The sequence below is a fragment of the Legionella nautarum genome, from assembly GCF_001467895.1.
GTDB classification, from domain to species: domain Bacteria; phylum Pseudomonadota; class Gammaproteobacteria; order Legionellales; family Legionellaceae; genus Tatlockia; species Tatlockia nautarum.
The window spans coordinates 771,273-827,231 of the sequence record NZ_LNYO01000024.1 but is presented as its reverse complement, the minus strand read 5'-3'; the positions used below and the strand labels follow the sequence as shown (position 1 = coordinate 827,231).

Below are 55,959 nucleotides of genomic sequence, written 5' to 3'. Positions count from 1 at the left end.
AGGATGGTGGGCCGTATAGGATTCGAACCTATGACACAGAGGTTAAAAGCCTCCTGCTCTACCACCTGAGCTAACGGCCCCAAAGAGGCTGGAATCATACCCGATTAGGGTAAAATTTCAAGTGTTTTATGCGGTTTATTTTTCATTAATGCACGACCAGTATATAATTCTTCGCTCGTAGATAAAACGGTCCACCCATCGGCCGCTAAATTTTTTACTTTTATTTTTAAACAATTACTAGGCACTATTAGTAATAAAACATCAGCTCCTAAAGCCCCACAGCCTTTAGCTGCTAGAACATCAGGCTGGGAATTAAAATTTTGAATATGTTCCAAACTATGAGGAGCCACCAGATGGAAATTTGCCAATTGTTGCTGATAGGTATTTATTGCCTTAACTAACTCTGCGCTATTCACCTGCTCAAACGCTGCTTGAGCGAGTTCAACTGTGGCGGCTAGCTGGTTTATTGCAGGCGGTAATCTCATGTTTCTTAAATGATAATGCGTTGCTAATTTTTGGCCACTGTGTAATAGCAAAAAAGAAATATCTTTAAAAGGCCATTCATAGGATTTAAGAACTTGTTCATCGCGATTAATATAAACACAATGATTTTGGGATTGAGCTAGCAAATCGTACCCACTAGGCCGCAAACCTTCCCCGCGCCAGGCGCATTGATAATAAGCGTCTAATAAAGCTTTATGACTTGGCTCGACATGGAGTAAACGGCAACTCGCCAAATAAACGCCCAAAAATTGTGCACTCGATGCTCCAAGGCCGCCCTTTCCTTGATAGGGATCATACCAGCTAACACCCTGAGATGAGATGCGATGATGAGCCCACCATTGTCCAGCAGGAGAATCTGGATGAATACCTTGCATGCTATGGTCATCTGTTAAGGCTAGTTCAAAACAAGGTGAAGTAGTTAAAATAATCGCTGAAGCCCCAGCCACGGCAGCATATTCACCGAGTAAAAAAGTTTTTGCTGGTATGCGCCATTTCATGTTGCAGTCTGCACTTGCCTAATTTCAGTTAACAAAGCGCAGGCATTATTTAAGCTAATACGCTTATTCGTGGTAAGCCAGCGTTGTAAGCGCTCTTTGAGCACGGGCATTTCGCTGTCAGTCGCCCCGGCGACTAGCGCTAAATTATCAATATGCAATTTCATATGCCCTTGAATAATTCCTTCAGTACACAAGGCTCTTAGGGCACCTAAATTTTGTACTAGACCGACTGCAGCAATAATACGCGATAAATGATTGGCAGATTCAATATCCATCATACGCAAACAAAGTTTTGCCGTAGGATGAAGAGCAGTTACTCCACCTACAGTACCCACAATAATGGGCGCAGTTAATTGCCCTATTAATGTCCCTTGCTCATATCGCCAACGAGTAATCGCTTGATAGCGTCCATCACGTGTTGCATAAGCGTGAACACCTGCTTCAACGGCCCGCCAATCATTTCCTGTGGCGATTAAGACAGGATCAATTCCATTCATAACCCCTTTATTATGAGTTGCTGCACGATAAGGGTCTGTTTCGGCAAATAAGGAAGCTTCTTGTAAACGCTCGCCAAGCTCAGGGTCGACATCGCGAATAACGACTTTAGCCGTCGTTAATTTCTGATCATTTAAATTGGACAAAATACACATGGTGACTTGTTCACCGGTTAGATTCTCCAAAGGTTCTTTTAAGTACTCTAAAACTTGGTTGATGATATTAGCACCCATTGCATCGCAGCTATTCATCATCAAATGAATAACAACCATATCACCACTATCTCCGCGTGCTAAATGTCGCAGTTGCATATCAACCACGCCGCCGCCGCGTCTTACCATGCTAGAAGCCACTTCTTCATTGGCCTTTTCCATCAAAAAACGTTTGTTTTCATGAAACAGCGCTTCAAACCGTGCCAAATTATTTACTTTTGCCAATTGAATTTGGCCAATAATGCATTCGCCGTCTACTTGGGTAGTAATCTCACCCTGCTGTCTTATCCATTTTGCAGTCTTTGAGAGTGCAGCAATGATTGATGTTTCTTCTACGGCTAAAGGAATTACGTAATCTCTGCCATCGATAAAAAAATTCGTTGCTACGCCTAATGGCAGTTGAAAATAGCCAATCACGTTTTCGATTAACTTATCAGCAAGCACTGTCTCTTGCACACCCCCGGCTTGTAAATAGTGAACATCTTCTGCGGTTAAAGCCCCTAGATCTAAGAGGCGTTGAAATCTTTCTTCGCGAGCTAATTTAGAAAACCCTTGGAATAATTGACCTGCTTGATTATTTAACGGCATGCCTTCTCCTTCAGCTCACTGAGTATTCGGCTGCCAGTGCAAAACATAGCAACCTTTAATTCATATTCGATTAATTTCATAAGCTCATGCACAGCGTGTGCATTTTCTAAGGCCGCATCTAACATGGGCTTGGCAAAACCAACTGAAGTTGTACCAAGCGCGAATAATTTTGCGGCATCTAAACCATTACGAACACCACCTGAACCCCAGACTTCAAAACGAGGATTTAAGGAAACGGCATGAATCACTGTCTGCATCGTATCGATACCCCAGTTACGAAAACTGACTGCTGTGCGCTGCTTAATACTTCCTTCGCCAGCACGATGTCCTTCAATTCTTCCCCAATGCGTTCCGCCTAGACCACTTACATCAACTGCGGCAACGCCAATATCGTTTAAGCGCTGCAAAGTATTGGAGGAAAAACCACAACCGGTTTCTTTTACAATAACGGGTCTATCGAGTTGCTTTACTAGTTTAGCGAGGGCATCCCAACAGCCTTTAAATTGCGGCGTACCTTCGGGTTGAATCGCTTCTTGCAAGGGATTGCAATGGATAATAAGCGCTTCTGCCTGTAAGGCTTCAATTAAATTTTGAATTTGTGGTAAAGGGGTTGTGATTAACTGGGCAATTCCTAGATTAGAAAAGAGACTTACCTTTGGAAAATCTCGACGCAGCTCATGCCATTCAGTAGCCGCTTGAGAGTCGGTTAACTCACGGCGTTGCGAGCCAACACCCATTGCCCAACCGCTCTTAGCGCAAGCTTCAATCAGATTACGATTGATATTCACTGCCCCACGATGTCCTGCAGTCATCGAACTCACAAAAAAAGGACTGCAGACCTCTCGACCAAAACGCTGGCTAGTAATACTAATTTCTGCAAAATCAAGATCAGGAAGCGCTTCATGTGCTAAGGTGAATTGATCTAGGACATTAAATTCACTGGTTTGATTTGCCGGCATTAAAGCAAGCTCAATGTGATCTTGTTTGCGTTTTTCAAATTGGCTATAGTCGTCTTGCATTCCGATTTACTGCGCCAGAAAAAATGGTCTGGATTTTATCATAACTTAACTCTTCCAACTAGGTTTTCAAGAAATTTTACCACTTTCTAAAATTATTCAAACCTTGCTTTGCTGCAAAGCCCCATTTCGTATTATGCTAGGTTATTTCATCTAATAAAATTTCTCATGGCTAAGGCAGCATCTTTAACCAATTTCACTTTTAATCAGGAAAACCTCTGCTATCAATGCGAAGGCCCTTGGTCTGTTTTAAAATTGAATGATTTATTAAGCCGCTTTGACACTTCTACAATTCCTGCAGAAAAAAAAGTAACAATTAGCGGCGCCACCCTCACTCAATTTGATAGCTCTGGCGCCCTAGCTTTGACACATTGCATAGATATTTTAAAAAGCAAAGGGAAAGAAATCGAATTAACTGATTTCAACAAAGAGCAGGAAAAACTATTAGACTTAGTCAAAGAAAAGAAAGAAATACTTGGTTACAAACCACCTACTTTCAAACAGCGCAATTTACTAGATCGAATTGGCGAAGAAACAATTCATAAAATACAACAAACTGACGGTTTAATCATTTTAATCGGCGATTTAAGTTCGAAATTTTTTGAAGCTCTTGGCAATTGGCGACGTTTTCAATTTCCCAGTATCATATCCAATATTCATTCCGTCGGTATCCAGGCCCTACCTATTCTTGCCCTCTTGTCTTTTCTCATCGGAGTAGTGCTTGCCTATCAAATGGGCTTACAGTTGCAAACTTATGGCGCCAACATTTTTATTGCCTACTTATCTGGAATGGCCATTTTTCGCGAGTTTGCCCCGTTAATTACGGCAATCATCGTTGCTGGGCGCACAAGTTCTGCCTTCACAGCACAAATTGGTAGTATGAAAATAAATGAAGAGGTCGACGCGCTTCTGACAATGGGGCTTTCACCCACCGAGCTGCTTGTCATGCCTAAAGTCATGGGCTTGTTGTTAGTCTTTCCTTTGATTATTTTTTGGTCTGATGTCTTTAGTATTATCGGCGCCATACTAATGTCTAAATGGATGCTAAACGTGGGCTATCTCGATTTTCTAGCGCGCCTCAAAGAATCCGTTGGTTTAGATCAAATGCTATTAGGTCTGTATAAAGCGCCAGCCTTTGCCATACTCATTGCCTTGGTAGGCTGCTTCCAGGGGTTCAGAGTACAAGCAAGTGGGGATACAATTGGCTCACAAACTACTAAAAGTGTTGTACAAGCCCTATTTCTAATCATTGTTGCCGATGCAATTTACTCCATCGTTTACAGTTGGATGGGTATCTAATGAGCGAGCGAATCATCGAAATTTCTGGATTAAAGAACTATTTAGGCGGGCAATGGGTACATTCTGATGTCAATCTCACAGTAGAAAAAGGTGAAATTCTAGCCATCATCGGCGGAAGCGGCAGCGGTAAAACAACTATCCTGCGCAGCTTACTCATGCTTATGAAACCCACCGCGGGCTCTTTAAAGATTTTTGGTAAAGATATTAGTCAGCTCAATGCCTATCAAGCTAATGCCTTACGCCGTCGCTGGGGTATGATGTTTCAACATAGCGCTCTTTTTTCAACCCTGAATGTCTTAGAAAATATTATGTTCCCTATGCAGGAATTTACCGAACTCAAAAAAACATTTATGGAAGAGCTAGGCATGCTAAAGATTTCTTTAGTAGGATTGCCTAAAGAATCCGCAGGTAAATTTCCCTCTGAATTAAGTGGCGGAATGCAGCGGCGAGCGGCCGCTGCGCGCGCTCTTTCCATGGACCCCGAATTACTTTTTTTGGATGAACCTACAACGGGGCTGGATCCACATAGCGCAAGACAATTTGATGAACTGATTCTTTTTTTAAGGGATGCATTATATTTAACCATTGTAATGATTAGCCATGATTTAGAATCATTGAAAATAGCTGATAGAATTGCCTTTTTAGGAGAGGGAAAAGTATTATGTGCCGCTCCTTACGAAGAATTAGTAAAAAATCCACATCCATTGATTGCTGATTATTTCAGTAAACTTTAAACTGACCTTAATAAGTACTGGTAAAAGATAACAAGAACGGGAGCAGGCTTTTTGGAAGCAAAAACCAATTACACAATGGTTGGCTTAGCGGTATTGATTCTTGCAGGCGCTTTGGTTGCTGCAGGACTCTGGCTGTCAGTCGGCCTCGACCAAAAGAAATACCATACTTATGCTGTCTTTATTCGCGAAGCTGTCTCAGGCCTTAGCGAACAATCCCCTGTAAAATACAATGGTGTTAAAGTGGGATTTGTTAGCAAAATAGAGCTTAACCACCATGACCCCCGACAAGTTGAAATTTTGCTCAATATTGAAGAGGGTACTCCCATTACTGTCAGCACCATGGCTACTTTGATTTCTCAAGGGATTACCGGAAACACTTATGTCGGGCTTTCAGCCGAATCAAGCGATTTAACCCCCCTAAGAGCGGCTCCGCATCAACCTTATCCTATTATTCCAGCTAAACCCTCATTATTTAATCAACTGGATAAGGTACTCAAAGAGGTCTCTGTCAATGTGAATAAAGTGAGTGTAAAAATCAGCCAAGTCTTTAGCAAAGATAATCTAGACAATTTAAACCACACCTTAGCTAATATAAGATCGTTTTCCGATGTTTTGGCCAAAAATAGTCCAAATCTAAACCATAGCCTCAAAAGCGTAGAAGTTCTCTTACAAAATTCAGCAGACCTGAGTGAGGAATTCCCCGAAATTGTTACTGATCTAAAGTCTGGTCTAAAAAAATTTAATTCAATGGCAACTTCTCTGACGAATGCAGGAAATAAAGTCTCAACTACTATGGCCACAGGTAAAACAGCAATTGATAAAATCTCTCAACAAACTATTCCACCAATGATTACTTTAATGCGCCGCCTTGATGTCATTGCAGCAAATCTTGAAAAAATAAGTAAAGAAATGCGCCAAAATCCTGCTATAGTTATTCGTGGCACTACACCACCGCAGCCTGGACCAGGAGAATAATGTGAATAAATTAACTATCTGGGCTTTCCTTATTCTTTTAGTGTCTTGTTCGCCGATTAAATTACAGCAATCAAATGCTTACAAATTAGATGCGTATAGTAGCAAGCAATTTACTTCGCAAGCGTCTAAGCAATCTATTTTGATAACGGTGCCTGAAGCGGTTGCCGGCTATCAAACAGAAGATATGCTTTATATGAAAAAACCCTTTGAACTTAGCTCCTTTACTAAAAATGTTTGGGTCGACCCGCCGGCTGAAATGCTTTTACCCCTCATAGCCCAGAGCCTGCAACGTAGCGGGTATTTTAATGCAGTAACTTCTACCACTAATTCAGAGTTAACGGATTACCGCTTAGATACTCAATTGATGGAATTACAACAAAATTTCATAACAACACCCAGCCATATAGACCTTGTTGTCAAAGTCGTGTTGTCACATGTTAGTGATAATCGAGTGGTCGCTTCACGCTTGTTTAGCCAACGTGTAAAATGTCCAGCAGATACGCCTTATGGTGGTGTAACTGCAGCTAATATTGCAACTAAGAATTTTACTGCTGAGGCAACTGCATTTGTGGTCTCGCAGGCTAGACAAGACTCTAGCCGTAATTAAGGGAAATTCTTGCTATCGTTGAATCAACTTATTAACATTAGAACCTTGGCCAAAGGTATAAAACAATTGTACAATGGGCCGCCATTGTGGCTCTTAACCAAATTTGTAAATTATGAAAATAAGAAGGAGAAAACGGATGAAAGCCAGATCGTTTAAGCTAGGACTTGTTGCTGCAGGTATTATGCTGCTTGCATCTTGTTCTAAACACCACGGTAGCGCAGGGGTTAGCTATGGTGAAGATGGGGCTTCTGCACACGGCTTGGGGCAATTTAGTCATTTTGCCGGTCAAGCACCTGGTGAATCATATACCACTCAAGCACCACACAATCAACGTTATCTTTTCTCTTATGACGATTCTAGTTTTGCGCCAAAATACAAACCTTCTTTGATGGCACAAGCAAATTATCTAGTTGCTAATCCAGGGGCACGTATTCTCCTGGCTGGACATACTGACGAGCGAGGAAGCCGCGAATATAACGTTGCACTAGGTGAACGCCGCGCTAACACGGTAGCTAATTTGCTGCGCATGGCAGGTGTTAGCCGACAACAAATTCGTGTAGTTAGCTACGGTAAAGAACGCCCACTCTATACAGGTCACGATGAAGAAGCTCACAAGATGAATCGTCGTGTTGAGTTAACTTATGAGGCCACACGATGATCAAATTCCATCGACTTCTACTTAGCTTATGCATGACCTGCTTGATACCTTGGCAGGTTTTTGCTGAAGCGCCTGTAGTTGATGATAGTGAAAACTTCGCTATTCTCGATGATCAACAGGCTGCTATTGAGCAGCCTGTTGCCAAAGCGCAACTTGATGAATATGGCGATACTAGCGATGAAGTTGCTCTTGCGCGAGATAATCATGAGAGTAGTAATAGCAGTGATAGCGCCGAATTATTGAATAAACTCCAAGGATTACAGCAGGATATCCAGGAGTTACGCGGCCAGCTAGAAGTACAAGCCCATGATTTAAAATTGTTACAGCAACAACAACTAGCTTTTTATAAAGATTTAGACGCACGTATGCGTCCTGATGTGACCAAACCGGTACAATCAGCCCAAGCAACCCCACCCCAAGAATTGTCTATTGGTCCTAATGTCGCTGCAGCAGCAACAAAAACGACTCCTCCGGTTCAACCATCAGAAGCCACCGCACTAGAGAAACAAATCACAGCGGGAATCGTTAATAGTTCACGAAGTAATCCAGCAAACGAGCAAATTAGTTATCTTGCTGCTTATGATCTGGTAAAAAATAAGCATTTCGATGATGCCCTGGTCGCTATGCAAGCCTTCGTAGCGCAATATCCACAAGGTGGTTATTCTGCAAACGCACAATATTGGCTGGGTGAGCTTTACATGGTTAAAAATAATTATCCCAGAGCAATTGAACATTTTGAAACCGTCTTAAGACAGTTTCCCTCATCCTCTAAAGCAGCAGCCTCTACCCTTAAAATTGGCTATGCACTTGCGGCATCAGGAAAAGAAAACGAAGCAAGACTTCGACTACAACAAGTTTTAAAAAATTATCCTGATACACCTACTGCACAATTAGCAACAACAAAATTGGAGTCTCTAGGCGTCTCATGAAGCAAGTTAGTAACTCACTTCGTATTACCGAAATTTTTCATTCCTTGCAAGGTGAATCAATTACCGTGGGCCTACCCACGGTTTTCATTCGTTTAACTGGCTGTCCATTACGCTGCCAATATTGCGATACGGCTTATGCCTTTAATGGGGGTAAAATGACGGATATTCCTTCCATTTTGGATGAGATCTCCGCTTATCAATGCCAACAAGTTTGTGTCACAGGAGGCGAGCCGCTTGCGCAACCAGGTTGTATCTCTCTTTTGCAAGAACTTTGTGATCAAGGTTATCAAGTATCATTAGAAACGAGTGGCGCAAGAGATATTGCTCAGGTCGATAAGCGAGTGATGGTTGTTATGGACTTAAAAACCCCTGCTTCTGGTGAATGTGAGAAAAATTTATTTTCAAATTTAGAACATTTAAAACAAAGTGATCAAATCAAGTTTGTCTTATGTGACCGCGAAGATTATGATTGGGCTTGTAAAATGATGCATGAACACCGCTTATCGGAACGCGCCCAGATTCTTTTCTCTCCTAGCTGGAATGAATTAAACCCAACAGAACTTGCTGATTGGATTGTAAAAGACAAATTAGCTGTGCGATTTCAATTACAGCTGCATAAAATTCTTTGGAATGATGCCCCCGGGCATTAATTATTGAGCAGGAGAATCTGGTATGCAATGGTTTGCCCAAGCACCCGCTAATATTGCCCTAATAAAATATATGGGTAAAAAAGATAACACAAACAATATACCGGATAACTCATCCTTATCTTATACGCTAAATAACCTGCTAACCTCTGTTATGCTTGAAAGCCAAGCGGGAAAGAAAGATTTCTGGGAGCCATTAGAAATCCCCGGCGCGCCGCCCTTTACCCTATCTACCTTGGCCCAAGAGCGTTTTCTGAACCATTTGGCGCGCATGAAAGCTTATTTTAACTACAGCGGTTCTTTTGTGGTTCGTTCTAGTAATAATTTTCCAACAAGTAGTGGGTTAGCTAGCTCTGCATCTAGTTTTGCAGCGCTCACCAAATGTGCAGCTCTTGCGCTCAGCGAGCTCAGCTCGCAACCTCCGCTTTCTATTGAAAAACAAGCCCAACTCAGCATGCAAGGCTCAGGCTCATCTTGTCGTTCTTTTTATTTCCCTTGGGCACTTTGGGAAGAAAATAGCGTTAAAGCCATAGAACTACCTTACATGCAATTGCAACACCAAGTCATAGTAATCAGTCACGATGAAAAACGAGTTCCTTCTAGCGAGGCTCATATACGAGTCAAAAGCTCAAGTCATTACGAAACACGTAGCCACCGGGCAACTGAGAACCTGAAACTGTTGTTAAGAGCGCTTAAAGCGAAAGATTGGGCAAACGCCTATCATATCTGCTGGCTTGAATTTCAAGATATGCATCATTTATTTGCTACTAGCAATCCACCTTTTAGTTATATGACTGAAACAGCCAATGAAGCATTAAAAAGTTTACAAGAATTATGGAATCGGGAGGGTGATGGCCCAATTGTAACTATGGATGCGGGTCCTAATATCCATTTACTTTATCGTCCCGATCAGGCAGAACTGGCTCTTCGATTTAAACAAGATTATTTAATTGGCAATTATGATGTCCTATGATTTTCAAACAACTACACATGGTAAATGGATTCTTGCGGGCGAGCATGCTGTTCTTCGTGGACATAGCGCCCTCGTTTTTCCTATCAAAGAAAAAAAGCTAATCCTCAGCTACCGTAAATCAGGTTCTGAGCTTAGTGCTGATTATGAAGGCCCTAGTGGTTCCGAGATGCAATTATTGTTTTGGAGCGTATTGGAGCAAGGTCAACAATTACTTGGAAAATCACTAAACAGCTTGAGTGGCCATTTCCATTTATACAATGACATCCCTATTGGGGTTGGCATGGGCGCATCAGCAGCGCTTTGTGTTGCGATGGCCCGATGGTTTGAATCGCAGAATATGTTAACTAACGATTCCGTTTTTTCCTTTGCCAAAGAGTTAGAAAATTTATTTCATGGAAAAAGCAGCGGTCTCGATATTGCTGGAGTAGCTGCCGAAACCGGTATTTATTTTCAACAAGGTAAAATGAATCCCATTAAACAAACCTGGTATCCTCACTGGTTTTTATCATCCTGTGGCCAAATTGGCATTACCTCGCACTGTATCAACCAAGTTCATCAACTATGGCAAACCGATGCCAGCAATGCCGCTCGCATTGATCAGAAAATGAATAAAAGTGTCAGGAAAGCTTGTAGCGCTTTAGAAGAGAACAGAGCAAACTCGTTGGACACACTGGTGGAAGCCATCCACGACACAGCAACCTGCTTCAAAGACTGGGGACTAGTTAGCGAGACCTTGCAGCAACATATGCAAATGTTACTTGATTTAGGAGCCTTAGCAGTTAAACCCACTGGTTCAGGCGGTGGCGGCTATGTCGTAAGTCTTTGGAATAGCCCTCCACCAATGAATGCTGTAGAGTTTATTGCTGTTTAGATTTTGCAATTTGCTACCTTCTAATGGATTTGTTGGGATGCCTGGTTTCATAACCCTACGTTCTAGTTTACAAAACCCCCAAAAATGTCTAAATTTAATACAACATAGCTTCTGTTTATCGATAAAAACAAAGGATTAGCAATGAAATGAAACTTAAAACTTGGTTATTAGCCCTGTTCTTTTGTTTTTTATTCAATTCTTCTGCTCTATATGCCAACATCAAAGTGGGTACCGTATTTTTTTACCCACCCTTTGTCATGTCCACTGGCGATGGCTTTGATATTGATTTAATGCGCGCTATCTGCCAACGCATCAAAGAAACCTGTGACATAGTTCCAATGGACTATACCAATTTATTCACCTCTTTAAACGAAGGTAAAATTGATCTTGCTATTGCTGGTATATCCATCTCTCAGAATCGAGGTACAAAATATCTCTTTAGCCTGCCCTATATGCTCAGTAAAGGGCAATTTTTAACCTTAAAAAGTTACGATTTTACCAGTATTAATGACTTAACGGGTAAAAAAGTTGGAGTGATTAAAGGAGAACAAGACGGTGGAGTAGTTGATGCTTATTTAATACAGAATTATGGTAATCAATTCCAAACTATCCCCTACAATGATATAGAAGATCTAATTACCTCCTTAAGCGATGGAGATGTTGCAGCAGCCTTTATTCATCGCTCATCAGCCAATTATTGGAAACAAAATGGCGGCGGACAGTTTGCACTATTGGGTGGGTCCGTTTCTCTAGGGCAAGGAATAGGTATTATGGCTCTTCCCTCACAAGCCGATTTGATTGCACGCATTAATCAGCAATTACAAGCCATGGAAAAAGACGGTAGTTACCTTAATCTTTATAATATCTATTTTACTAATGAATAACTCATGAATGTATTATTTATCAATAAATTGATAATAAATTTCATCTGTTTTGACCATTCCCAATTCATAGCGAGCTTGTTCTTCCAGCGCTTGATCGCCGCTTTGTAATTCAACAATATCCGCTTCAATAGCACGATTGCGAACCTCTAGCTTCTCATTTTCGCGTTCTTGAGCGGCTAATTTTTTTTCCAGATCAATCCATTGATAGATACCTCCATCTCCTAGCCACAACTTATATTGGAGGCCAACAAGCGCTAATATTAAGACTAGAATAAGGGATCGCATAATACACTCAAACGAAGAGATATTTTAATACACTAACATAGGATGTGGAAGCATAATAGCGCCCCCACCTCAAATGAAATATATCATTAACCAATTAATACCTGACGGCCTGCATAGGCTATATTAGCCATTTCATTGATGCGCAGTAACTGATTATATTTTGCAATACGATCGGTACGACACAATGAACCTGTTTTAATCTGACCGCAACCTGTCGCTACTGCGAAATCGGCAATGAAAGCGTCTTCGGTTTCACCGGAACGGTGAGACATCACACAGTGGTAACCATGCTGATAGGCAAGTTGAATAGCCTGTCTTGTTTCGGTTAAAGTACCAATTTGATTAAGCTTAATCAAAATCGCATTGGCCATTTTTTGCGTGATACCTTCCTGTAAAATGCGGGTATTAGTCACAAATAAATCATCACCTACAAGCTGTAATTTCGAACCAAAACGAGCAGTCATTTGTTGCCAACCTTGCCAATCATGTTCATCTAAACCATCTTCGATACTGACTATAGGATAGTTAGCGGCTAAATCACCATAATAATCAACGATCTCGCTACTACTGAGTTTTTTATTTTCAGAACTAAGATGATAAAAATTATCATGAAATAACTCTGATGCAGCGACGTCCAAAGCGAAAACAATATCTTGACCTAATTGATAACCAGCCTGTTCTACCGCCTGTACTATCATGTCTAAGGCATGGCGATTCGATTTTAAATCGGGAGCAAATCCCCCTTCATCACCAACTGCTGTGCTTAGCCCCTGTTTTCTTAAAACTGACTTTAGCACATGAAAAATTTCGGCACCCATTTGTAATGCAGTAGCAAAATCAGGCGCGCCAATTGGCATCAACATGAATTCTTGGATATCTACATTATTGTCAGCGTGAGCGCCCCCATTGAGCACATTCATCATAGGTACCGGCATTGACATGGGCTCGCCTTGATTGAGTGCTTGATATAAAGGTAATTTTTTGGCATTAGCATAAGCACGTGCGCAAGCTAAAGAAACAGCGAGAATTGCATTTGCGCCTAAACGTGATTTGTTGTCGCTGCCATCTAGAAGGCATAAATGCTCATCGATTTTTGCCTGATCGCTAACAGATAAATCTTTGAGCGCCTGATTAATGTCTTGATTGATATGTTCGACTGCTTGACGAACGCCCTTTCCGGCATAGCGGGACGGATCTTTATCACGTAGTTCACAAGCTTCGCGGCTTCCAGTTGAAGCGCCCGAAGGGACGCTTGCGCGACCCATTTCACCAGTTGTTAAAATAACATCAGCTTCTACTGTTGGATTTCCTCGAGAATCAAGAATTTCACGTCCTTTAATACTAGCTATTTGCATTATTTATCCTCAGCAATTTATCTCTGGGGGCTATTGTTTTGCTATAAAGGAGCAATGTCAAGCTGATGTCAATAACAGTATTAATTTTCCGATATAATGTCTTTAGGGACAGGTCTGGTTGAAAAGGGTGAAAACCGATGTCCTTCTTTTTGTTCTGGAGTATCAGCAGTATTTTCTTTTGCCGCTTTTCCACCTAAATCGAGTAGATGCTTACTCTCTAACCTTTCTATAAATCGATCATAATTTTTTGATGGAATACGGATGATCAGGCTATTCTCAGTCCTGGTCGCAGTATAGCCACTCAGATTTTCTCCCGCAGCTTGCAGCTCCTCTTTAAACGCTTCGAACTCTGCTTCAATTAAACTGATATACTGGAGTATTCGCTGCGCTTCTGGGCTCGAAAAAGGACGAACACTGGCAATTTTTACAATCCCGGACTCGTCATCTCTTTCTATCTTCACTAAACCACTGATTTCTTCTAAAAGCGCACTAATTTCTTCAGGCGTTAATTCTTTTTTAGCTTCTAATTTATCGTCATCCTCAGGTTCTAATTCATCAGTAGTGGACAAGGATGAATGATCCAGCTCCATACCGATATAATTTTCATCGTCTGATTCTGGAGTTTGATCAATTTCTCCGCTAAAGTCGAGTGCCTTGCTTTCCTCCTTTTCATCTCCGCTAGCAGCATCATCACCGCTACCGCCGGGACCTCCACCGCCGCCGCAACCACAAACCTTACGTCCCCGCATACTACAGAGTTTGCACGGATTTTTAGCTATTGCGTCTAATTCCTCTTGTTTTTTCTTATTTGCTAACATTTGTTCAGCTTTAGCACCATCAAGCATACAGTTCTCCTTTTGAAACCTAATTGATCTATTTTATCAAAAAAAGATTATGAATTGTTTTTTTTTCAAACGCTAGACTGTTAAGAAATAGAAAAAATACTAAATATTTGGCCAAATTGTCTAGCGACGTTCTGGCTGAGCCCTTATGTGAGACTAATTACTAAATGACAAGATTGGACCAAAGCCCAACCTATACTCTAATGCGGGAATTATTTTTGTAATACATATTTTCCTGGCGCTGGAGGCAATGAAGAATCGAGTTTAGGAGCTGCCATTTGCTCTGAGCTAGACTGTTTGGCTAACCATTTATGCCAAGCAATCCACCATGAGCCTTTTTTTCTTTCTGCGATTTCTATCCAAGCAGAGGAATCCAAATACGGCTCGTCACTTTTCTGTGTACGAATTCGATAACCTCGCCCTTTATGGCCTGGTTCGCTCAGGATACCTGCATTATGTCCGCCATCGGTTAAAACAAAGGTTACCCTACTATTGAGCAAGAGATGGAGTTTATATACAGATTGCCAGGGTGCTACGTGATCTTTTTCTGTACTGACTATAAAAGCCGGGATACGAATATTTTCAGGGGCAATCGTTTTTCCTTCTACCTTATAACGTCCCTCTGCAAGATCATTGTGCAGAAAAAGCCTTTCAAGATATTGACTGTGCATTTTACTAGGCATGCGTGTGGCATCGGCGTTCCAAGCGAGCAAATCGATCATTCCCCTTTGCTGTCCATTCATATAATCATGCACCATTTTAGACCAGATTAAGTCGTAGGAACGCAGCATTTGAAATGAACCTGCCATTTGTTTTGTATCGAGATAACCTTGCTGCCACATCATATTCTTAAGAAAAGCAATTTCTCCTTGAGTAATAAAAAGCATCAGCTCACCCGCATCAGTAAAATCACCCTGTGCTGCAAGCAATGAAAGACTATTCAAACGCTTATCCCCAGCTCTTGCCATCGCTGCTGCGGTGATGATTGCTAAAGTCCCACCAAGGCAGTAACCCATTAGATTTATTTTTCTCTTGGGAAAAATAGAAGAAATTTGATCAATAGCAGCCATCGCTCCTAAGCGATAATAATCATCCATGCTTAAATTACGATCTTTTGAAGTTGGATTAAGCCAAGAAACTATAAATACAGTGTGTCCATGATTAACAAGCCATTTTACTAAAGAGTTTTCAGGAGAAAGGTCAAGAATATAGTATTTCATAATCCAGGCTGGCAGTATCAAAACAGGCTCTTTATATACCGTTTTGGTTTGCGGCTCATACTGAATTAACTCAATAAGATGATTTTTAAAAATTACCTTTCCTGGGGTAATTGCAACCTGCTTACCTGGAATAAAATTTTCCACCCCCTGAGGTGGTACTCCAATTAGCTTTCCAAGAACATCCTCAACAGCAAGTTTAGTTCCATGGAGTAAATTAAATCCATAGGATCTAATTGTTTCATTCATTAAGTCAGGGTTAGTAAAAACAAAATTTGAAGGAGACAGGGCATCCATAATTTGCCTTGTGCAGAACGAAACAATACGGGAAGCAGGCTTGGGCATCCCTGATAAATCAGAGGTGGCTCTTTTCCACCAATCTTCCATTTGTAGAAAACTCTCGGCACCCAAGCGCCAGGGTAAATATTGCCAATTATCAGACTGAAAACGCACGTCTTTGCCATCGCCAGCCCTATCTTCACAATAAATTTTATTCGTACAATCTTGCGAATGCACAATCGGATAAAGAGCAAGCTCTAACTGACGCCCCGGATTTATAGCTAATTGAGTTAACCAAGTACAATAGGCACTCGTCAAAGTAGCCGGGCTTATTCCCGCAGTCAGTTTTGCAAGATTAGCCTGAAAAAACCGGTCAAGAAAATTAAATAAATCATCCAACTTATGTGTACCCGTGAGCAAACTAGCTAATCCCTCTTCAACTGAAAAAGCTGGCACAAACGCTTCATGTTCGTTTTGCTCATCAAGCTTGTCTTTTTTCTTAGCTTTCATTGCAATACCCTGCCTAATTTGGATTAATTTCCATCTGAATTCGATGTCGATTGCTGTACAACATTGACCTTAATATATAAAGTCGAATTTTGAGAAAACTGGTTCCCTGCGCGAATAATTTGTGTCGAAGAATCGACAGGATCACTGCCTTGCGGACTTGACAAAGGGACCCATTTATTCAAAGGCACCATAACGGTTGTCATAACCTGTTGATTATCAAATTGCTGATTAACAACGGGATTATCTTGTTCGCGAACGCGGCGAACCCTTAACTTCACTTGCTGCCCTTGTAAAGTCGGCTCAACCAACAAGCCATCCTGGGTCAATCGTCTATCATAGGAAACACCTGCGCCCCAAAAACCAATACCAGCCGAGCTTAAAACAGGCTGATCAGCTCCTGTACTTACGAAAGCGGATTCGCCATTCATAACCGTTACCGTTTGGCGTTGTCGTTGATCAGAATGGGAGGGAGTGGTGATTGTAATCGTGTTCTCATCATTTTGACTTAACCAATCTGGATCACCTTGATAAATGCTTATTTCGAAAGTAACAGGCGGTTGATCAAGTTTGTGTAATACTGCGCGTAACTGAGTCAAGGTGTCTGGCGTTACTTTGACGATCAACGTTTGTCCAGAGCCACTGACTTGCTCCCCTTGCCCCAATAAAGGTTGAATCAATTGAATGACATGATCTGCATTTTGATACTGCAGTTGGATTACTTTGGTAATCATTGATGAGTCCGCATAAGCGGTAGCCACGAAAAACATCCATGCGAAGATCCATTTCTTCATGAGCACACTCCCCTGTTAAGTGCTTGTAATCATTCATTTCAAGTGTAGCAGAAATAATACCTATCCTGCCTGAAGTGAGAATTTTTTTGCTATCGCTTTTTTACCTGTATAAAACATGTTTTGTTCTGATCAAAGTTTGGTTATAATCGCCAAAATCTTCTCTTAGCGATGTGTATTTAAAATGGGTAGCATATTTAATATGTTCGGGCCATCGCCTATTCGGCCCATTGAACAACACATGCGTAAAGCACACAATTGCGCGAAACAACTGGATCCTTTTTTTGAAGCTGTGCTCGTACAAGATTGGAAAGCGGCTGAAATCATAAAGAAAAAAATATGCGAACTCGAGAAAGAAGCAGACGTCATTAAGCGGGATCTGCGACTGCATTTACCAACCGGCTTATTTCTTCCTGTATCTCGTACCGACTTACTCGAGCTCCTAAGTGCCCAGGATAGAATTGCCAATAAAGCCCAGGACATCGCTGGTCTCATCGTCAGTCGACAAATGATTATTCCGGATAATCTCGCACCTGTGGTGATAACTTTTTTACATTGCTGCCTAGATGCGTCTAAGCAAGCCTGTAAAGCAATTAACGAGCTAGATGAATTACTTGAATCGGGTTTCAGAGGTAGTGAAGTGAAAATCGTTGAAGAAATGATTATGACACTTGACGAAATTGAACACGATAGTGATGAAAAATTAGCTGATATCAGACATCGTATTTTTGAGCTGGAAAAGGATTTACCTGCAATTGAGGTAGTTTTTCTCTACAAGCTAGTTCAATGGATTGGTGACTTGGCTGATCATGCCCAAACAGTGGGCGGTCGGCTGCAAATTCTCATTGCTAGGTAGTAAACTTCCATGGATTATACTTTCATATTGCTTCTTGTTGCTATTGCCTTGTGCTTCTTAATGAATTGGGGAGTTGGCGCGAACGATCTCGCTAATGTCATGAGTACGACCATGGGCTCAAAAGCAATTACTGTGCGTCAGGCAATGATTATTGCAGTGTTTTTTGAGTTTGCAGGCGCTTTTCTTGGCGGCAGCGGCGTCACTGAAACCATGCGCGATGGGATTATAAATACTAGTCAATTATCTAACCAACCTGTCATTCTTATTGAAGGCATGCTAAGTGTTTTATTAGCTTGTACAATTTGGATGAATCTTGCAAGTTATTTGGGCGTCCCTGTTTCTATCACTAACGCGTTAGTCGGTTCGATGGTTGGTTTCGGTGCTGTGGTGTTAGGTTCTGATACGATCCATTGGCAACAAGTTTCCCACATCGCGATTGGTTGGGTTACTTCTCCCCTTATTGCCGGAATAACCGCTTATGCTCTTTTTGTGAGTATCCAACAAACCATATTTATAAAATCAGATCCGCTGAGAAAAGCTAAATTCTATATCCCCATCTATCTTTTTTTAGTGGGTACTATTCTGTCGTTCATCACTGTATTTAAAGGATTAAAGCATTTTGATATCCACTTGAATTTAAAACAAGATTTAGCGGTTACGCTCGCTACAAGCATTTCTATAACCCTCATTGGCATGGGCTTTATTAAACGTATTCCAGAAATGCCTAGAATCAGACGCCGCGAGCGCTTCATTCAAGTCGAAAAATATTTTGCTGTACTGATGGCCTTAACCGCCTGCGCAATGGTCTTTGCTCATGGCTCAAATGACGTTGCTTTAGCAGTAGGTCCCTTAACTATTATTCATAGTTTGGTCATGCAAACAAACCAGCCCATTGGCGCCGATAACTATCCGGCCTGGATTATTTTACTGGGCTGTTCCGGCGTAGTAGCTGGTTTCTTAATGTACGGTAGAAAAGTGATCGAAACTGTAGGCTCTTCTATCACCGCCTTAACACCGAGTCGCGCTTTCGCCGCAACTCTCGCAGCAGCGACTACAGTTGTTGTTGCTACTAGTACAGGAATTCCTGTTTCAGCAACTCAGACCTTAGTAGGTGCAGTACTGGGTGTAGGATTAGCACGAGGTATTGGTGCTTTAAATTTGCGTGTGATTCGTAATATCTTCATGTCTTGGATCTTAACCTTACCACTCGCTTCTTTGTTAACAATTTTAGCTTTTAAAATATTACATTATCTGATTGGATAAAATTCTAGGGTTGTTCTACCACAGCTATGAACCATCGCTTGCCCGACATTGTTGCATGCTTGAACTCCCTTACTACGTGTCTGGCTTGTCCGCGGGATCCAGAGATCTCAATGTGAAAAAGGGGCGCATGGATACCGCGGAAAAGCCGCGGTAGGTAGGGACGAAAGAAGAGTTTGCAACAACGCCGAACAAGCCGCGGCAGGTAGACACGGGAGACAAATCTGCAACAACGTCTCAAATCGCGGGATGGAGGTGATAGTCATCAACACACCCTATTTATTACACAAGACAATTCGATTTCTTCCTTGGTGTTTAGCTTGATAAAGTGCTTTATCAGCCTCTTTGATCAACAAAACCGCCTCGTCATCGTTTTTTAGGTAGCTAATGCCGGCACTAAAGGTCGCATTGAATTCTAGATTTTGTTCTTTAAATGGGTAGTGGTTAAAATGGATACGTAATTCATCACAAATTACTTTGCCATCTTTAGGAAAAGTTCCCGGAAGTATGAGCAAAAATTCTTCACCACCATACCTGCCGATGATATCTTGATTACGTAAATACATTAAAAAGAGATTCGACAACTGCTTTAAAACCCTATCCCCTACTGGATGACCATAGCTATCATTAATTCCTTTAAAGTAATCAATATCAATCATAATTAGGGTTAACGGCCCTTTTCTTTGTTTAGCCCGTGCAATTTCAATTTCTAATTGCGCTAAAATACTTGAATGGTTAAGTAGTCCCGTCAAACTATCAGTTACCATATAGTAATTTAAAATACTCGCACGCTTAGCGCGAGAACGCACGGCAGAAATTAAATGACCAGGCGAAACCGGTTTTGAGAGAAAATCATCGCCGCCTAAGCTTATAGCAAATAAAATTTTGTTGCGATCATCTTCCGTAGAGAGATAAATAATGGGTATCTTGGTATAGCTTTTTTCTTTACGCAGTATCGCTGCCAGCTCTAATCCAGTACAACCAGGCATATATATATCCATTAATAGCAAATCAGGTTGAAACAGTTTCAACACCTTTAATAACTGCATGGGATCAGTGAGGGTATGAGTAATCATGCCTGCTTTAGTTAAAATTAATGAATAATATTCGGCGAGCGCTTTCGTATCGTCAACAATTAAAATACGAAAAGACTCTGTCGCTGCACTACATTTACTCAAAAAGACCTGGGCAAAATAACTTATATCAACAGGAAGTTGGAAAAAAGCATCGCATCTTGCGCGAACAGCGAGCAGTCGAGGGAGGAGCTCATCATTTAGTAGGAAACAAAATACTTGAATAGGATGCTCACTATATTGACGATTACTGAGAAAATCGATGGCTTCTTTATCTAAGTATTTGCTATTAATGATAATAGCGACCGGCGGATCTTCTTTGACTTTCACAATGAGATCCGCTGTTGAATCTAAAATAGTTGGATAAAATCCCATGTTGTTCAAATGGTCACAAAGATCTGTAGCAAAAGACTTGTCCTGTTCTAAAAGATAAACTAATTTACTACTTGATGGCAGCAGGCTAGAGCTTTCTGATTGAACATCCGGACTTTCTAAATAAGTCGTTTTTAGTTGTACCAGGTAGGCAGAAAGCGTATTTTTTACATCCTCTGTCGCCTCCCGATCAAAGGGCATATTTTTTAAAAAAACTTCTGCTTTGCGCGCAAGTTTGCATAATTCTAAATAGCCATAAGTTCCAGATGAACCACACAAACTATGGATATCACGATGCAGCGTCACCAGTTTTTGTGGATCCCAATGATCAAGAATTTCCTGCCATTGTGACTGAATAGAATTAAGCTTCGCTGGTAAATTTCTTCTATAGCGCAGCATTAAGTTATTCAGCTTATCCTGGGCCTTATTATCCATAATGTTTGTCCCACACCCTTTTTATATCATCGGCTAAGGTAATTGGATCGAACGGCTTATGAATAACATCGATTGCCCCAATCGATTTATATTCCTCTATTTCATTTGGTTGAATTTTAGCTGTCATAAAAATAGCCGGCACATCAACCAAATAAGGCATCTGCCTGATTTCGCGCAATGCCGATGGACCATCCATTTTTGGCATCATGACATCCAGTAAAAACAAATCAGGTTGAAACTCTTTAATCGCTTCCAACACCTCATAACCATTTAAACAATACTTAACAGTAAAACTGCCGATATCTTCTAAAGCAACCTGTGCAACAACACGAATATCCTCTTCGTCCTCTGCATAAATGATTTTTTGCAGCTCTTTATTATTCATAGTTCTTCCTTGGCCTTAGATCAAGTTCATAATGGTGTTTAGCAATTTTTCATTATTTGAATTTGATTTAATTAAAGCTTGGCTTACAAACTGTGCATACTGATTACTTAGCTGCATGTCTGAAAAAACAAGAACTGGCGTTTTGTATTGCGCTAATAAAGGCAGGATTTCCACTCCATTGCCGTCAGGCAGTAATAAATCAAGTATAACAAGGTCATACTTTCTCTCCGCCAGCATTTTCTTAGCCTGTCGCAAACTACTTGCGGTGTAAAGTTTAGCATGCTCTTCGAGCAAAACCCCTACGACATGCTGTGTATCGATATTGTCTTCAATATGTAAAATGATCGGTAAATGGTCAGTGCCTTTCGGTTTTAATTTATTAATGACTTGCAATAAACGTTTCAAATCGACAGGTTTATCCACCCAATCAAGCACCGAAACGGCATCACCATTTAATAAAGTTTTTCCAGTTTGGGAAATGATTGATAGAACGATGATCGGCAAATCCCGTGTTTTTTGCTCAGCCCGTAATTCTCTGATTAAAGTAATACCATCCTGGTCAGGAAGTATCAAATCCAATAACATCGCTTGATAGTCTTGATGTCTTAATTTTTCTTTTGCTTGCCGAGCAGTGACTGCGATATCGACATTGAAACCAGCAGATTCTAAAAGTGCCTGCAAATAATCCGCTTGATCTTGATCATCCTCACAAATTAATAAGCGTTTTAGTGATGCTGTATCCGCGTCAAAATGAAAAACCTCAATTTCAGGAGAGGAGGTAACCAGCGGCAAATCAAAATAAAAGGTACTACCTTGATTCGGTTCACTCTTAAAACTAAGAGCACCACCCATTTTTTCAATGATAATTTTGCTAATATTAAGCCCTAAACCAGTACCTCCTTTACCTCGGGTATCTGAAGAGTCCGCCTGCGAAAACTTCTGAAAAATTCGCGGCTGAAACTCGAGAGGAATTCCCGCGCCTTTATCAATGACAGATACTTTCGCGGCCCCGTCTATCTTTTTCACTTCGATGGTGACTATCGCATTTGGCGGGGAAAACTTGCAGGCATTTGATAAAAGATTAGCAAGAACTTGCATCAAACGACCTGTATCAACATTCACCGTCAATTTTTTGGCGGGCCCTATTACCTCAAAAGAAATGGAATATTTTTCCGCATACATTTTATTTGCATCGACGGCTTCGTTAATAATATCCATGAGGTCAATATTTTTAAGCTGGAACTCCATTTTGCCTGCTTCAATTTTCTCGATGTCTAAAATATCGTTAATCAGCAGCAGTAAACGTTCACAGTTATTGTTTGCAATTTCTAACAGTTTTTGTGATTTTTCAGTAAAACTACCCATAAACCCGCTTGTCAACAACCCCAAAGAACCGCGAATTGAAGTGAGGGGGGTACGCAATTCGTGGCTAACAATAGAAACAAATTCATTTTTGAGCTTTTCCGCTCGTTTCAATTCGGTAATATCATGGATAACAATCACTGCTCCGAGTGAACGCCCCTCTTTATTAATGATGGGTTGGCCATCGATAATCACATCCATAGCTTCATCATTTTTAAACTTGACACTCATGGGTAATTGTTGGATTATCTCGCCATTAAAAGCTCGTCGAAGCGGATATTTTTCTTTTGGAAGAGGCTTGTTATCGGGGGTGATTAACCGATAATGTTTATGTATTTTATCGACATGAAGCAGCGATTTGCTGATTGTAAAATTTTTTTGGATTGCATTATTTATAACAGTAATCTCTCCTTTTTCATTACAAGCAATAATGCCATCCTCCAAATTATCCAACATAGCATTTAAAAATTCTTTTTCATTTTGTACTGCGTCGACCATTTTTTTATAGTAACTAGAAACGGTTAACGCAAGACTAATGATGAGAGCAGTAATACCCGCGATAAAAAAAGCCAGATAATTAGGGGGAATAACTTGATTTTGCTCTGCCATCGAATGAGTTGGCAATAAAGTAAAAATTGAAGCCGCCATACCGGTATAATGCATTCCGCAAATCGCCAACCCCATAATAAGTGCACTACCCATTTTAAAATAGAATTGCTTTTGAGCTGCAAAGCGGTTGCTTTCTAAAGCTAGCCATAGGGCAACTTCGGCTGCGACTATCCCAACAAAAATGGAGAGAAAGAATAAACTCGGTAAATAATGAATCATGACATGAGTCTTCATTGCCTGCATGCCCATATAGTGCATGGTTGAAATGGCTAGACCAATTAAAAATCCTCCAAGGGCTAAATGTAAGCGGGTATAACTTTTTTTCTGAAGAATAAATAATGCAAACCCTGAAGCGAGCATGGCCATAAATAAAGAAGCGACCGTCCAGCCGAATTCATATTCCATTGGCATAGGCAGTATAAAAGCAAGCATACCAATAAAATGCATAGACCAAATACCAGCCCCCATGGCGAATGCACCACCAACAAGCCAGTACTTCGCAGTTTGTTTCGATTTTTCTTCACGCAAACGTGAAACTAGGGTGAGAGCCACATAAGAGGCTAAAACAGCGACGATATAGGATAAAACTACCAGATTGGGCTCATAGTATCCTTCTAATCTGTTCTCTGGTAGAGGTCCAAGTTGAAACCAGTCTTGTAGAAAACCCATTAAAATACATCCTGTATAAGAGAGTATATATTAGTATATATCTTTAATATATTTCGAACAAAAGCTTTGCCAGGTCATAGGAAGGATTTGAGAGCTGAGTATCTATAGGAGTTTGTTGTCATCCCTGCCTTTGAAGAGATGACGGTTTAAGCTAATAATTAATTTAAAGGTATGAGCTTAAAAAGCGTCCCAAATCTCGCCTTCGGAATCTTTTGGCTTTGCGTGGTCACGAAGGAAAGCAATACGCTCATGCTTTTTAATTTCTTTTCGCTGAGAGGCAGATTTTTCGTGGGTCGCGTCAAATTCAAATAAGAACTTGTCGTAAGGGCTTACATAAGCCTTATCAATATCTTTATCACTCATGACTTGTCCTAAATAGCATATACTTAAATATCAAGATGGTAATTTTATCGGTTTTTCGGCAAAGATGCCATCTATTACCTATAAGATTATAGCACTAGGATGACATAGACATGACAATTAAAAAAGCCGAGTTACATGTGCATTTAGAAGGAACTATCAAACCTGATTTAGCCAGGAAGTTGGCTAAACGAAATAAGTTCACCCTTCCAGAAAAGTTAATAGTTCCTGACGGTACAAGTTATTCCTATCCTGACTTTCTTGGTTTTCTCAAAGCCTATGATTCCGTAGCAGAGGTCATTAAGCAGCCACGCGATTATTATGATATTACTTTCGAATATCTCAAAGCCAATGCTCTAGAAAGCACCATTTATGTAGAAATGATGTATTCCCCAGATCATGCCGAACGCTCAACCGGCATTCCTTCCGCAGAGCATTTACAGGCCATACAACAAGCAATTGACGATGCTGAGACCAAATTTAATATTATTGGCCGTATCATTATCACTGCTGTCCGTCATTTTGGTGTCGACGCTGTCACAAAGGTGGCAAAACAAGCTTTAAAAGAAACAGTCCCTTGTATTGTGGGCTTTGGCCTAGGAGGCGATGAAATCCATTTTCCACCCAAATTATTCGCTAAAGCTTATAAAATTGCTGCTGAAGGAGGTCTTCTGTGTACGGTACATGCCGGAGAGTTCGCTCCAGCAAGTGGGATGCTTGAAGCCATGGAGTATTTACCAATACAACGTATCGGCCACGGAGTTCGAGCCATGCACTCCATAGAAACACTCACTCAATTAAAAGAACGTGGCATTGCCTTAGAAGTCTGCCCTTCCAGCAATATTGCGTTGGGCTTGTTTAAAGATATGTTGGAACATCCTTTAACTCAGCTCATGGCCGCCGGAATTCAAGTGAGTTTAGGCTCCGATGATCCACCGTTTTTTCGCACGAACTTAGCTCTTGAATATAAAAGAGTCCAAGAAGCTTACCAATATTCTGACGCTGAGATGACTAATTTTACCAAAATGGCGATCAATTCATCTTTTGCAGATAAAGAGACCAAACAAAAGCTAGCTAAAGCATTGGCTAATTAGCTTTGCTTTTGTTCATCCAACCAATTTTCGATTTGCCTTCTCAATATGGGCAGGCTAATCGAACCATTTTTTAGAATTTGATTATGAAACTGACGAATATCAAATTGCTTTCCAAGTTGCTTCTCAGCTAAATTGCGTAACGTTTCAATTTCATACTTACCAAGCATATAACTGTTTGCCTGGCCGGGTAACATAATGTATCGGTCTACTTCCCCTTCTATAATCGCTTTATCCAAAGAAGTATATTGCGTTAAAAAATGAATGGCTTTTTCCCGACTCCATCCCATCGCATGGATTCCAGTATCAACCACTAAGCGTGCGGCTCTCAAGGTTTCATTAGATAACATGCCTAATTTAGAAACCTCATCTTGATATAAGCCCATTTTGTCAGCCAAGCGCTCGACATATAAAGCCCAGCCTTCACCAAAACCGGAATTCCAAAGGTATTTATTCAGATTAGGAAGCGATTTATCTTCATAAGTTAAAGCGACTTGAAAATGGTGCCCCGGTATTAACTCATGGAATAAAGTAGCTTCTTGATCACTGCGATTACGTTTTTGAGGTTCATAAGTATTAATAAAGAAAATTCCCGGTTCTGTCCCATCTTCACTGGGTGGATAATACTCACCAGAAGCACCTGTTTTAGCGCGATAATCAGGATAGGGTTTGATTGTTCCATCGGTTTTCGGCATTAGCTCAAACCAATTTGAAACCTGCGATTTTGCTCTCTCCAAGGCAGAAAAATTATAAGCTAAGAGCTCTTTCTCGGATGAAAAATAATTGGCCGGATCTTTTTTAACCGCTTGAAAAATCTGTGAAATATCTGATACACCATATTTTTTAAATCCTAGTTCTGCAATTTCTTTTTCTAATTTCTCTAACAGTTGAAGACCTAATTCGTGTATTTCCTCAGGCGTTTTAGCGAGAGTCGTTTCTTCTTGAATTTTTGCTTGATAACATTGATTACCCGCCGGCAACGCTGAAAGACCAATGTCAGTTCTGGCGAGAGCTAAGTATTCATTTTCTAAATAATTGACATAATTAATCAGAGCGGGATTCACTACTGTTTCGACTAAATGACTTACTTGTTTTTTAAAATTCGGGTCCTCATCGCGGCGAGCAAAATCAAAAAAGGGTGATTCTTCAATTTTACTTTGCAGCATAATTTTTAGTTGAGCGATAACACGTTCTATCGCAGGTTTAGGCGCTGTATAGCCCAGGCTCAATCCCATTTTTAAATTATCAATTTGGGCATCAACAACGGAATTAAATGTTTGCCAACGTTTTAGCGCAAGTTGTCTATTCGCAATCGTTCCTACGGGTTGCTTTTCTGCAACAACCGCCATTTTAATATGCCAGCCCCCTGCTGGATTGATATCCCAAAGTTCTTGCTTACAAATTCTACTCGCTTTTTTATTTTCTAAAGTTTCTTTTAAGAGAAGGTAGGTGATATATACTGGCGAATTTCGTATAGAAGCCTCATCTAACTTCTCTAAAGCCAAGAGAATACGATCTTCCTGTTGTTGCCATTTTTGAATTGCTTCCAGAGAGTAATCAGTGAATCGATCCTGAGCCACATTGATTCTTCCCCAAAAAAGCCCTGTTTCGGGAGAATAATCAAACAAGCTATTTTCATAATCATCAGCAATGACATTAAATTGTTTTGACATAGTTTGGGCCATTAGAGAATTAGAGGAAGCAGCTAATTTTAAGCTGGCTAGTAATAATAATGAATAGAATAAAAACAGAGTAAATGTTTTGATTTGCATAAGAGCTAGCTTTTACTTAAATACAGGATTGTAACACCGATGTTACAATTATTCGCCATTTTGTTATATGCCAATTACTTTCCCTATTTAGACTAGCCTTAGATACCTCAAAGCAAGATTTGCAGGTTTCTTGAGTAGATTAATGACTAGTAATTAGGAGATTAACAATGATAACTAGAACTTTATTACTGGGTAGTGTTTTAGGGTTAGCGACCCTATTTACCGCACCATCCTATGCCCATGGCCATCATCATGCCTACCCTTCTGCTCGGCAGGTCAAAGTTGACCATTACTATCACCCCCATTATAGGAGTTATGTGAAATCCCACCGCTGGGCTCCACCTCGCAACTACGTGGTCGTACGAAGACCAGCGCCTTTTTGGTTTGGGTATCGGTTTTGGTAGGAACAACGATTAATAGGTTGGGCGTTGGCCCATAGCCATCAGGCTAAGGAAATTTTTCCATATATCAGCCCCCATCGGACTCTGAGGCATCCCAACGGCCTCTAAGCTCGAACGGTTAATTGGTTAGGCTATAAGCTAAAATGATAAGCTAAATAAGACTTAATTTGACGGCTTTGAGCCAAGGCCCAACCTATGCAGGTTAAACCTAGATCTCTTAGAATTACGCCACTTCTTCCATATACTGACGAAGAATTACGCCACTTCTTCCATATACTGACGAAGTTTTTTCATCGCATTTTTTTCTAATTGACGTACTCGCTCAGCAGAGACACCATATTTATCTGCTAAATCGTGTAAAGTTGATTTATTCTCTGCCAACCAACGTTGCTGTAAAATATCTTGGCTACGCTCATCAAGGCGTTCCAAAGCCAAAAACAATTGCTCACGGCCATGTTCACCGCTTGTTTCTTGCTCAATTAAATGCGCAGGGTCGCTGTTTGCATCATGTAAATAATGGACTGGCGCTTTGAAATCCTCATCATCATCGTCAGAAACGGGGGAATCATAAGAAGCATCCATAGCATTAAGGCGCTGTTCCATAATTAACACGTCTTCAGGACTTACCCCTAGATCTCGCGCGACAGCATTCACTTCTTCGCCATTGAGCCAACCTAACCGATTTTTCATTTGACGCAGATTAAAAAACAATTTGCGCTGTGCTTTAGTCGTTGCGATTTTAACAATACGCCAATTTCGCAGAACAAATTCATGAATTTCAGCTTTTATCCAGTGCACAGCGAAAGAAACTAAGCGCACACCCATTTTGGGATCGAAGCGCTTGACCGCTTTCATCAAACCAATATTACCTTCTTGAATCAAATCATTAAGCGGCAAACCATAGCCTAAATAACCACGGGCTACTCGCACAACATAGCGTAAATGAGCTAAAACTAAACGACGAGCGGCTTCTAAATCGCCTTCATTATGAAAACGTTCGGCACAAGCCTGTTCCTCTTCAGCAGAAAGCATCGGAATCTGATTGACCCGATGAATATAAGCATCCAAACTACCAATCGGCAAATTGAATGATGCTAGCTGTAACTGCTGATTCATGCTATTTCCTCCAATAAATAAACTCATAGCACAGAGATAAACTGATCTATAATTATAGATCAACTATAGGGTTCAATAGAAGCAAGTTGTCTCTTTATTGATAATCTGGCTCCTAACCAGCCCAAAATAGTCGATACAAAAACTAATAAATAAGCCTGTTTTACCGATAAACCCATAATAGGGTAATGCATTTGGTAAGCGGATGCCAATTGTTTTACCGCCACAGCAAGACTTAACATGAAAATATTAACCAAAAGCACAGCTAAAATAGCCCCGGCCAAACTGTACCATATTCCAGAATATAAAAAAGGTCGAGCAATATAAGGGTCCGTTGCACCAATTAATTTTAATACTTGAATCTCTTCATGACGATTGTGAATCGCTAATCGCAGTGTATTACCGACAATTAATACTACCGCAGAGGCCAGTAAAGCAATCAAACCATGTGCAATTTTACTCACGAAACCCAGAATAGCGTGCAGCCTATTAATCCATTCCATATCAAGCTTAGCTTGTTCTACTTGGGGTAAGGATTTTAAACGATTAAATAACTGTTCTATTTGCACAGGCGAATTGATAGCGAGAGCCGGCACCACATCCATCACGGCTGGTAGCGGATTTTCCGGCAGATAACGCATAATATCATGCATTCCTTCTTGCTGTTGAAGCTCTGCAAGCCCTTCAGCAGCCGATTTTAAGCTAACATGCCCCACGCCTTCTGTGGCGCGTACATGCTCTAGAAGTGAACTTTCCTGCTCCAGTGAAAGAGGGGATTTAAGATAAAGTGAAATATGACTACCCCGTTGCCAACCCGTTGTTAATTGATCAAGATTATCCGTAAAAACCCAAAATAGCGTCGGTAAAGTCAAGGCGATAGCAATCACCACCACAGTCATCATTGTGGCGAGAGGTTTTCTGCAAAGTAAATTAAGACTGCTACTGGCGGCTTGTAAATGGTAAGAAAGTAGTGCACGCATTTTATTTAACATACACGCCCTCCTTTTAACATAACAATACGATGTTTCATTCTGGCAATTAAAGCAAGATCGTGAGTAGCCACCAGAACACTCACACCAACCTGATTAAATTGTTCAAACAATTTCATAATTTCAGTGGAAAGACTAGGATCAAGATTTCCAGTCGGTTCGTCAGCAAGAAGCAATGCCGGTTTATGCACTACTGCACGGGCAATACCTACTCGTTGCTGTTCACCACCAGATAAATGAATAGGCAGCATTTTTTCTTTTGATAGTAAACCGACCATATCAAGTGCAGCATGCACGCGTTTGGTTGTCATTACTGGAGTCATTCCCTGAATTTGCAAGGGTAAAGCGACATTATCAAAAATGGTTCTGTCGTTTAATAAATTAGGGGATTGAAACGTAATTCCTAAACTGCTTCTGTAGCTGGCAGTATCATGTTTTTTCAATTGAGTTAGGCGGACATTGTTGACTGTAATTTGACCAGAAGAAGGGCGTTCGAGCATCGCAATTAGCTTAAGCAAGGTCGTTTTTCCAGCACCAGAATGGCCGGTGAGAAAAACCATTTCTCCTTTTTGCAGAGAAAAATTAACCTGGCTTAACGCTTCAAAGCCACCTGGATAGCGTTTACTAACTTGGTCAAATTTGATCATCATTAAAAATTGCTCTGACAAATTGCTGTGCATCAAAGGGCCGTAAATCGTCAATTGCTTCACCAACCCCCAAGAATCGAAATGGTATCCTTAATTCATTTGCAATAGCAAATAAAATCCCACCCTTCGCACTTCCATCAAGCTTAGTCATTGTAATACCCGTTAAACCAATTGCTTGATGAAACTGGCAGGCTTGATTAAGTGCATTCTGCCCAATACTTGCATCAAGTACTAGCATGGTTTCATGAGGCGCATTCTTATCCAATTTTTGTATGACTCGTTTTACTTTTTTTAATTCCTCCATCAAATTTCCTTGAGTATGCAAGCGACCAGCAGTGTCAGCAATGAGAATATCAATCCCTCTGGCTTTGGCTGCTTGAAAAGCGTCATAGATCACTGAAGCACTGTCTGCGCCGGTATGTTGGGCGATGACAGGTATTTGATTACGCTCGCCCCAGACTTGTAATTGTTCAACGGCTGCAGCACGAAAAGTATCGCCGGCAGCCAGCATGACTTTTTTGCCCTGTTGCTGGAATTGTTTAGCCATCTTGCCAATCGAAGTGGTCTTACCTGCCCCATTGACTCCAACGGTTAAAATAACAAAGGGAGATTTATCAGGCGTTTCTAAGACTAGAGGCTTTTCACTGGCTGAGAGCATCGTTTCCAAGTATTTTTTCAGCTCTTGGAAAACGGCATTACCGTCTGCCAATTGTTTTCTGGCTAAGCCCTCACTCAGTTGTTTCAATATCGACTGGGAGGTTTCAACCCCTAAATCAGCACTGAGCAAAATAACTTCTAACTCCTCAAGTAAGGAAGCATCAATTTCCTTTTTGCCCAGTAGCAATCGACCAATGCCATCGCCAAATTGCTGGCGCGTTTTAGTTAATCCACGTTTAATACGAGCAAAAAAACCTTGCTTTGGCGATTCATCTATTAGAGCAGGTGTATGAGCTAATTTTTCATCATAATTTTGCTCGTCCGTGGGCACAGGTGAAACCTCTACAGGCGATTCTACAGGGGTATTATCACCTTGATTTCTTTTAAACCATTTTATCATAAGGTATACAAAACGAAGGAAATATGGAATTCTATCACCTTTTTTGCTTTGGAGTTAAGCTGTGCGCATTCTATTATTAATTCTTTTAGCTGCTCTGTCGTGTCAATCATATAGCCAAGTGCAGGAATTCACTTTGGATAATGGATTAAAAGTGCTGGTAAAGGAAGATCATCGCGCGCCAGTAGCAGTATCAATGGTATGGTATAACGTCGGATCTGCTGATGAACCCGGCGGTATCACCGGTGTTTCCCATGCCCTAGAACATATTATGTTTAAAGGAACTCAGAAATATCCTTTGGGTATCTTTTCGAAAACAATTGCTGATGTGGGTGGACAAGAAAATGCGTTTACTAATTACGATTACACAGCTTATTTTGAAAAAATAGCAGCTAACCAATTACCGATTAGTTTCGAATTAGAAGCGGACCGCATGCAAAATTTATTATTAGATGCTAATGAATTTGCTAAAGAAATCAAAGTGATTCGCGAAGAACGGCGTTTACGTACCGACGATAATCCACAGGCACTTGCTTTTGAACGCTATCTCGCCACCGCTCATCTAACAACCCCTTACCATCATCCAGTGATCGGTTGGATGAGTGATTTAAACCAAATGACAATTAAAGATATCAAAGCTTGGTATCAGCGATTTTATGCCCCCAACAATGCAACTTTAGTGGTCGTTGGTGACGTCAATCCTGAGCAAGTCTATCAATTAGCTAAAAAATATTTTGGCCAGATCAGCAAAAAAACAAACTATCAACGTAAACCACAGGTTGAACCACCCCCTTTAGGGCTAAAAAAAGTTGAAATTCACGCCCCTGCACAACTCCCATTGATTATGTTCGGCTACCCAGCCCCAACTACAAAAACTGCGAAGACAGCTTGGGAACCTTACGCCTTAGAAATGATTGCCAGTATTTTCGATGCGGGCGAAAGCGCACGTTTTCCTAAAAATCTTATTCGTGGCAAGCATATCGCTAGTGATGCAAATACTTATTATAATTTGTACTCGCGCTATCCTACGCAATTTGTTTTCTTAGGTACACCTTCCCAATCACATACAGTTGACGAGGTGAAAGCAGCGATACTTGGTGAAATTAGGAAATTGCAAACTGAACTTATTAAACCTGCTGAATTACAACGAATTAAAACACAGATCATCGCGCAAAAAACCTTTGAAAAGGATTCCATTTTTGGCCAAGCAATGGAGATAGGTTTGCTGGAAACAATTGGCCTAGGCTGGAAAGCTGCCGATAATTATACTGACTTTATTAACAGTATTACTCCTGAGCAAATACAGCAAACAGCGCAGCGCTATTTCAAGGATGATGCAATGACCGAAGCCCGATTAATTCCTTTATCTCCTGAGGAACAATAATGAAATTATCATCCAAAATAAAATTCTTAATTGCTGGTTTAGTGCTTAGCTCAACACAAACGCTCTATGCCAACAACTTTAAAACTCAGCAATGGAAAACAACCCAAGGCGCACGAGTTGTCTTTTATCAGGCAAAAGAAGTACCTATGCTCAATGTTAGTATTGCCTTTGCAGCAGGCTCTGCTTACGATGGCAGCCAATTTGGCCTCAGTACCTTGACGACTAATCTAATGAATCAAGGCAGTGCGGGAATGGATGCCACAAAAGTAGCAGAAAATTTAGCCGATACAGGCGCTCAGTTTGTCAGCGAAAATAGCCGTGATATGGTGGCTTTGAGCCTTAAAACGCTGACCAAAGCGGATGCTATGAAAAAAGCATTGGAAACCTTTGCAGCCATTATAACCAAGCCAGATTTTCCAAAAGATGCCTTTGAGCGAGAAAAAAATCAGCAATTATTATCCATTGCCCAAACACAGGAATCGCCTGAAGAAGTCGCAAATCTGCTGCTGTTTAAAAAACTATATCTGGATCATCCCTACGCCCATTCAATTAATGGAACTAAAGAAACGGTGTTAGCCATGAGTAGCACTGACGTGCGCAATTTTTATAAGCGCTATTTTGTGAGCGCCAATGCGGTGATTGTGATAGTTGGTGCGGTGGATATAGTTACCGCTCATCGAGTCGCTGAACAAATCACGGCCGGTTTACCAAAAGGGGAGGCGGCTCCTGCAATTCCTAAAGCCCTTCCGCTTGCAGCCGGAGAAAAGGTGGCCGTTGACTTTCCTTCTTCACAAACCATGCTTCGTCTAAGTGAAATCGGTATAGACCACCACGACCCCGATTATTTTCCTCTGACAGTAGGAAATTATATTTTAGGTGGCGGCGCCCTAGTTTCAATCTTATCGCATGAAGTGAGAGAGAAACGAGGTTTAACTTACGGCGTAACAAGTCAATTTATGCCTATGCCAGGAAATGGTCCTTTTATAATCAGCCTATCCACTGAGAACAAAGAAGCGGCCACAGCCTTAAAGGTCACAGAAGATACTTTAGCGAACTATTTGCAAAATGGTCCCAGCGAAAAAGAACTCGCTGACGCTAAACAATATTTAATGGGTAGCTTTCCTCTATCGTTAGCATCTAATGCCAGTATAGCGAATATGTTACTACGAATTGTCTTCTACAATTTACCAGCCAATTATTTAGATACCTATGTAGATCGTATTAATACAGTAACAACGGCAGAAATAAAACAAGCTTTTCAAAAACAAATTCATCCAGATAAAATGCTGGTTATTGCTGTGGGTAAAATGTGAAACAATCAGTTCGTATTATTGGTGGGCAATATCGGGGCAAAAAACTCCATTTTCCCGAGATCGAGGGGTTGAGACCCACTCCTGATAGAATAAAAGAAACCTTGTTTAATTGGCTCATGCACGACATCCGCGATGCACGTTGTCTTGATGCTTTTGCAGGAAGTGGTGCGCTTGGTTTTGAAGCTTATTCTCGTGGAGCCAAACAGGTTGTACTTGTTGAGGCTTCGCCGAAAGTTTATAGCAATCTCAAGCAAATTGCCTCTTCATTTCGCTCTCGTTGCTTGTCTGTGGTTAATGCGAATACCGAAGATTATTTGCAAAAAACAAAAGAAGAGTTTGATATTATTTTTCTTGATCCGCCTTTTGCTTCCAATTACCTCGCGCAGTGCCTGGATTTTTTAGCTCACTCTAATTTGCTTCGCCAAGGCGGCTTAGTCTATCTCGAGTCGGCAGAAATGCCTTATCCTGACCCAGCTTTTTGGCAAGAACGTAAGTCTAAGAAAGCAGGGAATGTTTATTATGGTCTTTATGAAAAATTATAATGTTGGCTAAGGATCGACAATTATAATACCGTCCTTCTTCTACGGCAAAAAAATAGCATTTTACTTACCCTTAACTCAACCTTAACCTTATTCTTCTTGACAAGAAACCAGGCTCCTGTTTCAATCAGGACAGTACTTATCGATTTCAAAGCCCATAAGATGATCAACAAGTTTGTCATACTAATTATTGCATCAATATTGCTCAATGGATGTGGCATAAGAATATTTAAAAAACCACCGGTTAATGCCCCTAGTGATGATGCAACAATTAAGCTTGCTGAAGCGGCAGTCTCGGTGAGCGACTCTATGTTAGAAATGGCAAAAGTAGAAAAAGTCATTACTCCGCCAAACAAAGATAATGTCCTAACGATTCCCAACGCCTATAATTTACAAGCTCGCGCTTCGGTTGATTGGTCCGGTCCCATTGAGGAATTAACACAACGAATTGCTAAAGCAGCTCATTTTCGTTTTCGCGTTTTGGGCAAAGAACCCGCTGTTCCCGTGCTGATTGATCTTAATATTAAGGATGAAAGCCTAGCAGAAATCTTACGTGATATTGATTACCAAGCTGGAAAAAGAGCATTCATTCACGTTTATCCTAATAGTCAAGTTGTAGAATTACGCTATGCCAAAATTTATTCTTAGTTTAACTATAATTTGCTTGGCATTCCTCGTTGCCTGCACTCGTAATCACAGTGATCAACCTCCAGGTAATACGGCCTCGCTTGCTGGTTTGCAAGCCATGGCCAATGTGCAATCTAAAAAGTCGAATAGAAGAAGGCACACAAGTAAAATTAAGGAAACGGCGCTGAGAGAAACAGCCCTCAGTATTGGGGCCCAAGCTGGCTTAGCTTGGCGGGCGAGGATGATCGATGATCAATTAACTCGCTTAGCGCGTCGGCTTGATGCGATTTATGATTTCAATGCGCTCGTTCTTGAACATAATATCTTACCCCCGGTACTGCTTGAAGGCCGTAATTCATTTAACCTCGCCGATGCGCAAACAATTCGCATTTCAAATCGAACCTATAAAATCGCTAAGCAAGCCCGTTTCGTAACGACAACGCCTAATTGGCGCCAATATTTATGGATGGACTATCAACAGCCTGAATACCCTAACGTCGGCATGCTCCCCAAAACAAGAAGAGAAAAACAGATTTGGAGTTTTTATGTCGAAAGAGGTTGGAAAAATGGTGTTGAACAAGCGGCCACTATTCTTGAAGAAAGTATTGCTCGCATTAAAGAAGATTATGTCGGTATGATTTTGTATCGCAAATTGTTAGCGATGAATATGGTGTCACCGCCCTTTGTTTCTCATACTGATTTAGGAGTAACCGGGGATTCAAATGAATTACGTATCGATGATAGGGTGTTACGTATTACCGCTCTACCTCTGCTCAATGTTAACCCCAAAGAATGGATTGCTCCGGTCGCTAAAGATGAAAATGCTCTAGAACAGTTCAAAAACATGGAAAAATTGGCACAAAACACTAAAATTATAATAACAAGTAAAGCATGGCAACCTGTTATAGCGCCTGTAAATACAACCGATCGTAATAAATATTAAAAAATTATGTCATCAAATATTAATTTAATGCCAGACGAGCCAACGCGCTTTACGCCTGTCTTCATGGATAAAATGCTGCAGCACGCAGAAAATCTTAGCGCTTCTGATATTACCATCCAGACGGGTGAGCCTATTTTTGCTGAGGTTTATGGTAGGTTGCTGAAAATCACTAATCGCAGACTTTCTAATACAGAGCTAGGTGACTTGATTAATGCGATTTATGGGCCTAATGCGACGACTCAGTTACTCTCAGGTAAAGATATTGATACCCATTACGAATTCCGCCCAAATCGCGGAGTACGCTATCGTTATCGGGTAAATGCTACCGCCTGTTTGGTAGAGGGCCACGATGCCATCCAAATTACATTAAGAACAATTCCAACCACACCACCACGCTTGGAAACCATGGAATTACCGCCGAATATCCTTGAAGCAATAGCGCCTCAGGAAGGGATTGTTTTTATCACCGGAGCAACCGGCTCAGGTAAATCGACTCTTTTAGCTTCTATTATCCGTGAACTCATCGAAACCAGTGACTCGAATCGTAAGGTATTAACTTATGAAGCGCCTATTGAGTTTGTTTATGATGAGATTGAAACGGTTTCAGCCGTAGTAAGCCAATCCGAAATTCCTCGACATCTTCCCGATTTTGCGGATGGTGTACGTAATGCGCTACGACGAAAACCACGTTTAATCATGGTAGGAGAGTGTCGTGATGCTGAAACCATTAGTGCCGCTCTTGAAGCAGCATTAACAGGACACCCGGTTTATACCACCCTCCATACCTCAGGGGTAGCGGAAACCATGCGACGCTTGGTGACTTCTTTTGCGGGGGAAGAGCGCCTTGGTCGAACGATTGATATTTTGGAAACGATAAGACTTTGTATTTGGCAAAAATTAGTACCAACCGTCGATGGCAAACGAGTTGCTTTACGAGAATATTTAGTCTTTGATGAAGAAGTTCGGGATATTTTATTAGAAGGAGATCCGAACGAAGTCACCTCAACCACGCGAAAATTAGTACGTCAGCGCGGACAACTGATGACCGTGGATGCGAAAAACAAATTTGAGCAAGGGCTTATTTCTGAGCGGGTTTATAAGTTGATTATTGCTGGTACTAAAGAATATCAACGATAATTTTCCGTTTTCTGCATCCATGAGTTAATTATTCTCTATCTTCCAGCTCTAATCCGATGTCCCGCGGCCTTGCCCGCAGGGCATTAGATATAGCTGCAAGCAGCCAGGTTACGCTTCCTTTCATGGATGGATCTTGGCCTACGCTCAAGAGTGCCGATATGAGTTCCTCACTCTACCACATTATGAAAGCTTATTGCCAGCCGATTAAACGCATTGATTAAAGCAATAGCATAGGTGAGATCGGAAATTTCTTTATCAGAAAACTGGGCTTTCAAAGCTTTAAACTCATATTCAGGTACATGAGTTTCATGCACTAGGGTCACTGATTCTGTCCACGCAAGCGCGGCTCGTTCTCGTTCGGTAAAAATAGAGGTTTCTCGCCAGACTACAAGTAGATGTAAGCGACGGTCAGTCTCTCCTGCTTTTTTTGCTTCGTTGACATGCATATCACAGCAATAAGCACAACCATTGATCTGCGAGGCCCGCAAAAAAACAAGCTGAACTAAACTTTCCTCCAATCCAGATTTCATGATTGTTGCATGAAGAGCAAGTAAAGCTTTAAAACTTTCAGCCGATAATTTTTGATATTCGAGTAGAGATTGTTGTTTCATTGTGATCTTCCTTATCAACGTTGTTGAATGTATTCAGTGCTCAAAGCGAATTTATGCCAATTAAATTATAGTTACTCTAATAAAAACTGCCCTTTGTTGCCTTAATAAAACAAATAATGTATCATTTTTCGCCATTATCAAGAGTCCATTTTATGTTTTTACTTTTTTTGCGTGTATTAAGTCTGATTCTCATTGTGCAGACAGGTTTTTCATCCACTCAATTTTTAACCATTTCTGATATTCATTACGGCAGCAAAAATACTTCGAGCGACGGTCACGATACCGATGATAACTTATTGCAATTAGCAATGACTAAATTCACCCAATTAACGAACGTTGTCGATTTTATTATTTATTTAGGCGATCTCCCTACCCATGGTTATTACCCATCCGCAGAAAAGGAAACCTACGAAAAAATTGTTTTCCAGAATTTGTATCAAGCAAATAAGACTGCAAAACCTATGTTTTATGTTGCTGGCAATAATGATTCTCTAGTTGGAAACTATCAACCTTTTTCTGCTAACGGCCGCTCTCCGCTTAGTCTTGCTGAAGATTGGTCGGGGGCTTGCGCTAATTGCGAGGGTTTGATCATTAATAGTGAGCATATGTATGATGGAGGTTATTATTCCACTTATGTCATGCCTGGTAATGAAGATGTACTGTTGATTGCATTAAATACAACACAATTTACAGACTTAGCTTCTCGTTTCATTTACTACCCTAACCAAAAAAAAGATGCGTTGACGCAGCTTTTTTGGCTTAGCCAACAGCTGTCACAACATCAAGCTAAACAACTTCTTATTGCTATGCATATTCCACCTGGAAAAGATTATCTGGGTATAACCTATTGGGAACAAACTTATTCAGAACAATTTTTGGAGCTGCTTAAGTATTATCAGCCACATTATCAGCAGATTACTCTACTGACCTCTCATTCACATATGGATGAAATAAGGAAAATTAGTTTTGATCGGACTCCCAGCATCTATGCTTTTTCCACACCAGCAATCAGTCGAATTCATTACAATAATACTGCTATGAAAATATTTAAATTGGATCAAAATAGCAGTCTCAGTAATTTTACTACCTATTATACTCGCTCCAATCAGCAATGGCTGGATGAGCAATATACGGCCATTCATAAGGAAGGTATCTTCCCTGAATGCGACAATCTTAATTTAGCTAGCTGTTTAGACTCTTTAAATCAGGACCAGATTTGTGCGAGTATTGAAAAAGGTAAATACTACGGGGTAAAAGCCGAACATGTAAAGAATTCTGCTTGTAGAAAAATTTATCAAATAAATTAAAAGCAGTATACTTAATTTATGGGGACAACATTAGGATGACAGACCATGAAAACACTCGGGATGGTCGTTTATGAAAACGCACAGGCTATGGATATTCTTGGTCCTTGGGAAGTATTTGGTTGTTGGAAAAATACCCTAAACGCCCCGATTGAGATGTATTTAATTTCCGAGCAGGGAGATTATGTGCAATGTATGAACAATATCAGCCTTAAAACTCATTTCACTTTTACTAATTCTCCCTCAATTGATTATCTTTTCATCCCAGGTGGAATAGGTCGATTAAAGGAAGTACAAAACGAAAAAATCATTTCCTTCATCCAAGAACAAGCAAAAAATGCGCAGTATATTCTCTCTGTTTGTACAGGCATGTTTCTTTTGTACAAAGCAGGCCTTCTTCATAATCAATCTGTTACGACCTACTGGCGTGCTTTGTCAGAAGCCAGTTTTTTTTCAGACCTAAAAATCGTCGAAGATCGCATTGTTAAAAATGATAAGATTTGGTTATCCGGTGGTATTTCCAGTGGCATCGATTTGGCCTTTGAATTTATTAATAAAATCGCTGGTAAAGAAGTCGCTGGCAAAGTTCAGCTACTTTTTGAATATTTTCCTAAACAGCATAACTACTGTACCCCCGAATTACTTCACTCGCTACCGGTATATTATGGCAATGAATATAATAGCAGCCATCTTCCTCAATATATTAGTGAGTATTTGTCCAAAAATAAAAAATAAAAATAAGCACTGCTAACCGTATTAATACGGTATTTTATTAGCGTTGTATTCCTTATACTAAAAAAAATCTATTGAAATAATTTTTAAAAATGAACTTAACTGTCTATCCAATTAATCAGCAAGAATTAACTGAATTAATGCTTGAAGATGCCCCTAAGTTGGGATGGTATTATAGTCCCGAGGATATTGAATTCTATTTCAATCATCGAGGGAATCGCATCTTTGCAATTAGAGTAAATACTGTTTTAGCAGGTGTTGTGATTCTTCATCGTAGTTTAAGTTATAGATATAACAATCCTGTTTATTCAGTGGGATTTTTTCTAGTAAGAGAGCAATATCGAGGCAAGAAACTGGTTGGTCCAAAATTATGGCATGAAGCCATAACTGTCAACTTAACTGCTAAGGATCTAGTCTGTTTTCACTCTGCAGAAAGAGCTATTAATTATTATGAAAAATTAGGATTTAAAAAGACGCCATTTATTGATTTACTTTATGTTTTAAACATAAATAACCTCGACAAAAACCAATTTAAATCAACTGGAGATGCGTTAGCAACTGGCGTTTTAAAACAAATTAAACCCAGTGAATTTAAGGATATTGACCATTATAATAAAGATTTATTTTGCGGTTCACTGGGCCTTGGTTTTTGTGAGTTCATTGATGATTGGATGCAAAGAAGCGATGCCACAATAGTAGCTTACTATGAGCAAGAAAAACTTGCAGGCTATGGCATTAGCACTATCTGCCAGCGAACAAAGAAAATAGGTTATCGGATTTCGCCTCTTTATGCTAATAATTCACTTATCGCTCGAACACTATTAAAGGGCTTGGTTTACTTGGCCTATCAGAACCAGGGACAACTATTAGAACTCAACACCCCTGCCTCAAACAACAGAGAATTTAGGCAAATACTCCAAGATCTTGGCTTTGTTGAAGACAAAGGAGGAAGGAGTATTATTGTTTGCAACCAAGCAGAACTAATTCATGAAAACTCAGCTATTGCACAAAAAAAATTTTGCTGTTTACCTCTTGAATATCCTCCAGAAATTATTATGGGCTTGGATTAATAAACCGAAGATCTTGCAAGTGAAGCGCAGCGAACTCAAGCTATTTATTTATATTTTAGCCATTGAAATAAGAGCTGAGATTTTACTAAACTATATATCAATCTTGTTGTTCAGGAAGAATATGAGGAAAAACTCTCCCGGTAATTTATACACCACTGAAGTTACCACAATAGGTGGTCAAAGCATGACTTTGGAGCCCTTTCAAGGCCAGGTGTTACTGATTGTTAATGTAGCCAGCCGTTGCGGCTTTACTCCCCAATATGCGGAGCTTGAAACACTTTATCGTGAATTTAAAACACGTGGTTTTAGCATACTTGCCTTTCCCTGTGATCAATTTTTACACCAAGAGCCCGGCTCTAACCAAGAGATTCAGGCTTTTGCAGAAAGTTGCTTTAACATTAGCTTCCCTTTATTTGCCAAAATTGATGTCAAAGGAAAAGAACAAGCGCCTTTATATACCTATCTAGCTAAACACATCGAAAAAAAACCATGGAAATTTATTCCTTGGAATTTTACAAAAATCCTCGTTGATACTCAGGGACGGGTTTTAAAACGCTATCTACCAACCACTTCATTTAAAAAAATACGTAAGGAAATAGAACCTTTACTTCCTGTTAGCAATTAGCATACAAATCTTGGAGGCGGTAGAATTTGAGCGCAGCTTGCGCGAAACTGCTGCTGAGGAAACCTAGCATACATCAGTATGTGAGGCTTCCGAAGTATTGCTTTCCCGCAAGGCGCACCAAATAGTACCGCTCGGTGAGTAGGCACATTTAGCTTGGCGTTGATTCTGAACCGAAGCCGCTGACACTCGGCTTGCCTTTCTCTGAAGCACCTTTGAGTTTTGCCACTCCTTCTTGAGCATAACCCTTCAATGCCGAATCTCTTGTCGCCATTGCCTTGGTGGTTTCCTTACCTCCGCCTTCAACCTTACCCTTCGCCTCTTCACCCCATTGGCTTATTTGTTCACCAAAACCTTCGGGCTGACCACCAATCCAACGCAGTACTTTATCTGGTAAGTAGGTAATCAGGGTAAATGCCTTTTGCACAACGATAAGGTACATCGTTGTATAAATTAGAACAGAAAAGAAGAAGCCATAAATTCCTGCCCATCCACTATAACCGGTTCCCATTGAATTAAAGTTATTTGCCTGGGCAGCCGCTGCCGCATTAGCAGCAGCTTGGCCAGCTGCTCCGCCTGAGCCAGCAGTAGTTCCTGAGAATGGGGATCCTGAGTTACCGGTAATGACGCCAGGGATAGACTGGCCTGCAGCACTACCTGCTGATTTCACATCTTGCCACCAGGAAGACGGCGATTGCATATTATTCGAAGCATTATAATTCCACTGCAAACCCGAAGCTGTTCCTTGAATAAAGGCAGCCGCGTTGGCAAAACCTGCATTAATAATCCATACGGAAACATAAGATAAAGCAATTGCCGCGATATAACCAATGATCATCATTGCAGGCCGTAAAAAGACATTTAACAAAATCATGATCGCTTGTTCGCCCTTACCAAAGGCATCATGACCCTCTGGGTGCGTCACACCAAGAGCTACAATCGGCGCTGCGACCATAGCTTCTATAACCGCCGTGAGCCAGGCTATCGAACCAAAGGTAAAAATCATGTACGGTAAAAATGGAATATAGTAGGCTGTTAAGAATCCTATGCCCACCATAACTCCCAGCCAAGAAAGTAATAGTGGCATTGCTAACGCAATTAGCGGGAGAATGAATAATCCAAAAATTGGAATCATCACTACCGTGACTGACAAGCCAATCAAGAGTACCCAAAGATCATTGGCGAAATTGATATAATTTACACCCATGTTGGCCAGCGCAATGACCGGATTCACTGTGGGTTGCTGAATAATCGCCACACCTTGTTGGAAAATTTGACCAATACCAATTAAAGGCGCCGCGAGGAAACTCATGACCACCGCATTAATAATGGGAGAAACCATACTTAAGAAGAAATTGAATAGATTCTTAATAATGATGTTATAGAAGATATTACCCAGCAATGAACCTAAGCAGAAAGAGAAGAACATAATTTTAACAGATCCACAGGGGAAATTTTGAGACTGCAATTGGAACTGGCCAAGGTTAATGTCAATATTAAACTTCATCGCAAAGGGCGGAGGAGTTAAGCCGGGTTGACCAGGTAAGCTCACCAGACTGGAATTGGTAATAAAACCAAAAACAGTAGAGGAGGCTGGCCCTGCTTTTGCTGTAGTGCCAGTGGAACTAAAGCTTGGAGTTGGTAGTGGAGCAGTTAAGATACCTGAGCCATTAATTAGACTAATGACCTGGCTAACAGGAGCGACATTTTTGCCTAGCCAAATACATAAATCAGCATACTCTTTTACACACTGACCATTGTTAAATGCGCCAAGAGCTTTGCTAGCATCAAAACCACTACCGGGGTTAGCTAAACCAGTATCCGTATCCGTCAAATTTGCATTATTAATCGCTGCGGAATTTAACAAAGCGAGATTAAAGAAATAGCTGCCTGCCATTATCCAACCTTGTGTATTCGCTTGCTGAATAAAAGCACGCTGATTATTTGCATTCTGATTATGAGCCGCTTGTTGTACTAAGTTAAGCGTGGGTAACATAATTCCATTGTAATCTGCAATAGCACCCTGGAACTCGGTTCCACTAAATAGTGGTGCAGAAGTACCGGACGGATCTTGCCCCCAGGAGACGCAATTAGGACTTGGTCCGGTACAAGGAGACCCTGAATTTAAAAAGGGAACTCCAAATTGCTGAATAGCAACAGGGGAAAAATCAGTTTGAGTCCCAGTTCCACTAGTCGTATTGTTATTCGTCTGATGTGGATTCAATTCCGGATCATTATTGACTATCACCTGCGCAACAGTAGATAAGTCAAGATACATTTGCTGAATAGCAATCGCTCTGGACATCTGTGCAGTTTGAATTTCACTGTTGGAAACCGTAGGAATATTTTGTTGTACAGAGCTTAGAGACGAAAAGCTGTTCCAAGTGATAACACCGCAGACACCATTGAGCGATGCAAACGCCGATCCAGTAGGGAAATTAGGCATTTTTACGGAATAATTTGATGGCTTAACAGTCCCTTCGTCTGCTTTTTGTTGGGCTGATACTATATTTACAGTACTTATAAAATCGGGCACTTGAGAACTACAAAAATCTTGCATTTTCTGAGACGGGGATCCAGCACAAGGCCCTGAATCGTTTTGTTTTGCATCAATATAGCTTTGTCGTTGAGACTCCAATACGCTTTGTAATCCTGCCATACAAACTTGTCCAGCAAGAATAGTTGAAGCACCTTGAGCAACCGTGTTAGCACCACTGGTTAAAGAAGACACGGGATTCATATTGGTTTGAACAATAACTCCCCCGCGGTTTAAATAGCTTAACGCTGCCCCCCATACTTTGTCGGCCGCCCCGACCCCTTGTACGACAATCCACATCACAAAAATCTGCATTAAACAATAGCCTGAGGCTTTAGGAATTAATAGAGCAAGACCAAGAGTAGAACGCATTGGTACCCAAATTGACGACCACTTCTGTCCCAGCATCTGCCCTTCTTGTGCGGTATTCATTGTGGATACAAGCAAAGTGTACATAATGATAAGTCCACCCAGCGCTAATACCGCTGAGTTAAATACACCAAACATATTACCCATAATTTGGCTGCCGGTGCCATGTAAAACACCGTCAACAATACCAAAGATATTTCCTAAAAAAACAACTGATAGATCACTAGGCGGGGGAGCAAAACTTAAAGAAGAACCACCAGCAGCAGCATAAGTCAGTGCAGGAAAAAGCAAGGACAGGACACTTAATACTATTTTTTTCATCATTTATCACCTAAGAGACCTTTCCTGTACCACTCTTGCATCGTGCAACCTAATTTTCGCTCCTTGATTTGGAAGTACCAAAAGTGGTAACGGAAGGCTAGCGCTAAAGCAATTAGCATCACTACTAGACTAATTATCACTGCCCTGTAAGTACCATAAAACATATGGTAAACCGCATAACCAAAAATCAATATCGCTGCAACAGACATAAGAAGGCTTAAACGATACAAGGCTGATTTTCTGTCCTGAAGCTCCTTCTCGCTTATATTTAATCTCGATATCGCTTCCTCAAAAGTTTCCCCGCTTTCATTTTTCTGCGGTACAAACATTTTTTTAAAACCATTGACTAGATAAAGTGTAAATGATTTGGTGCGATCGAAATCAATCCATGACCGTACATTAAATATACGCGAAAATACATTAACAATCCTGGAACCTTGTTGCTTTTTCATAAATTTTACTTTTTATAAATAGACTTTTACTCTTCTTAATATACTATAGTAGTTAGAATATTGATCGTCTACCACTGAAGAATACAGTAAAAAAAGAGTAAAAAATGCCTGATCTGAGCCATGAAGCATCATCACAATATTGGTATGAATACGTCGACCCAATGATTTATCGAGTGATTACGTTTATGGAAAGTGTCGAAGATTGGACTCTTGATGGTAATCCTGAGTTAGAAGCAGCAATCAATCAACTGGGTAGAGAATTAGAAGATATTGAAAAAATAGACATGGGCATGCTTGCACAGGAAGATGTTTTTATTCGCTTAGTGGGCAATATCAAATCAGGCAGGGGTTTACGTCTGCTTCAAGCCATAGATACAGTTCACCCAGGCAGCGCCTCTAGAATCTTAATTCACGCTGAAGAAACAAGCACAGGCAGCCACGATCCCGCCGGCTTTTTCCTCAAACGAAATATCGTTTTTGAACGTTTACGCTTGTTAGCTCGTGTTTTTTCTGAATATCGCTTAAAACTTGTAGCTCGCGCTCTTGAAGGGGAAGAATGAATGAAATTATTGAGTCGATATGCTTTACCTAGTGTCTTATTTTTTGCAGCTTCGTCTACCTTTGCTTCTGCTGAGGGTACAACCAACGATAGCATGAATGAGCTAACCACTTACTTACTTAATTTAGGTGCCTACTTTGGTTATAGCTTACAAAACAGCCCCTCAATTACTGATGCTAATGGTAACCAGCAACCTATCGCCATCAGCCAAAATTTGCTTTTTAACCAGGGTGCTACGGCACAACTCAATGAAAATTATGTTTTTAATAGTTATTTAGGTGCTTTATTAGTTAATACTGCTGTGCCAAATGCAACTCAGTTCGTTGCAACCTCTGGCTCTACAAATAACCCTTATACACCGATTAATGCCTTTGCTAACTATACCTTTACTACTCCACCCTATTCATCGCCAGCTCAGGAAACGGTTTCGGTTTCCCCGCTGATTGATCAGCCTCCCTACCAAGCGGATCCAGTCAGCCAAGCGATTTTAAATATTTTAGGAACCCCTGACTTCAGCTACTGTTTAAATAATGATGGAACAGCCGTGGTTTCCTGCACCTATCCTTCCGGTACCCTGAATACTTATCAGGTCCAATCCAATACAATTGGTACTTTACCGACTACCCAAAACTACTTTACCTATGCTCAAACACAGCCACTTTTAGCCGAATTGAACGTCAATAGTTTAATTGCCCCTTTACTCTATTCTCAGCAATCCAATACGGGTACCGGTTCACCCTCCTCTGCAGGAGCTTCACCGACTATTTCCGGAAGTACTAATCAAGGGTTAATCGCTACAAGCCAAGAGCAGCAGGCTGCTAACTTTATTCGTTTTGCAACCGGGGCCGTTTCACCACTGCCCTTACCTAATCGCACTGATTACGATAACTTACTTTTGAAAGCGCAAAACACCAGTAAGACCTATTCGGCAACAGAGCAAGCCATTGCCCAAGCGACACTAACTTCTTATTTAAACAGTGTACGAATTTTTGCCGCACAAAGTTCGGTGGGTATTGCTAACCTTTATTACATGTTGTCAAAAAGATTACCTCAAAGCCAAAGTACTAGTAATGCAGGCCAGCAAACAAGTCAGGCCCTGAGTGAGTTTGCTATGGCTACCTGGCGTCTTTATAATCCTGATTTAACCTCAAATACTCAATGGGTTACGCAAATTAATAACGCTTCCGCAGCAACAGTGCAAAAGGAAATGGCAGTCTTACTTGCCGAGATCAATTATCAGTTATACCTAAGTCGCCAGCAGCAAGAGCGCCTATTACTGACTAATACCATGTTATTGATTCAGAATGCTCGTGCTTCTCAACCTAGTCCTACCTTTACTCCTCCTGCAGCCAGCGGTGCATCTGGAACTAGTACTGGGCAATAAAAATGCCTTCCCCGCAAAAGCGGGGAGGTGGTTTCACAATGCCTCACAACGGGAGAAACTATTTCTTCTCGGATTTATAGGGCAGATACTCCGGCTTCCACACATGACTACGAATACGATCTTCAATTTCCTGATCCGTTAAAGAATCAGCAAGGTCAGATTTAACCGCTTCTTTTAAGACTGCAGTGGCTACCTTAAATGAAACATCTCGGACTTGCGTCAGTGGAGGTAAGAGATTTGCCTCAGGATCTTGCTTGGCAGGCGAACATTCAGCCAAAGCTTTAGCAGCTGCCATAAACATTTTATCAGTCACCGTTTTGACTTGACCGGCAATGAGGCCCAAACCCATACCCGGGAAAATATACACATTATTGGTCTGGTCAACCCGAAAGAGATTACCATTTTTTACAATATTACCAAAAGGACTACCAGTACCAATCACTGCACGATTATCTGTCCAGATCATCAAATCACTCGGTTTTGCTTCACTATGGGTAATTGGATTAGACAAAGGCATAATAATCGGTTGTTTTACATGAGCGGCCATTTCACGGATTAAATCTTCTGTGAATAATCCAGGTTGACCTGATACACCGAGTAAAGCATTAGGATGTAAATTTTTGATGACGTCTTTTAAACTAATGATATTAGGATTTTCCAATTGCCAATTGGCAATTAGGTTTTTTGGTTTTAATAATTTTTGTTGAAAGGGCAATAAATTCTTCATTCCTTCAACTAGGAGCCCATCCCGATCAACCATAAAAATACGATCTCTGGCCTTTTGTTCTGAAAGACCATCCTCTACCATGGCATGGACAATTAATTCGGCAATACCACAACCTGCTGTACCAGCCCCTAAAATCACAATCTGCTGATCTGCCAACCCTATACCCGTGACTTGCACAGCCGCAAAAAGAGTGCCTGTCGCGATTGCTGCCGTACCTTGGACATCATCATTAAAAGTACAGAGTTGATTGCGATACTTATTTAATAAACGAGTTGCATTCTGTAAGGCAAAATCTTCCCATTGTAAAAGAATATGGGGAAATCGTTTTTTTAATGCAGAGACAAAAGTATCAACAAAATCATCATATTCCTTGCCCCGCACACGTTCATGGCGCCAGCCTATGTAGAGCGGATCACGAATCAGCTCAGGGTTATTAGTTCCAGTATCTAATAAAATGGGTAAGGTCGCTGCAGGATAGATACCTGAGCAGGCACAATATAAAGCAAGTTTACCAATAGGAATACCCATACCGCCCGCACCCTGATCACCTAAACCCAAAATCCGCTCTCCATCCGACACGACAATAGCCTTAACCTGATCAAAACGTGGGTTTGCTAAAATCTGGTCAATTCGATCACGATGGGGATAGGCCATAAATAATCCTCGAGGTCGTCGATAAATGTGGCTAAATTGAAGGCAGGCATCACCAACTACGGGTGTGTAAACAATTGGCATCATCTCAGTGATGTGTTCGCATAGAAGGTTGTAATAGAGTGTTTCATTTGAATCTTGCAGATCGCGTAAATACATGTACTTTTCTAGATTGGTTTTTTTACTTTGAAAAGCCTTATAAGAGCGCTCACGTTGCTCTTTAATTGTGCTTACTTCCGGTGGTAAAAGACCAAATAATCTAAATACCTCTCGTTCTTCTTCAGAGAAACCAGTTCCCTTATTAAGCAGAGGATTTAAAATAAGTTTATAATCGCTAGTTTTTACTGAAAAATAAGGATTTCCTTGCTCATCCACGCGTCGTTCATAATCCATCGAACTTCTCCTCATTATTAATATTCTTTATTAATATTCAGGTAAAATAGTATTTCTCTTACAGCTTAGCACTGTTGAGGCTTGGCTGCTTGTTCATTAATTAACTTTTCTATAAAGTTGGAATCTAATTTCTAATACAGGTAAATAAGACATGATACAGACTCAAGAAATTGACTATTGGGATGAGCAAACTGTCTGTCGCGGCTTTCTTGCCTATGATGATACAAATCCTAAGCCTAAACCCTGTGTCCTGGTTGCCCCCGATTGGGGAGGGCGAGGTGAATCAGCTTGTCAAAAAGCAGAACAATTAGCTGCAATGGGCTACGTAGGCTTCGCTATTGATATGTATGGACAAGCGAAACTTGGAAAAGATAAAAAAGAAAAAAGGGCGTTAATGACCCCTTTAAGAGAAAATAGAAAACGCTTAACCGCACGCATCGTTGCTGCCTATGACCGAGCGGCGCAACTACCACAGGTTGATGCAACACAAATTGCGGCTATGGGCTATTGCTTTGGCGGCTTATGTGTTTTAGATTTAGCCAGAACCGGGATTGATGTCAAAGGAATTATCAGTTTTCATGGCGTACTGTCTGCGCCTGAACAGGAGATTTTGACGCCCATTCCTGCAAAAATCTTGATTCTCCATGGCTATGATGATCCACTTGTTTTACCCGAGGAAATCACTAAATTTGCTAACGAAATGACGCTAAGAAAAGCGGATTGGCAGATTCATATCTACGGACTTACCCAGCACTCTTTCACCGATCCGCAGGCTAATGATGATGAAATGGGTTTGCATTATAATGAAAAAGCTGACCATCGCTCCTGGAAAAGTACTGAATTATTTTTACAAGAAATTTTTTTATGAAAAAGCATTCAATCCCTTTTGCCCCCTCTAAATATCGTCCAGACATCGATGGTCTTCGTGCGATAGCTGTTTTGTCCGTCGTTGGTTTTCATGCCTTTCCCAAACTATTTAAAGGTGGGTTTATTGGTGTTGATATCTTTTTTGTCATTTCCGGTTTTCTTATTTCGACTATTTTGCTTGAAAGTTTAGAACGCGGAAACTTCAGTTTTATCGAGTTTTATGGAAAACGAATTAAGCGCATCTTTCCTGCTTTAATGCTCGTCTTAGCCTTTAGCATCACCCTGGGCTGGTTCGTATTATTTCCTGAGGAATATAAGCAATTAGGTAAACATATTGCAGGTGGCGCAGGCTTTATCTCCAATTTTTTGCTTTGGCAAGAATCGGGCTATTTTGACAATAGCGCAGAAACAAAGCCTTTATTGCATTTATGGAGTTTAGGAATAGAAGAGCAATTTTATATCATTTGGCCTTTGCTTCTTTGGACTGCCTGGAAAAAACGCATCAACTTATTTTTGGTAATACTGGGTATTGCCTTGGCCTCGTTTATTCTCAATGTCAACAAGGTGCACAGCGATGCAACAGCCGTTTTCTATTCTCCACAAAGCCGCTTTTGGGAATTGTTATGTGGGAGTTTGCTGGCTTGGGCACTTCTTTACAAGCAACAAGTCATCACCAGAATCAGTGAGCAATTTGATCATAAGGTAGCCAAATATAGTTTAAACAATACGAAAGCTCAGCGCTTTAATTTTAACCATCTTCTTTCATTAGTAGGTTTTTTGCTCATTGAATTTGGCATCTATCAACTCAGCAAAGCTAATTTTCCTGGCTTTTGGGCATTAATACCTACCTTAGGTGCAGCATTACTTATCTTGGCTGGAACCCAAGCGTGGGTAAATCGTGTTATTCTCTCCAACCCTATCCTCATCTGGTTTGGCTTGATCAGCTTTCCGCTGTATTTATGGCATTGGCCTTTGCTTGCTTTTGCAAGAATTATCGAAGATGAAAAACCTAACAAAAAAATTCGCATCGCAGCCGTTGTCATTTCAATTGTTTTAGCTTGGCTTACTTACAAATTGATTGAAAAGCCCATTCGTTTTGGCAGCAAAAATATAAACAAAATGAAACCGATCTTATTGATTAGCTTAATGTCTTTAATCGGTTATACCGGTTTTTATGTTTATGAGCATCAGGGCTTTAGTTTTCGGTTTAATAATTTAAAAGAACTGAATGAATTAATAACATTAATTGATCACCCCTACCCGAGCGGGAGAGATTTTTTTTGTTTCAATTCAATACCCGCGTTAAAAAAATATGACTTTGATGGCGGTTGCCGCTTATCGAAAGAATCCCCACCTACTGTTATGTTTCTTGGCGATTCACATACCGCTCATTATTATAATGCCGTATGGAAGCAATTCCCTCTAGATTCAGTTTTAATGGTGATTCAAACTTCCTGCCTGCCTTTTTCTAGTAATTCTTTTCTACAAGGCGAATGCAAAGAAAAATACCAAGGCATTATTTCTTTTTTACAATCCAATTCATCGATCAAAAAAGTGTATTTATCCGGTTATTGGGCCTATTTAATGACCGGTGGCTTTGGCCAACAGGGAGAGCATTGGCGTCATGCAAAAGCGCTAAATGCAGAGGGTACGAAAACCTTTAAGGAAAACGGTAGATATTTCCTTGCCTCTGTCCTTAAAGCAAATAAACAAATTATTTTCTTAAAAGACATACCCGACTTGGATTTTAATATTAAAACTTGTTTTAATATAAGACCGTTTCAATTATCACAAAAATCTAGAAAACAATGTTGGATAGATAAGGCTAACTACAATGCGAGAGTCGCTGATTACGACAAAGTCATCGATGAATTATTAGCTGAATTTCCTCAGGTAAAAGTTTATGATCCGCGCTCCTTACTCTGCAAAAACAATCAATGTATCGCCCGTGATGCTAAACTTCCCTATTATTTCAATGGCGATCATTTGAATCATTACGGAGCGAACTTGGTCATTAAAGATATGCTAAGGAGAGAGCAACGGTTTGCTTATGTGGATTGAGGTCTACCATCATCCAGTTGAGAAAAGTTCTAAAATGTTCGGATGTTCGAGCTCTTCTTCCAAAGCAATTATTTAAATTTTCTTTAGTTCTTGCATAGAAACAAAGAATTTCATAGGCTCCCCTGGAAATTCCTGGAAAAAATTAAATTTTTTATAAAATCGTAAAGCTTCGTCCTCCAGAACATCTATTCATATTACATATGATATGTATACGTCCAATAGCCGTACAAATAAATTTAAATTTACATTTCTTCACTCTATACTTAAAAGCTCCAAAGCATTAGAGCGCCACAACTCCTCTTTACGAGCAATTGGTAACTTGAGCTCATTAAATAACGCCAATGAATAATCAAACCATGCCCTAATATCCATTTGATTAGGCTGCCCTAGATCGGAACTATAAATAACTCGAGGCAAATGACTTAGCACCTCCACAAAATCCTCTTTGGTTTGATGACCAAGTAGATAAGTCAATGCTGTTTGTTCAATCCAAACAAACGACTGCTTTGCTAGCTCCTTTAAATCCTTAGCTTCTAAGCCGGATAAAGGATTAGCCGGTTGATTAAGCAATAAAACCTTTACCTGGTGTTGTATACAAGCATCAACTAAACAATGGATTTCCTCTTTTGACGCATGCCCTGTTGAAAGAACAATCGGATAATCAGCAGCCATTTTCAAAATATCGATCACTTCTTTTTTTAATTGATGATTACTATCAAAAAGCGTTTCACTTGCAAAACTATGGTCCGATAAATAATCATGGCTTAATTGTCGTTCTAATTTAGATTGATACTTACGGCCAGTAAGAGTCGGAAAATCGACAACGAGTTTCGTTGGAATTTGTGGCTGATATTCAGCAAGTGCCCGCATAATGACGCGATAATTAATACCGCCGGCAAGCTGATTTAAAACAACCGAAGGGAAAACAGGCAAACCTTGAGCTTGAGCTAGCGTAGCCTGCACAGAGGTTGCACCTAAATGACTTTTTAAAACAACAGCCCCCCCTAAGGACTGATACTGCCTCCCCGCCTCTAAGGCATCAAAGCGACGAAGATAGAGATCGGGAGAAGCATGGTAATGAATATCAAAAAATTTAAAATCTTGCAGAGCGTTCAAGTTATTTCTTATCATTGAGCCAGGGTTGGTCATAGCGATAATCCTTACGGGCCTGCGCCAAACTTAAGCCTGACTTGACTGCGGCGACAATTTTTCTTTCTGTAGCCTTTATGTTTTCTGCTTTTTCAATTACCTCATCCACTAAATGCTGTGGGATCACTAAAACACCGTCATCATCGGCAAAGATAATATCGCCTGGGTTAACTCTCACTCCCTTAATATCTAAAGGGCATTGCTCCCCTGATTTATAAACACGATTTTTTCCTGAGCGCATGTAAACTGCCGTGCAGTATAAGGGATAATTAGCAGCGCGAATGCAGGCAACATCTCTTATGGCGCCATTGACGATGGTACCCGCTATTTTTTTATGTCTTGCAACTTGGGTTAAAATATCCCCCCATGTAGTGCAGTCACTTCGTCCATTATTATCAATCACAATAACCGAATATGCTGGAACAGCATCAATGTAATTAGCTGCCCCTTTAAATGTCTCAGGTTTTTTATCATAAGAAGAATATTGAATCGTATAGGCAGGACCTATAAGTTTTGTCCCAGGAATAAGCGCTTTGATATTGAATAACGCAGCCTCTATGCCATAGGCATCCAGGGCATCGGAAACCTCTGTTGTGCTTAACGCCTCTAACCGCTGGTAGTGATTCATTTTAGTTACCATTAATACAATAATTGATAATCGCTTCCGCCATTTCCTCAGTGCTAGAGTTCCCACCTAAATCATAGCTCACGAAGCGCTGCTCTTTTACTACAGCCCTTACCGATCGGCGTATTTTTTCAGCTTGCTCTTTGTAACCAAAATGTTGCAGTAATAAGCCTATGGTTAAAAACATCGCGCTGGGATTGGCTTGATGGGCTTTCATTCTTGGTGCGCTACCATGCACAGGTTCGAAGTAGCAATCTTGTTCGCCGATATTTTCACTTGGAGCAAAACCAAGTCCACCCATTACGCCGGCCCCTACATCCGATAAAATATCGCCAAACATATTTTCAGCAACAATAACACCAAATTCCTCAGGACGTCTCACCAACCATAAAGCCACTGCATCCACATTGAGGATATCTGCTTTAATCTGCGGATACTCGTCCGCGACTGATTCAAAGAGTTCGCGTGCGAAAGCACCACTTTGCCGTAATACATTAGGCTTGTCTGCCAAAGTCACTCGCTTCATATTCTGTCGTTGAGCATATTGGAATGCGAATTCATAAAGACGCATCAATCCTCGCTTAGATTGCAAACGTAGGCTACAGCTGACTTCATCGCTTGCCAGCGTTTGCCAAGTTGGCGACTGAGCTAATAAGCTTCGCACTGCGGTAGGGATAGGATGATAATCAAATCCAGAATACAAGCCTTCCGTATTTTCCCTAATCACGCAAAAATTAAAATCAGGGCCTTCTGCTTTGATATTAAAACAGGGCCTAACATTCGCAAATAAATCTAAATTTTGTCGTAATTGGATGATTGGTGAGACATAAGATGGATTTTGAGCTCTTAATTCACTAGCTAACTCAACTCTTGCTTCGCGGTTTGGCTTGCTTGTCGATGCGCCAACTAAGGTTGCATCCGCTTGCTTAATAAGCTGCCAAGTGCGCTCAGGGATAGGATTACCTTCTTTTTGCCAATAGGACCAACCCATATCACCAAAATTTAAAACCACCGGGATCTCAAGTGCTTTTAAAACAGGGATTGCAGCCATGGTCACATCAACCCCAATACCATCACCTGGTAAAACAGTTATCTTTATCAAGGGCTAGGCTCCATCCTTCAAGTACTCGACGATGAGTTTCTGACAAAAAGCATGGTTATCATGTAACACGCGCATGCCTGCTTGAGGTACAATGATTAACTGCCCAACCTTGGGTGTAATCACATTATCCACATTAACCAAGTTTGAAAATTCACCAATCAAATGCAAATGTTCCACCGCAGAATGGCTAACAATTTGAGTGGAGTCCGTATCTAAGACTCGCTGCAAACCAAAAATCAATCGTCGAGCCGCAAGCTCTTGATCATACCTATTATAATTAATTTGTGGAGGTTTATTCGGGTAAAACACCTCCTTATAGAGCGTCTTAAGCGCTTCCATTACCCAATTTTTTTTACATAGAGCAATGACTCGACCTAATTTTTCCCGCAAGGGTTCATTAGCAAAAGTCGGGGTCGAAAATAATAGGATTGGTTTATTCGTTCCCTCAAATACGCTAAAACATTGCTGCAGAATAACCCCGCCAAAAGAAAAACCTAAAAAAGCATCATAGTTGCTAAGTTGGTCTGCTAGCTCTCTTTGCCAAGACAAATAATAAAGACCCGTAGGTAAAGCATCCATGTTCATCAAAGGATCAATAAAATCGAGTTGAAAATTTTCATTGAGGAAAGATAAGTCTTTCGCTATTCCTTCAATATCAAATTCATGTGGCATTACAGGGCCAAGAGCTAGTATTCTTTTTTTCATTACACTCTCAAATTAATGTCTCTTTGTATAATGGTACACTAGATCGTACTTGCTTTATGAGCTTTAAGATCGGCTGTTGAAAAATCGGAGATACCTCTGATAAATTCATCCATTTCAATGTCTTCATAGCCAATTCCTAAAGTATTTCGCACATAATTGGCTG

At 40.7% G+C, this 55,959-nt stretch carries 52 protein-coding genes, 1 tRNA gene and 1 pseudogene (1 of these 54 cut by a window edge); 28 read left to right on the top strand and 26 right to left on the bottom strand.

The features are described 5' to 3' along the window. Positions 1 to 4: 4 nt before the first annotated feature. From Lnau_RS15400 to fni, 4 genes are all read right to left on the bottom strand, one after another. Positions 5 to 80: transfer RNA gene (locus Lnau_RS15400), tRNA-Lys, on the bottom strand. A gap of 24 nt (positions 81 to 104) precedes the next feature. Then, a complete protein-coding gene (locus tag Lnau_RS15395) occupies positions 105 to 1,001 on the bottom strand; it encodes a mevalonate kinase family protein (RefSeq protein WP_058505997.1) in 897 nt (298 codons plus the stop codon). After that, the gene (locus tag Lnau_RS15390) at positions 998 to 2,296 is read right to left on the bottom strand and encodes a hydroxymethylglutaryl-CoA reductase, degradative (RefSeq protein WP_058505996.1); all 1,299 of its coding nucleotides are present in this window, start codon (positions 2,294 to 2,296) and stop codon (positions 998 to 1,000) included. Before Lnau_RS15390 ends, Lnau_RS15395 begins: the two co-directional genes overlap by 4 nt. Beyond that, positions 2,287 to 3,315 (bottom strand): type 2 isopentenyl-diphosphate Delta-isomerase, encoded by a 1,029-nt coding sequence (gene fni / locus Lnau_RS15385; protein ID WP_058505995.1) that lies wholly within the window; start codon positions 3,313 to 3,315, stop codon positions 2,287 to 2,289. The genes Lnau_RS15390 and fni overlap by 10 nt, the downstream gene beginning before the upstream one ends. A 165-nt stretch (positions 3,316 to 3,480) precedes the next feature. On the opposite strand from fni, the gene Lnau_RS15380 reads away from it, so the two are divergent. From Lnau_RS15380 to Lnau_RS15335, 10 genes are all read left to right on the top strand, one after another. Further along, positions 3,481 to 4,611 (top strand): MlaE family ABC transporter permease, encoded by a 1,131-nt coding sequence (locus Lnau_RS15380; protein WP_058505994.1) that lies wholly within the window; start codon positions 3,481 to 3,483, stop codon positions 4,609 to 4,611. Continuing rightward, positions 4,611 to 5,345, top strand: coding sequence for an ABC transporter ATP-binding protein (locus Lnau_RS15375; protein ID WP_058505993.1), 735 nt, complete (start codon positions 4,611 to 4,613; stop codon positions 5,343 to 5,345). The genes Lnau_RS15380 and Lnau_RS15375 overlap by 1 nt, the downstream gene beginning before the upstream one ends. Before the next feature lie 51 nt (positions 5,346 to 5,396). Continuing rightward, the gene (locus Lnau_RS15370; protein ID WP_133134905.1) at positions 5,397 to 6,320 is read left to right on the top strand and encodes an MlaD family protein; all 924 of its coding nucleotides are present in this window, start codon (positions 5,397 to 5,399) and stop codon (positions 6,318 to 6,320) included. 1 nt (position 6,321) lies between these two features. After that, positions 6,322 to 6,927, top strand: coding sequence for an ABC-type transport auxiliary lipoprotein family protein (locus Lnau_RS15365; protein ID WP_058505992.1), 606 nt, complete (start codon positions 6,322 to 6,324; stop codon positions 6,925 to 6,927). Between the two features lie 136 nt (positions 6,928 to 7,063). After that, positions 7,064 to 7,585: a peptidoglycan-associated lipoprotein Pal gene (pal, locus tag Lnau_RS15360; RefSeq protein ID WP_058505991.1), complete on the top strand. Its 522-nt coding sequence runs from the start codon at positions 7,064 to 7,066 to the stop codon at positions 7,583 to 7,585. Then, on the top strand, positions 7,582 to 8,514 hold the full coding sequence (gene ybgF, locus Lnau_RS15355) for a tol-pal system protein YbgF (protein ID WP_058505990.1): 933 nt from the start codon (positions 7,582 to 7,584) through the stop codon (positions 8,512 to 8,514). Before pal ends, ybgF begins: the two co-directional genes overlap by 4 nt. Beyond that, positions 8,511 to 9,164, top strand: a complete 654-nt coding sequence (gene queE / locus Lnau_RS15350; RefSeq protein WP_058505989.1) for a 7-carboxy-7-deazaguanine synthase QueE — start codon at positions 8,511 to 8,513, stop codon at positions 9,162 to 9,164. The genes ybgF and queE overlap by 4 nt, the downstream gene beginning before the upstream one ends. A gap of 22 nt (positions 9,165 to 9,186) precedes the next feature. Continuing rightward, positions 9,187 to 10,134, top strand: coding sequence for a GHMP family kinase ATP-binding protein (locus Lnau_RS15345; RefSeq protein ID WP_058505988.1), 948 nt, complete (start codon positions 9,187 to 9,189; stop codon positions 10,132 to 10,134). Next, a complete protein-coding gene (locus Lnau_RS15340; RefSeq protein WP_058505987.1) occupies positions 10,124 to 11,005 on the top strand; it encodes a mevalonate kinase family protein in 882 nt (293 codons plus the stop codon). Before Lnau_RS15345 ends, Lnau_RS15340 begins: the two co-directional genes overlap by 11 nt. A 146-nt stretch (positions 11,006 to 11,151) precedes the next feature. Then, positions 11,152 to 11,889, top strand: coding sequence for a transporter substrate-binding domain-containing protein (locus Lnau_RS15335; protein WP_058505986.1), 738 nt, complete (start codon positions 11,152 to 11,154; stop codon positions 11,887 to 11,889). A 12-nt stretch (positions 11,890 to 11,901) separates the two neighbouring features. On the opposite strand, the gene ftsB is transcribed toward Lnau_RS15335, so the two are convergent. The 5 genes from ftsB to Lnau_RS15310 all read right to left on the bottom strand — a co-directional run bounded on the left by ftsB (position 11,902) and on the right by Lnau_RS15310 (position 17,168). Beyond that, the gene (gene ftsB, locus Lnau_RS15330) at positions 11,902 to 12,174 is read right to left on the bottom strand and encodes a cell division protein FtsB (protein WP_058505985.1); all 273 of its coding nucleotides are present in this window, start codon (positions 12,172 to 12,174) and stop codon (positions 11,902 to 11,904) included. Between the two features lie 86 nt (positions 12,175 to 12,260). Beyond that, a complete protein-coding gene (eno, locus tag Lnau_RS15325) occupies positions 12,261 to 13,529 on the bottom strand; it encodes a phosphopyruvate hydratase (RefSeq protein ID WP_058505984.1) in 1,269 nt (422 codons plus the stop codon). 80 nt (positions 13,530 to 13,609) lie between these two features. After that, entirely contained in the window at positions 13,610 to 14,374 is a 765-nt protein-coding gene (locus tag Lnau_RS15320) for a hypothetical protein (RefSeq protein ID WP_058505983.1), read from the bottom strand. A 209-nt stretch (positions 14,375 to 14,583) separates the two neighbouring features. After that, on the bottom strand, positions 14,584 to 16,377 hold the full coding sequence (locus tag Lnau_RS15315; protein ID WP_058505982.1) for a PHA/PHB synthase family protein: 1,794 nt from the start codon (positions 16,375 to 16,377) through the stop codon (positions 14,584 to 14,586). Between the two features lie 23 nt (positions 16,378 to 16,400). After that, positions 16,401 to 17,168 carry a secretin N-terminal domain-containing protein gene (locus Lnau_RS15310; RefSeq protein ID WP_058505981.1) on the bottom strand — a complete coding sequence of 256 codons (768 nt, stop codon included), beginning with the start codon at positions 17,166 to 17,168 and terminating at the stop codon, positions 16,401 to 16,403. A 199-nt stretch (positions 17,169 to 17,367) separates the two neighbouring features. On the opposite strand from Lnau_RS15310, the gene Lnau_RS15305 reads away from it, so the two are divergent. Together Lnau_RS15305 and Lnau_RS15300 are read left to right on the top strand one after the other, a co-directional pair. Further along, positions 17,368 to 18,021, top strand: a complete 654-nt coding sequence (locus Lnau_RS15305) for a TIGR00153 family protein (protein WP_193786830.1) — start codon at positions 17,368 to 17,370, stop codon at positions 18,019 to 18,021. Between the two features lie 9 nt (positions 18,022 to 18,030). After that, complete coding sequence (locus tag Lnau_RS15300; protein ID WP_058505979.1) at positions 18,031 to 19,284, top strand: inorganic phosphate transporter; 1,254 nt, start codon at positions 18,031 to 18,033, stop codon at positions 19,282 to 19,284. A 272-nt stretch (positions 19,285 to 19,556) separates the two neighbouring features. Here the strand turns inward: Lnau_RS15300 and Lnau_RS15295 are convergent, their stop codons facing one another. The 4 genes from Lnau_RS15295 to Lnau_RS15280 all read right to left on the bottom strand — a co-directional run bounded on the left by Lnau_RS15295 (position 19,557) and on the right by Lnau_RS15280 (position 24,549). Continuing rightward, positions 19,557 to 21,161, bottom strand: coding sequence for a diguanylate cyclase (locus Lnau_RS15295; RefSeq protein ID WP_058505978.1), 1,605 nt, complete (start codon positions 21,159 to 21,161; stop codon positions 19,557 to 19,559). Continuing rightward, positions 21,154 to 21,546 carry a response regulator gene (locus tag Lnau_RS15290; protein ID WP_058505977.1) on the bottom strand — a complete coding sequence of 131 codons (393 nt, stop codon included), beginning with the start codon at positions 21,544 to 21,546 and terminating at the stop codon, positions 21,154 to 21,156. Before Lnau_RS15290 ends, Lnau_RS15295 begins: the two co-directional genes overlap by 8 nt. Positions 21,547 to 21,561: 15 nt before the next feature. Next, positions 21,562 to 24,186, bottom strand: coding sequence for an MHYT domain-containing protein (locus tag Lnau_RS15285; RefSeq protein ID WP_058505976.1), 2,625 nt, complete (start codon positions 24,184 to 24,186; stop codon positions 21,562 to 21,564). Positions 24,187 to 24,363: 177 nt separating this feature from the next. Then, positions 24,364 to 24,549, bottom strand: coding sequence for a CBU_0585 family protein (locus Lnau_RS15280; RefSeq protein ID WP_058505975.1), 186 nt, complete (start codon positions 24,547 to 24,549; stop codon positions 24,364 to 24,366). 110 nt (positions 24,550 to 24,659) lie between these two features. Here Lnau_RS15280 and Lnau_RS15275 point away from each other — a divergent pair, with 110 nt between their 5' ends. After that, entirely contained in the window at positions 24,660 to 25,640 is a 981-nt protein-coding gene (locus Lnau_RS15275; protein ID WP_058505974.1) for an adenosine deaminase, read from the top strand. Here Lnau_RS15275 and Lnau_RS15270 read toward each other — a convergent pair. Beyond that, positions 25,637 to 27,409: a DUF885 domain-containing protein gene (locus tag Lnau_RS15270; protein ID WP_238585993.1), complete on the bottom strand. Its 1,773-nt coding sequence runs from the start codon at positions 27,407 to 27,409 to the stop codon at positions 25,637 to 25,639. The two genes, Lnau_RS15275 and Lnau_RS15270, sit on opposite strands and share 4 nt — an antisense overlap. Positions 27,410 to 27,576: 167 nt before the next feature. Here Lnau_RS15270 and Lnau_RS15265 point away from each other — a divergent pair, with 167 nt between their 5' ends. Then, on the top strand, positions 27,577 to 27,813 hold the full coding sequence (locus tag Lnau_RS15265; protein ID WP_058505973.1) for a hypothetical protein: 237 nt from the start codon (positions 27,577 to 27,579) through the stop codon (positions 27,811 to 27,813). Between the two features lie 252 nt (positions 27,814 to 28,065). On the opposite strand, the gene rpoH is transcribed toward Lnau_RS15265, so the two are convergent. From rpoH to ftsY, 4 genes are read right to left on the bottom strand one after another with little or no spacing between them, the layout of a single operon-like run. Continuing rightward, positions 28,066 to 28,926: an RNA polymerase sigma factor RpoH gene (gene rpoH / locus Lnau_RS15260; RefSeq protein WP_058505972.1), complete on the bottom strand. Its 861-nt coding sequence runs from the start codon at positions 28,924 to 28,926 to the stop codon at positions 28,066 to 28,068. A gap of 59 nt (positions 28,927 to 28,985) precedes the next feature. Beyond that, on the bottom strand, positions 28,986 to 29,915 hold the full coding sequence (ftsX, locus tag Lnau_RS15255; protein ID WP_058505971.1) for a permease-like cell division protein FtsX: 930 nt from the start codon (positions 29,913 to 29,915) through the stop codon (positions 28,986 to 28,988). Next, positions 29,909 to 30,559, bottom strand: a complete 651-nt coding sequence (gene ftsE, locus Lnau_RS15250; RefSeq protein ID WP_058506033.1) for a cell division ATP-binding protein FtsE — start codon at positions 30,557 to 30,559, stop codon at positions 29,909 to 29,911. The genes ftsX and ftsE overlap by 7 nt, the downstream gene beginning before the upstream one ends. After that, positions 30,546 to 31,616: a signal recognition particle-docking protein FtsY gene (gene ftsY / locus Lnau_RS15245; protein ID WP_058505970.1), complete on the bottom strand. Its 1,071-nt coding sequence runs from the start codon at positions 31,614 to 31,616 to the stop codon at positions 30,546 to 30,548. The genes ftsE and ftsY overlap by 14 nt, the downstream gene beginning before the upstream one ends. A gap of 61 nt (positions 31,617 to 31,677) precedes the next feature. Between ftsY and Lnau_RS15240 the strand changes: the two genes are divergently transcribed. The 6 genes from Lnau_RS15240 to dotB all read left to right on the top strand — a co-directional run bounded on the left by Lnau_RS15240 (position 31,678) and on the right by dotB (position 37,556). Then, positions 31,678 to 32,997 (top strand): M16 family metallopeptidase, encoded by a 1,320-nt coding sequence (locus Lnau_RS15240; RefSeq protein WP_058505969.1) that lies wholly within the window; start codon positions 31,678 to 31,680, stop codon positions 32,995 to 32,997. Then, positions 32,997 to 34,310, top strand: a complete 1,314-nt coding sequence (locus Lnau_RS15235; RefSeq protein ID WP_058505968.1) for a M16 family metallopeptidase — start codon at positions 32,997 to 32,999, stop codon at positions 34,308 to 34,310. The genes Lnau_RS15240 and Lnau_RS15235 overlap by 1 nt, the downstream gene beginning before the upstream one ends. Further along, the gene (gene rsmD / locus Lnau_RS15230) at positions 34,307 to 34,852 is read left to right on the top strand and encodes a 16S rRNA (guanine(966)-N(2))-methyltransferase RsmD (protein WP_058505967.1); all 546 of its coding nucleotides are present in this window, start codon (positions 34,307 to 34,309) and stop codon (positions 34,850 to 34,852) included. The genes Lnau_RS15235 and rsmD overlap by 4 nt, the downstream gene beginning before the upstream one ends. A gap of 159 nt (positions 34,853 to 35,011) precedes the next feature. Next, positions 35,012 to 35,497 carry a type IVB secretion system lipoprotein DotD gene (gene dotD, locus Lnau_RS15225; RefSeq protein ID WP_058505966.1) on the top strand — a complete coding sequence of 162 codons (486 nt, stop codon included), beginning with the start codon at positions 35,012 to 35,014 and terminating at the stop codon, positions 35,495 to 35,497. Further along, a complete protein-coding gene (locus Lnau_RS15220; protein ID WP_058505965.1) occupies positions 35,478 to 36,419 on the top strand; it encodes a type IV secretion system DotC family protein in 942 nt (313 codons plus the stop codon). Before dotD ends, Lnau_RS15220 begins: the two co-directional genes overlap by 20 nt. Before the next feature lie 27 nt (positions 36,420 to 36,446). Beyond that, positions 36,447 to 37,556, top strand: coding sequence for a Dot/Icm type IV secretion system ATPase DotB (gene dotB, locus Lnau_RS15215; RefSeq protein WP_193786829.1), 1,110 nt, complete (start codon positions 36,447 to 36,449; stop codon positions 37,554 to 37,556). Between the two features lie 167 nt (positions 37,557 to 37,723). Here the strand turns inward: dotB and Lnau_RS15210 are convergent, their stop codons facing one another. Next, positions 37,724 to 38,167, bottom strand: coding sequence for a carboxymuconolactone decarboxylase family protein (locus Lnau_RS15210; RefSeq protein ID WP_058505963.1), 444 nt, complete (start codon positions 38,165 to 38,167; stop codon positions 37,724 to 37,726). Positions 38,168 to 38,319: 152 nt separating this feature from the next. Between Lnau_RS15210 and Lnau_RS15205 the strand changes: the two genes are divergently transcribed. The 4 genes from Lnau_RS15205 (at position 38,320) to Lnau_RS15190 (ending at position 41,898) form a co-directional block, all read left to right on the top strand. Beyond that, positions 38,320 to 39,474 (top strand): metallophosphoesterase, encoded by a 1,155-nt coding sequence (locus tag Lnau_RS15205; RefSeq protein WP_058505962.1) that lies wholly within the window; start codon positions 38,320 to 38,322, stop codon positions 39,472 to 39,474. A 45-nt stretch (positions 39,475 to 39,519) separates the two neighbouring features. Then, positions 39,520 to 40,206 carry a DJ-1/PfpI family protein gene (locus Lnau_RS15200; protein ID WP_058505961.1) on the top strand — a complete coding sequence of 229 codons (687 nt, stop codon included), beginning with the start codon at positions 39,520 to 39,522 and terminating at the stop codon, positions 40,204 to 40,206. Between the two features lie 89 nt (positions 40,207 to 40,295). Then, entirely contained in the window at positions 40,296 to 41,273 is a 978-nt protein-coding gene (locus Lnau_RS15195; protein ID WP_058505960.1) for a GNAT family N-acetyltransferase, read from the top strand. 121 nt (positions 41,274 to 41,394) lie between these two features. After that, on the top strand, positions 41,395 to 41,898 hold the full coding sequence (locus tag Lnau_RS15190; protein WP_058506032.1) for a glutathione peroxidase: 504 nt from the start codon (positions 41,395 to 41,397) through the stop codon (positions 41,896 to 41,898). A 148-nt stretch (positions 41,899 to 42,046) separates the two neighbouring features. Here Lnau_RS15190 and dotA read toward each other — a convergent pair whose 3' ends face one another. Both dotA and icmV read right to left on the bottom strand, forming a co-directional pair. Further along, the gene (dotA, locus tag Lnau_RS15185) at positions 42,047 to 45,124 is read right to left on the bottom strand and encodes a type IVB secretion system protein DotA (RefSeq protein ID WP_157070665.1); all 3,078 of its coding nucleotides are present in this window, start codon (positions 45,122 to 45,124) and stop codon (positions 42,047 to 42,049) included. Beyond that, entirely contained in the window at positions 45,121 to 45,573 is a 453-nt protein-coding gene (gene icmV, locus Lnau_RS15180) for a type IVB secretion system protein IcmV (RefSeq protein ID WP_058505958.1), read from the bottom strand. Before icmV ends, dotA begins: the two co-directional genes overlap by 4 nt. Positions 45,574 to 45,677: 104 nt before the next feature. Here icmV and icmW point away from each other — a divergent pair, with 104 nt between their 5' ends. Together icmW and icmX are read left to right on the top strand one after the other, a co-directional pair. Next, on the top strand, positions 45,678 to 46,133 hold the full coding sequence (icmW, locus tag Lnau_RS15175; protein WP_058505957.1) for a type IVB secretion system protein IcmW: 456 nt from the start codon (positions 45,678 to 45,680) through the stop codon (positions 46,131 to 46,133). Next, complete coding sequence (icmX, locus tag Lnau_RS15170; RefSeq protein WP_058505956.1) at positions 46,134 to 47,516, top strand: type IVB secretion system protein IcmX; 1,383 nt, start codon at positions 46,134 to 46,136, stop codon at positions 47,514 to 47,516. A gap of 58 nt (positions 47,517 to 47,574) precedes the next feature. On the opposite strand, the gene Lnau_RS15165 is transcribed toward icmX, so the two are convergent. Then, positions 47,575 to 49,287: an NAD-dependent malic enzyme gene (locus Lnau_RS15165; RefSeq protein WP_058505955.1), complete on the bottom strand. Its 1,713-nt coding sequence runs from the start codon at positions 49,285 to 49,287 to the stop codon at positions 47,575 to 47,577. A 151-nt stretch (positions 49,288 to 49,438) separates the two neighbouring features. On the opposite strand from Lnau_RS15165, the gene Lnau_RS15160 reads away from it, so the two are divergent. Together Lnau_RS15160 and Lnau_RS15155 are read left to right on the top strand one after the other, a co-directional pair. Then, positions 49,439 to 50,155 carry a dienelactone hydrolase family protein gene (locus tag Lnau_RS15160; protein WP_058505954.1) on the top strand — a complete coding sequence of 239 codons (717 nt, stop codon included), beginning with the start codon at positions 49,439 to 49,441 and terminating at the stop codon, positions 50,153 to 50,155. Beyond that, positions 50,152 to 52,215, top strand: a complete 2,064-nt coding sequence (locus Lnau_RS15155; protein WP_058505953.1) for an acyltransferase family protein — start codon at positions 50,152 to 50,154, stop codon at positions 52,213 to 52,215. The genes Lnau_RS15160 and Lnau_RS15155 overlap by 4 nt, the downstream gene beginning before the upstream one ends. Positions 52,216 to 52,467: 252 nt before the next feature. Here Lnau_RS15155 and Lnau_RS15150 read toward each other — a convergent pair whose 3' ends face one another. From Lnau_RS15150 to Lnau_RS15130, 4 genes and pseudogenes are all read right to left on the bottom strand, one after another. After that, a complete protein-coding gene (locus tag Lnau_RS15150) occupies positions 52,468 to 53,364 on the bottom strand; it encodes a DUF6282 family protein (RefSeq protein WP_238585992.1) in 897 nt (298 codons plus the stop codon). Then, positions 53,333 to 55,091 (bottom strand): annotated as a pseudogene (locus Lnau_RS17015) (isocitrate/isopropylmalate family dehydrogenase). The gene Lnau_RS15150 and the pseudogene Lnau_RS17015 overlap by 32 nt, the downstream one beginning before the upstream one ends. Before the next feature lie 3 nt (positions 55,092 to 55,094). Continuing rightward, entirely contained in the window at positions 55,095 to 55,796 is a 702-nt protein-coding gene (locus Lnau_RS15135) for a hypothetical protein (RefSeq protein ID WP_058505950.1), read from the bottom strand. Positions 55,797 to 55,834: 38 nt separating this feature from the next. After that, positions 55,835 to 55,959, bottom strand: partial view of a beta/alpha barrel domain-containing protein gene (locus tag Lnau_RS15130; RefSeq protein WP_058505949.1) — the final stretch only. Its footprint extends 763 nt past the window's final position; the window shows 125 of its 888 coding nt (coding positions 764-888); its start codon lies beyond the right edge, outside the window; the stop codon is at positions 55,835 to 55,837.

Excerpts from the sequence above, each read along its gene's own strand:
- Lnau_RS15160 (WP_058505954.1), top strand. The coding sequence starts at position 49,439 with ATGATACAGACTCAAGAAATTGACTATTGGGATGAGCAAACTGTCTGT.
- Lnau_RS15220 (WP_058505965.1), top strand. The coding sequence starts at position 35,478 with ATGCCAAAATTTATTCTTAGTTTAACTATAATTTGCTTGGCATTCCTC.
- dotA (WP_157070665.1), bottom strand. The coding sequence starts at position 45,124 with ATGATGAAAAAAATAGTATTAAGTGTCCTGTCCTTGCTTTTTCCTGCA.
- Lnau_RS15275 (WP_058505974.1), top strand. The coding sequence starts at position 24,660 with ATGACAATTAAAAAAGCCGAGTTACATGTGCATTTAGAAGGAACTATC.
- Lnau_RS15310 (WP_058505981.1), bottom strand. The coding sequence starts at position 17,168 with ATGAAGAAATGGATCTTCGCATGGATGTTTTTCGTGGCTACCGCTTAT.
- Lnau_RS15320 (WP_058505983.1), bottom strand. The coding sequence starts at position 14,374 with ATGCTTGATGGTGCTAAAGCTGAACAAATGTTAGCAAATAAGAAAAAA.
- eno (WP_058505984.1), bottom strand. The coding sequence starts at position 13,529 with ATGCAAATAGCTAGTATTAAAGGACGTGAAATTCTTGATTCTCGAGGA.
- icmX (WP_058505956.1), top strand. The coding sequence starts at position 46,134 with ATGAAATTATTGAGTCGATATGCTTTACCTAGTGTCTTATTTTTTGCA.
- pal (WP_058505991.1), top strand. The coding sequence starts at position 7,064 with ATGAAAGCCAGATCGTTTAAGCTAGGACTTGTTGCTGCAGGTATTATG.
- ftsE (WP_058506033.1), bottom strand. The coding sequence starts at position 30,559 with ATGATCAAATTTGACCAAGTTAGTAAACGCTATCCAGGTGGCTTTGAA.
- icmW (WP_058505957.1), top strand. The coding sequence starts at position 45,678 with ATGCCTGATCTGAGCCATGAAGCATCATCACAATATTGGTATGAATAC.
- rpoH (WP_058505972.1), bottom strand. The coding sequence starts at position 28,926 with ATGAATCAGCAGTTACAGCTAGCATCATTCAATTTGCCGATTGGTAGT.
- Lnau_RS15285 (WP_058505976.1), bottom strand. The coding sequence starts at position 24,186 with ATGGGTTTTCTACAAGACTGGTTTCAACTTGGACCTCTACCAGAGAAC.
- Lnau_RS15335 (WP_058505986.1), top strand. The coding sequence starts at position 11,152 with ATGAAACTTAAAACTTGGTTATTAGCCCTGTTCTTTTGTTTTTTATTC.
- Lnau_RS15340 (WP_058505987.1), top strand. The coding sequence starts at position 10,124 with ATGTCCTATGATTTTCAAACAACTACACATGGTAAATGGATTCTTGCG.
- ftsX (WP_058505971.1), bottom strand. The coding sequence starts at position 29,915 with ATGTTAAATAAAATGCGTGCACTACTTTCTTACCATTTACAAGCCGCC.
- Lnau_RS15265 (WP_058505973.1), top strand. The coding sequence starts at position 27,577 with ATGATAACTAGAACTTTATTACTGGGTAGTGTTTTAGGGTTAGCGACC.
- ftsB (WP_058505985.1), bottom strand. The coding sequence starts at position 12,174 with ATGCGATCCCTTATTCTAGTCTTAATATTAGCGCTTGTTGGCCTCCAA.
- Lnau_RS15165 (WP_058505955.1), bottom strand. The coding sequence starts at position 49,287 with ATGGATTATGAACGACGCGTGGATGAGCAAGGAAATCCTTATTTTTCA.
- Lnau_RS15190 (WP_058506032.1), top strand. The coding sequence starts at position 41,395 with ATGAGGAAAAACTCTCCCGGTAATTTATACACCACTGAAGTTACCACA.
- ybgF (WP_058505990.1), top strand. The coding sequence starts at position 7,582 with ATGATCAAATTCCATCGACTTCTACTTAGCTTATGCATGACCTGCTTG.
- icmV (WP_058505958.1), bottom strand. The coding sequence starts at position 45,573 with ATGAAAAAGCAACAAGGTTCCAGGATTGTTAATGTATTTTCGCGTATA.
- Lnau_RS15305 (WP_193786830.1), top strand. The coding sequence starts at position 17,368 with ATGTTCGGGCCATCGCCTATTCGGCCCATTGAACAACACATGCGTAAA.
- Lnau_RS15345 (WP_058505988.1), top strand. The coding sequence starts at position 9,187 with ATGCAATGGTTTGCCCAAGCACCCGCTAATATTGCCCTAATAAAATAT.
- Lnau_RS15150 (WP_238585992.1), bottom strand. The coding sequence starts at position 53,364 with ATGACCAACCCTGGCTCAATGATAAGAAATAACTTGAACGCTCTGCAA.
- Lnau_RS15375 (WP_058505993.1), top strand. The coding sequence starts at position 4,611 with ATGAGCGAGCGAATCATCGAAATTTCTGGATTAAAGAACTATTTAGGC.
- Lnau_RS15390 (WP_058505996.1), bottom strand. The coding sequence starts at position 2,296 with ATGCCGTTAAATAATCAAGCAGGTCAATTATTCCAAGGGTTTTCTAAA.
- Lnau_RS15205 (WP_058505962.1), top strand. The coding sequence starts at position 38,320 with ATGTTTTTACTTTTTTTGCGTGTATTAAGTCTGATTCTCATTGTGCAG.
- Lnau_RS15210 (WP_058505963.1), bottom strand. The coding sequence starts at position 38,167 with ATGAAACAACAATCTCTACTCGAATATCAAAAATTATCGGCTGAAAGT.
- queE (WP_058505989.1), top strand. The coding sequence starts at position 8,511 with ATGAAGCAAGTTAGTAACTCACTTCGTATTACCGAAATTTTTCATTCC.
- Lnau_RS15155 (WP_058505953.1), top strand. The coding sequence starts at position 50,152 with ATGAAAAAGCATTCAATCCCTTTTGCCCCCTCTAAATATCGTCCAGAC.
- Lnau_RS15290 (WP_058505977.1), bottom strand. The coding sequence starts at position 21,546 with ATGAATAATAAAGAGCTGCAAAAAATCATTTATGCAGAGGACGAAGAG.
- Lnau_RS15200 (WP_058505961.1), top strand. The coding sequence starts at position 39,520 with ATGAAAACACTCGGGATGGTCGTTTATGAAAACGCACAGGCTATGGAT.
- ftsY (WP_058505970.1), bottom strand. The coding sequence starts at position 31,616 with ATGATAAAATGGTTTAAAAGAAATCAAGGTGATAATACCCCTGTAGAA.
- Lnau_RS15135 (WP_058505950.1), bottom strand. The coding sequence starts at position 55,796 with ATGAAAAAAAGAATACTAGCTCTTGGCCCTGTAATGCCACATGAATTT.
- Lnau_RS15315 (WP_058505982.1), bottom strand. The coding sequence starts at position 16,377 with ATGAAAGCTAAGAAAAAAGACAAGCTTGATGAGCAAAACGAACATGAA.
- Lnau_RS15270 (WP_238585993.1), bottom strand. The coding sequence starts at position 27,409 with ATGCAAATCAAAACATTTACTCTGTTTTTATTCTATTCATTATTATTA.
- dotD (WP_058505966.1), top strand. The coding sequence starts at position 35,012 with ATGATCAACAAGTTTGTCATACTAATTATTGCATCAATATTGCTCAAT.
- Lnau_RS15300 (WP_058505979.1), top strand. The coding sequence starts at position 18,031 with ATGGATTATACTTTCATATTGCTTCTTGTTGCTATTGCCTTGTGCTTC.
- Lnau_RS15295 (WP_058505978.1), bottom strand. The coding sequence starts at position 21,161 with ATGGATAATAAGGCCCAGGATAAGCTGAATAACTTAATGCTGCGCTAT.
- dotB (WP_193786829.1), top strand. The coding sequence starts at position 36,447 with ATGCCAGACGAGCCAACGCGCTTTACGCCTGTCTTCATGGATAAAATG.
- Lnau_RS15195 (WP_058505960.1), top strand. The coding sequence starts at position 40,296 with ATGAACTTAACTGTCTATCCAATTAATCAGCAAGAATTAACTGAATTA.
- Lnau_RS15380 (WP_058505994.1), top strand. The coding sequence starts at position 3,481 with ATGGCTAAGGCAGCATCTTTAACCAATTTCACTTTTAATCAGGAAAAC.
- Lnau_RS15280 (WP_058505975.1), bottom strand. The coding sequence starts at position 24,549 with ATGAGTGATAAAGATATTGATAAGGCTTATGTAAGCCCTTACGACAAG.
- Lnau_RS15395 (WP_058505997.1), bottom strand. The coding sequence starts at position 1,001 with ATGAAATGGCGCATACCAGCAAAAACTTTTTTACTCGGTGAATATGCT.
- Lnau_RS15235 (WP_058505968.1), top strand. The coding sequence starts at position 32,997 with ATGAAATTATCATCCAAAATAAAATTCTTAATTGCTGGTTTAGTGCTT.
- fni (WP_058505995.1), bottom strand. The coding sequence starts at position 3,315 with ATGCAAGACGACTATAGCCAATTTGAAAAACGCAAACAAGATCACATT.